The sequence below is a fragment of the Sphingobium sp. 3R8 genome (assembly GCF_020166615.1).
Taxonomy (GTDB): Bacteria; Pseudomonadota; Alphaproteobacteria; order Sphingomonadales; family Sphingomonadaceae; genus Sphingobium; species Sphingobium bisphenolicum.
The window spans coordinates 1-56836 of sequence record NZ_JAIQXR010000019.1; the positions used below are offsets into that span (position 1 = coordinate 1).

Genomic DNA, 56836 nt, shown 5'->3' on the forward strand with positions numbered 1-56836 from the left:
CACGACAATCAGAAGATGGCGCCCGACAAAGCCGGACGCGTGAATTTTTGCAGAATGCACCGCGAATTTCCACGGAGGTCGCTCGAAAAGGAACCCGGAGGCGTAAACGTCGCCGGGTCCATCACGATCAAACCGTCTGCGCCAAGGGCCGTTGCTCGTCGTCGCAAGCCTGCGTTTCGCTATCAAGCAAATGGGAAATGTCATTCCACCGCTCGGCACTGCCGACGCCACCCCGGCCGGAATAGGTTGACGGCGGAAAGGCCATCCAGCGCGGCACCCAGCTATCTGCTTTGGCGCGTCCGCCCGTTCCCGCAAGACAATCGCGCACGATCTGGCGTTGCACCTTGACGCTCTCCCCGGCATTGGCCGTCGCGACGGCATCGCCCGCGACCTCCGCGACAATGCGGCCGATCACTTGCTTGTCGCGGATGCTATCAAGCAGTGCATCATCGGCTTGCCAGACCGCCGCCATATCAACCGTGAGCAATGCGCCAAGCAACTCGACTGTCGCGCTTCCGACCGTCAACGTTTCTCCCATCACGACCGAGAGAATGGTCAGCACCGCTTCGTCGGGCAGCTTCAACAGGCATGAGAACAGCCCCGTCAGTCCATAATCCCCGGTATAGCCGTTCGTCACCGTGGGCGTTTCGGGATCGAAGCCGAGCAAGCCCAGAATCTCGCGACGCTTGGTATCGAACGTCGCTTCCGATGCACTGATCTCGACACTCTCGGCAATGGCATCCGAACTGGCGCGCTGCTTCTCGACATCCACCCGCCACAGGGGCGATCCGACGATAGCATGGGCGACCATCAATCGTAGCGCCATGGCGGGCTGCGAAAGCAGGGACGCTCGCACGGCAGCATGGCGGTGCAAATCGACATAGTTCTGGATCGGCGCGCTGACTTCCGGGCGCACCGGCTTGATTGCAGCTTCGCCTATCTCACGCCTCTGGGCTTCCTTGGTGGTCAGATAGCCCTCATGGAAGGTGACTTCGCCGCGATGGCTGATGGCGACATAGACGCGCCCGCCTTTCTTCTTGGGGCGGCGCTCATGCTCCCATGTGTGGAAATACTCGCCGCGCTCCATGACGACGACCTCCGGCCATCCCGCCTCGCGATAGCTTGCGGCTCGTTCCTCGACCGTCGCCATCTGCGCCGTCCAGAAGTCGGAGGGACAGGCGAAATAGCTGTCCTCGCCAAACAGATCGGAGATGATCTCACCGGAATAGCTGGCAAGGTCGAACAGCGCTACCTTGGTGGTAATGGCCACACCCCCCATCAGCCATGATTTGAGATTCTGGCCCATGGGGGCGTGATCATTCTCACTGTCGAGCAATGCCAGCCAGTCCCGCTGCTGAGCTTTGGTGGCAAGGGTCAGGTGCCGCACGGTGACGGCATCGATCCTGTCGGCCCGATAGAGATTGCGGATACGGGGCAGGAGATTGCCCAGCGCGAGAGTGCGCTTCACCTGCAATGTCGTTAGACCAAAGGTAAGGGAAATATCCTCCACATTGCGGCCTTCGCGCACCAATCGGGTGAAGGTTTCGCACTGGGTCATTTCGTCGGCATCAAGCCGGGCGATATTCTCGATCAGCGACGCTTCCAGCGCTGCTGCATCATCTCCGGCTTCCATGACGGCACAGGGCAGCGGCTCCACGCTCCCCTCTTCCTGCGCCACGACCATTGCCGCATGGTAGCGCCGCTTGCCTGCCACGATCTCATAGGTGGTCGGCGAACCGTTCTGCCGCACGATCAGCGGCACAAGATGGTAGCGCCGCTTGCCTGCCACGATCTCATAGGTGGTCGGCGAACCGTTCTGCCGCACGATCAGCGGCACAAGGATGCCCCGCGCCCGAACGGACGGGAGAATATTGGTGAGGTCCGGTACCTTCTTCACGCCACGCATGTTGGTGGGCGAAACCGAGAGGCAGGCGATGTCGATATGCTTGAGTTCCATGTCCTTTTCTCCTTGCCAAAACACCGGCCCCGAAATGCGGGGTGGGCGGCAAGAGCGACCGGAAGGCGCGTCGGCAGAGGCGGGCTGCACCTGCAAGGCTGAAACGAAGAGGAAGACCCGGCGCAGCCGGGTTGCGGCCCGCCGCGACGCGCCTAGAGGGTAGCGACGCCCAGACCGCTTGTCGGAGCCGTGCCAACCTCATCGCGCCCAGCGCGATGGCCACCAGGAGCGGCGAAGCAGATCCCCCGCGTCATGCGATCGTAACGCCAAAGGCGACGAGACGGCGCGCAGCGGCGGCTCGGTGGAGCGAAGCGGAATAGCGCGCGGCGCGCGCGGAACGCGCGGGGACGCCCACTACGTGTCCTCTGCACCCTGCCTACAAAAACCAGACGCTGAAATGCATGAAGCGGCGCGCCAATGCCAAACCGGCACTTCAGTGCCCACGCCCTTGCGGGGTGGGGGTGTTTGCGGCAGATTGATTCGCGGCGGGCAGGCCATCGCAAAGGACGATGGATATGCCAAATACATCATAGCTCAGACGATCTGCGGGGACCGACGAGCGTAAAAAGCGTGGCAATCAGGCAACAGCGCCTGAGAAAATCCGCATGGGCAATGAGGCGGGTAAGTTCCCGCCAATTCCCTCTACGTCCGCCGGTGTCCCTCACCGTCCCTCTACAGCCCTACGACATGTATCCGGGCGGCCTGATAGGCTGCAACGGGCGTCTTGTCTTGCGGGGAAACTCCGCCAATTCTGGCTTTAGGGGGCTTTGGCAACGCATGACTTGAAAGCTCTCTTATGCCGAACATCGATCGTATCATTCGCCTCAAAACCGTTCTCGACCGCACCGGCCTTTCCCGGTCCACCATATATCGCAAGATCGCGGAAGGGACTTTCCCCCGGCAAGTACCGATCAGCATCCATGGTGCTGGCTGGCACGAGTCCGCCGTCAATCGCTGGGTCGCCGATCCCGCCGCTTACCGGCCGGACAACGACAATCCTCCATCGCTTGGGAAGTCCAGTTATGGAAAAGGGTGATAACGCCGCGCCACCCGGTCGCCTGACCGCCGCCAACGACAACGGGACGGGCACTGAGCCGCCCAGCGTGGACATAGACACGGCGCTGATCCGCATCGCGGAGGCCATCGGCCGCCATATTGCACGCCAGCATATTCGCGCGTGCAAAGCCGCCAATGACAATGAACCGGAAAGGACAGGATGATGGAGTCATTGACATCAACGCTATACGATGGCATATAATCCATCATGAAGGCGGAACCGTTGCTCAACGAACGTCACCAGCTTGATGCGAAGTCCTTTGTGGAGCTTCGTATCTGGCGGGTGCCGCAGCCGGTGAAGGGATCGATGCACGATCTCAAATATGCTCTCGCCTATATTGTCGATGGCGTCTGCATGCTGCGCTACGACAATGAGGCAGGCAAGGGCGATCACCGACATATCGGCGAAAGCGAAATGGCCTATGCCTTCACGACACCCGCCGCATTGCTGGCGGACTTCTGGAAGGACGTAGATCAATGGAGGCCAGAATGAACATCGTGACGCTCTCCGTCGCCAGCCGCGACGATGTGACGCGCCGTGCGCTTGCCGCTTTCGAGGGCGAGGCTCAGGGCGCACATCATAGCTTCGCCAGTCCCGATCTGTTATGGCAGACGCTCACCCGCAAGCGCTGGGATTTGATCCAGGCGATGACCGGGCAGGGCGTCATGTCGATCCGTGAGGCAGCGCGGCGCGTGGGCCGGGACATGAAGGCGGTGCATGGCGACGTGCAGGCGCTTATCAGCGCTGGTGTAATCCATAAGGAAGGGCGTGGGATCGTCTTTCCCTATGACGGCGTCCATGTCGATTTCATGCTGACCAAGGCCGCCTGACGGCGGAACGGATCGCAGGAGCTTTTCTCATGACCCGTATTGCCCTTTATGCCCGTTACTCCTCGGACCAGCAGAGCGCCGCGTCGATCGAGGATCAGCTTCGCATCTGCCGCGAGCGCGCCGAGCGTGAGGGCTGGCATGTCGTCCATACCTATCAGGATGCCGCAATCTCGGGTGCGAGCATGATCCTGCGTCCGGGCATTCAATCGCTGGTGCAGGACGCGCAGGCGGGCCGGTTCGACATCGTCGTTGCCGAAGCGCTCGATCGCGTGTCGCGCGATCAGGCAGACGTGGCGACGCTCTACAAGCATCTCCAGTTTGCGCGCGTACCGCTGGTGACGCTGGCCGAAGGCGAGATCAGCGAACTGCATGTCGGCCTCAAGGGCACGATGAACGCCCTATTCCTCAAGGATCTGGCGAAGAAGACCCATCGCGGACAGCGCGGGCGGGTCGAGAAGGGCTTTTCGGCGGGGCCGGTGGGTTATGGCTACCGCACGGTGCGGCGACTTTCGAGCGAAGGCGAGCTGGTGCGCGGCGAATGCCGGATCGAGCCATCAGAGGCGCCCATTGTGGATCGCATCTTTCGCGAGTACGCGGCGGGCAAGAGCCCGCGCGCCATCGCGCGTGACCTAAACCGGGACGGCATTCCCGGTCCATCCGGCCGCCCTTGGAGCGACACGACCATACGCGGCAAGCCCAAGCTTGGCATCGGCATCCTCCACAACGAAATGTATGTCGGCGTGCGGGTCTGGAATCGCAAGCAGGCCACCAAAGACCCGCGCACGGGACGGACCGTGCGGCGTCCCAATCCCGAATCCGAATGGGTTCGGGTCGAAGTGCCTGGCCTGCGAATCGTCAGTGACGATATGTGGCAGGCGGCGAAGCGTCGGCGAGATGTGCTGGTCGAGCAATATAAGCCGATGATCGATGGCCTTCATGCGGCGCAGGCGAGCCGGATGTACCGGGCCCGCCGTCCCGTCACTCTGCTGTCGGGCCTTGTCGAATGCGGCATGTGTGGCGGCACGGTGGGCTTGGCGGTCAACGGGCGCTTTGGCTGCATCAATCACCATCGCCGCCATACCTGCGACAACAACCGCACCATTCGCCGCGAGGCGCTGGAAGAGCGGGCGCTTGCGGGTCTGCGCGAACGGCTGGTGTCGCCGGAGAAGGTGCAGGCGGCGGTCGCCGCTTACGCCGAACATATCAACCAAGAGAACCGCGAACACCAGGCGCAGGTCGAAGCCGACCGCCGCGCGCTGGGCAAGATCGAGCGCGCCATTGCCGGGATCATGACAGCGATCGAGGACGGGCTGTACCAGCCCACGATGAAGGCCCGCATGGCGGAACTGGAGCGGCAGAAGACCGAAATCGCTGCCCGCATGGCGTTAGCCCCGCAACTCGTTCCGGCGGTCCACCCCGGTATCGCCGAAATCTACCGGCGCGAATTGGAGCGGTTCACCCGAACGCTCGAAGACCCGGAAACCCGGCTCGACGCCTCCGACGCCATTCGGTCGCTCATTCACCGGATTGTCCTGCATCCCGGCGAAAAGCGGGGCGAACTCCATGCCACGCTACATGGTGCCCTCATGGGCATCCTCGACTTTGCAAAGGAGGCCGGTCGACCCGCCGCCGTTGTTACGACAAAGGTGGCTCAGTGTTCGCTGGGATGACGAAATGAAAGTGGCTCTGTCCGTTTACCACCCAGTTTAGCCATTTTCGGCATGTCCCGCACGCCGTCCGCCGCCAGCCCGGGCCCGAACGCAATCCGCGCCCTTCAGGCCAGTCCCACTTCCTTCAACGGCACGCTGGCATCGGCCAGTTGCGCCACGTCCAGCGCCGCCCCGCCGATCACATGGGCGCGGCCCTGCACATAGTCCTTGACCATGTTGACGCAATCGAGCGCGATCACCTTGCCGCCCTTCAGATAGACGACGGAAAAGCTGCGGTTGGCGGTGTCGCCGCGCAGGATCGCCTGGTCGAAGCCGGTCGACAGCCCCACCGTCTGGAGTTTCAGGTCATATTGGTTGGACCAGAACCAGGGCACGGCGTCATAGGCTTCTTCCTTGCCCATGATATGCGCCACCGCGACCTTCGCCTGGTCGTTCGCATTCTGCACCGATTCCAGCCGCATCTGCGCGCCGCCGGCAAAGCGGTTGGCATGCGCCGCGCAATCGCCCACGGCATAGATGTCGGGCAGCGAGGTGCGACAAAATTCATCGACATCGACACCATTGCCGCCCGCCGCGCCCGCCGCGATCAGCGGGCCGGTTTCGGGGATGATGCCGATGCCCACGATCACCATGTCGGTTTCGATCCGCTCGCCATCCTGCATCAGCACGGCGGTGGCCTTGCCGTCCGTCACCTCGATACAGTCCATCCGCGCGCCGGTGCGCAGGTCGACGCCATGGGCGCGATGCTCGGCTTCGTAGAAGCGCGACAGCTCTTCGCCCGCGACGCGCGCCAGCACCCGGTCCAGCGCTTCGAGCAATACGACTGTCTTGCCGAACTTGGACAGGACGGCCGCAGCCTCCAGCCCGATATAGCCGCCGCCGATGATGGTGACATGGGTGATGCTGTCGATCTTGGCCATCATCGCATCGACATCGTCGCGACGGCGCACGGCATGGACATTGCGCGCGTCCGCGCCATTGCAGGTCAGCATCCGGGGGCTGCCCCCGGTGCACCAGATCAGCTTGCCATAGCCGATCTCCTCGTCGCCTGCGGTCACGAACTTGCCCACCGGATCGACGCTCTTCACCCGCCGCCCCAGCAGCATGTCGATATGGCGTTCGCCCCAAAAGGTCGCCGGGCGGATCAGGATGCGGTCGAAGCTCTTGTCGCCCGCAAAATATTCCTTGGACAGCGGCGGACGTTCATAGGGCGGGTCTTTCTCGTCGCCGATCATCGCGATCGATCCTTCGAAGCCCGCCTGCCGCAGCGCGATTCCCGCCTGCGCGCCCGCATGGCCCGCGCCCACGATCAGAACGTCATAATAGCTCATCCGCCTACTATCCTCTTTGCCCTGTTTGCGCCGCTGATTGGCGCGCTTTGCGGCAGGAGGCAAGTACGATGTCTATCGTTGGGATGATATTTGGTAGCGGAGGAGGGACTTGAACCCCCGACACGCGGATTATGATTCCGCTGCTCTAACCAGCTGAGCTACTCCGCCCCAAAGGGCCTCGCCGGGCGCTGCGCCCTGCGGTGAGGCGGCGCTATACGCAGCGAGGACGGGTCGGTCAACGGGGTTTGCGCAAATCTTGTGCGATCATTTCCGGCGGACTTCCCAGCCGGCCGGCAAGCTGGCCGGATAGCTGTCCAGCGCGTCGTCATCCACCGCCTCGATCGCTTCGCTGACCAGCGGGCCAAGTGTCGCCATGTCGGGATTATGACCGGCGCCCGGCGCGATCAGCCAGTCGGCGGGGTGGCCGGCGGCGGCGAACAGGGCCGTGGCCTGGCCCATGTCGACGCGGTCGTCGGCGGTGCCGTAAAACATCACCAGCGGCGCCTTGATCTTGGTCGCGGCGTCCAGATTATTCCATTTGTCGGGCAGCAGGGCGCTCACCCCGCCCGGCGCGGATTCGGCCAGCTTGTCGAAGGTGGACAGGGTGACGACGCCCGCGACCGGCACCGTCGCCGCGACATGCAGCGCCACCGCGCCGCCCAGCGAATGGCCGACCAGGAAGATGCGCGCGTTCGATCCCACCAGCCGGCGGGCCTGTTCGATATAGGCGCGACCGTCGCGCATCAGCCCGGCCTGGGTCGGGCTGCCCGGATTGCCGCCGAAGCCGCGATAGGACACGACGATGACATGATTGCCCCGGCCGGTCAGTTGTTCGGCATAGCGGGCCGCGACACCCTGGTTCGATCCCCGGCCGTGGAAGAAGAGGATGACGTCGCGGTCCATCGGATCGCCGGGCCAGTAATAGCCGGTCAGCGCCAGCCCGTCCGCCGTCCGTACCGGGAGTGCCTGCGGCCGGACATGGGTCCATTGCGCGATATCTATCTGCGCCCCGTTCGCCTTGTATATCTGGTCGCGCACTGCGCCGGCGCAGCCGGTCAGGGTCAGCGATGCGGCGATCGCCCAGCGGGCCAGGGGCCGGTTGAAACGGCTCATCGTCGGTTTTCTCCCACTTCATGGTCCTTTTGAGGACGGCGGCGCGAAACCGTCAATGGTCGTGCGCAGAAACGAAACACCATGGCTTTTCCACCATATATCCTGAATGGCACGGCAACCTTTTGCCCGCTCGCCATTTTTGCCTTGCAATCGCCACAGCGCGGCGCACTAATATTGCAATGCACAACCGGCCCTGTCGGCCGAGGGAGGAACGTCCAATTGCCCTTCCATGAAATGTTTGAGCCGGATGGTTCGATACGCCCCTGTTATGATGAAGTGCAGAAATGGGTGGAGCGAACGGGCATTGCCGGACTCAATCGCCGCATGGACGAGGCCGAGGCGATCTTCCGCCGCATCGGCATCACCTTCGCCGTCTATGGCGAGGGCGGCGATCCGGAACGGCTGATCCCCTTCGACCTGCTGCCGCGCATCTTCACCGCGAACGAATGGCGTGTGCTGGACAAGGGCATTCGCCAGCGGGCGCGCGCGCTCAACGCCTTCCTGCACGACGTCTATCATCGCGGCGAGATCGTGAAGGCCGGCATCATGCCCGCCGACATCATCTACAAGAACAGCGCCTATCTGGCGGAGATGGCCGACTTCACCCCGCCGGGGAAGGTCTACAGCCATATCGTGGGCATCGACATCGTGCGCACCGGGCCGGGCAGCTTCGAAGTGCTGGAGGATAATTGCCGCACCCCCTCGGGCGTGTCCTACATGCTCGAAAATCGCGAGATCATGACGCGCATGTTCCCCGAACTGTTCAACCAGGGGCTGGTCGCACCGGTGGATGATTATCCCGCCGAATTGCTCAAGAGCCTGAAGGAAGTCGCGCCGCCGGCGTGCAAGGGCGATCCGGTCGTGGTCGTGCTGACCCCCGGTTCGCTCAACAGCGCCTATTATGAGCACAGCTTCCTCGCCGACCTGATGGGCGTGGAACTGGTCGAGCCGGCGGACCTGTTCGTCGACAATGACCGCGTCTGGATGAAGACCACGCTGGGGCCGAAGGCTGTCGACGTCATCTATCGCCGCATCGACGACGAATATATCGATCCGCTGGTGTTCCGTCCCGACAGCCTGCTGGGCGTGCCGGGCATTTTCAACGTCTATCGCAACGGCGGCGTCACGCTGGCGTCGGCGCCGGGCGCGGGGATCGCGGACGACAAGGCGGTCTATATCTATGTGCCGGAGATGATCCGCTTCTATCTGGGCGAGAAGCCGATCCTCGACAATATCCAGACCTGGCAGTGCGGCAAGCCGGACGAGATGGCCTATGTGCTGGACAATCTGCACGAGCTGGTGGGCAAGGAAGTCCATGGATCGGGCGGCTATGGCATGTTGATCGGCCCCAAATCGACCAAGGACGAAGTCGCCGCCTATGCCGCGCGGATCAGGGCCAATCCTGGCGAGTTCATCGCCCAGCCGACGCTCGATCTGTCGACCGTGCCGACGCTCGGCCCGGCGGCGGTGGTGGGCCGCCACGCCGATTTCCGCCCCTATTGCCTGGTCGGCAAGCAGATCCGCCTCGTCCCCGGCGGCCTGACCCGCGTCGCGCTGACCGAAGGGTCGCTTGTCGTGAACTCCAGCCAGGGCGGCGGCGTCAAGGACACCTGGGTCTTGCAGGATTAATGCGGATGCCCTCTCACTTCCTTCCCATCGAGATCACCCCATGCTGAGCCGGACCGCCGAAAATCTCTTCTGGATGGCGCGCTATATGGAGCGGGCGGAGGCGACCGCGCGGCTGCTGACCATGGGGCAGCGCATGGCGATCCTGCCCGGCGCGCATCATCGCGACGAATGGCGGTCGGTCGTCCGCGCCACCGGCGCCGGGCATCAGTTCCCCGAAGGCACGATCGTCACCGAAAGCGACGCCGTGTCCTTCCTGATGCTGGACGCGGACAATCCCAGCTCGATCCGCTCCTGCCTGCTCAAGGCGCGCGCCAACGCCAAGTCCGCCCGCACCATGTTGACGCAGGACATGTGGGAAGCGCTGAACGACGGCTGGCGCAAGCTCGACAGCTATGATGTCGGCGAAGCGCGCCAGCAGCTCCCCACGCTGATCGACTGGGTCAAGACCCGCGTCATGACCTTCCGCGGCGCTGCCCATTCGGGCCAGCTCCGCAACGAAGGCCACGACTTTTTGCGCGCCGGCTCCGCGCTGGAACGGGCGCAGATGACGCTGCGGCTGCTGGACGTCAAATATTATGTCCTGCTGCCCGAAACCGAGGTGATCGGCGGCAATCGCGACCATTATCAATGGACGTCCGTGCTGCACGCGCTGTCGGGCAGCCGCGCCTATCACCATGTCTATGGCGGCACCTACACGCCCTGGCAGATCACCGATTTCCTGATGCTCAACCGGCTGTTCCCGCGCAGCGTCGCCTATTGCTACGACCAACTGGCCTATCGGCTCAACCGGCTGGCGGGCTGGCATGACGCGCGCGCCGCCTGCCATGATACGGTGCAGGAGATGGTCGCCGCGCTGGAGAAGTTGGACAGCGGCGAAATCTTCCGCTTCGGCCTGCATGAAACGGTGCAGCACGGCCTGTCGATGACCAACCGGCTGGGCGCGGAAATCGCGCAGGCCTATCATTTCGGCTGATCGGGAAAGGAACGGCCGGCGCGCATACTGGGTAAGGGGGACGTCATGAAATTGCTGGTTCGCCACCAGACCGTCTATCGCTACGCGGCCACCGCGGGGCGGGTGGCGATGCGGCTGAAGCTGATGCCGGTCGATACGCCGGCGCAGAGCGTGCTGGACTGGCAGGTCAGCGTCAATGACGAGCCGCTTACCGGCTTTCGCCGCAACAGCTATGGCGAGATGGAGACGATCTGGATTCGCCACGACCGGCTCGATCATGCCGTGATCGTGGCGGAGGGGCTGGTCGATACGCGCGAAAGCCATGGCGTGGTCGGTCATCTCGACAGTCGCGTCGACCCGCGCTATTTCCTGCGCGATACGCCCCTGACGCGCGCGTCGGACGGCATTGCCGCCATGGCGCGCGCGGCGCCGACCGGCGAAGGCCCGCTGGCGCAGCTCCATGCGCTCTCGGCCGCGGTCAGCGACGCCGTGCAGTATCGCGCCGGCGTCACTAGCTCGGCGACCAGCGCGGCGCAGGCCTTCGCGCTGGGTGCGGGCGTCTGCCAGGACCATGCCCAGATATTCATCGCCGCCGCCCGCGTGATCGGGCGACCCGCCCGCTATGTATCGGGCTATCTGCTGGCCGGCGACGGCAGCGCGCTGCACGAAACCCATGGCTGGGCCGAAGCCCATGTGCCGGGCCTTGGCTGGATCGGATTCGATCCGTCGAACCGGGTATGCGTCACCGAACGCTATCTCCGCCTCGCCAGCGGTCTGGACGCCGACGACGCCGCGCCGATCCGGGGTTCGGTGACCGTCGCGGGCGATATCTGGATTGACGCGGACGTCCGTATCGCGCAGGCGGAAGAAGGCGTCGAGGAACGACAGCTGCAACGGCAGCAACAACAAAGCGTCCCGCCGCCCGAACAGACGGGTTAATAGACGCGATCGCAGGTCATATGGTGCATCCGATGATGGGGCGAATCGCGACAGACAGAATATAGGGGGCCAGCGGGCCGTGACTTATTGTGTGGCCGTGCGCGTCGATCAGGGACTGGTCATGCTGTCCGACACCCGCACCAATGCGGGCATGGACAATATCGCGCGCTTTCGGAAAAGCTTCACCTATCATGTGCCGGGCGAGCGCGCGATCACGCTGATGTGCTCGGGCAATCTGTCGATCACCCAGGGGGTGAAGGCGACGCTGAGCAAGGCGATCAAGGAATCGACGCTCGACCCCGATGTCGAAACCATCCTGAATTGCGATACCATGCACCGCGCGGCGCAGATCGTGGGCGACGCGATGCAGAAGATGCAGCAGCGCTATCGCGAGAATATCGAGATGGGCGGATCGGGTTCCGGCGCATCGATCATGATCGCGGGCCAGCGCAAGGGCGGCAAGCCGCGCCTCTACCTCATCTATTCCGCCGGCAACTTCATCGAAGCGACGGAGGACACGCCCTTCTTCCAGATCGGCGAGCATAAATATGGCAAGCCGATCCTCGACCGGATCATCAGCCGCGAAACCAGCCTGGAGGATGCGACCAAGGCGGTGCTGGTGTCGATGGATTCGACCCTGCGCTCCAACCTGTCGGTCGGCATGCCGCTCGACCTGACGGTGATCGCGACCGACGCCTTCGACTTCCGCGTCCGCACCCGGATCGAGGCGGATAATGAAGAGTTCCTGACGATCTCCCAGGGCTGGGGCGCCGCATTGCGCAAGGGCTTCGAGGATTTGCCTAACGTCTTGGATTGAGGGGGGGGCTAAGGGCGGAGTTGCGCCCGTTTACGCCGTTCGCCGGCTTATTTGGATTCCCCGGAAGCGGTCATTCAGCCGGGATCAGCACTCCATCAGACAACGGACAAGCGGACGATCCGGCGATTTGCAGACGAAATGGACAGCGGGCAAGGAGCCGCCGCCGGGTACGGATGTCCAGCAGCTTCTCATCTAACGGTCCTGCGATGGCGACCTGATTTGTGATCAATGTCGATGCTGTCAGCGCCAACGCATCAGCGCATCCATGACCAGTTCGCCGCCAACGTGCCGGAGGCCGACGCCCTGCTGATGGCCGCCGGGCAGCGCCCGATCGCCGAGGCGGCACTGTCGGAAACGTCTACCGCTCCGGCGTGGAAGCACGTCCCTTCATGGTTCGTCTATGGCGACGCGGACCGCAATATTCCCCCGGCAGCCTTGGGCTTCATGGCGCAGCGTGCGGGAGCGCGTGAAACGGTGGTGATCAAAGGCGCCTCGCACGTCGTCATGGTTTCGCATCCGGCGCGAGTCGCCGAACTGATCGAGCGCGCCGCCGCGGTGAAGTGACTGGTCGCGCGCCGGGCCTCGCCCCCCCCTACCTCAGGCTCGGCGCGCAACTGTCCGCAACCGGCATCACCTTGGGCGATGCCGGTTGCGGGTTTTTCCTGGGCGACACCTCATCTCAGTGCGAATAGGCCGTGAAAACCTGGTCGTCGTCCTTCTCCAGCTTGGAATGGCAGGCAAAGCAAGCTCGGGTCAGGGCTTCGTCGGTGTTCGGTTTGCCCGCGTCGAACTGGCGATAACCCCACCCACCGCTGGCGGCATAACGCCGCGAATCCTTGACGCTGACCTGCACATTGGTGGGATCGCCCGCCACGAAGAACTGCGGTGCGGGAAACACGGCATCGATGCGGGGCGAGGATTGATAACGCCACGCCAGCCTGACGATCACCGCGCCATCGGGAAACGGCCGCCTGCCGTCACGAAAGGCCCGCACGGCGATATCGTTGCCGAGGATGGCGCGGATGTCGTTGTTCTTGCCTGCCTCATGGGCGACGCTGACGAGTTTCCAGTCGCGGTATCCGGCAGGCAGCGCCAGGTCCCGATCCGGGGCGGGAACCAAAGCCCCGCCCCGAGCCGCTACCATGGTGGAAGCCGCCAGCAATGCCGTGGCCAGTGCCAGGCAGCAGGTGGAAAGGCGGATCATGCGCTCATCCTTCCTGCGTCCAGCACGGCCTCGGCAAAGGCGACGGGCGCTTCCTGCGGAAGGATGTGACCGATGCCGCCGAGCAGCCGGTGCTCGTAAGGCCCGGTGAACTTTGCCCTTTAGACTGCGGGATCGGGGTGCGGAGCGCCGTTGGCATCGCCTTCCATGGTGATCGCAGGCACGGACACCGGGGGGGCGGATGCCAGCTTCGCCTCGGCGGCGTCGTACTTATGCTCGCCTTCGACAAGATCCAGGCGCCAGCGGTAGTTATGGATCACAATGGCGACATGGTCCGGGTTGACGAAGGACGCAGCAGACCGCTCGTATGTCGCATCATCGAACGACCAGCGGGGCGATGCCTGTTCCCAGATCAGGCGGTTGAACGCCCTGGTATTGGCCGCATAGCCTTCGCGCCCGCGTTCGGTGGCGAAGTAGAACTGATACCACCACTGCAGTTCGACCTTGGGCGGCAGCGGCTTGGCGTTGCCGGGCTGGCTGCCGATCAGGTATCCGCTGATCGAAACCAGCGCCTTGCACCGCTCGGGCCAGAGCACCGCGATGATGTCCGCCGTGCGTGCGCCCCAGTCGAACCCGGCGACGATCGCCTGCCGGATGCCGAGCGCGTCCATCAGTGCGATCCCGTCCGCCGCCAGCGCGGCCTGCTGTCCGTTGCGCGGCGCCGACGCCGACAGGAATGTCGTGGTGCCATAGCCGCGCAAGTGCGGGACGATGACGCGATAGCCTTGCCCCGCAAGCAGGGGAGCGACTTGGGCGAAACTGTGGATGTCGTAGGGCCATCCGTGAAACAGCAGCACGGCGGGACCGGTTGACGGTCCAACTTCGACACAGCCGATATCAAGAGGTCCTGCGGCGATCTGCCGCACCGTCCCGAACGGCAAAGCCGCCGGAGTGCGCGTTGCGGCCGCAGCGCGGGTCGGCGCGAGGCCCGCTATCATGGCGGAGGCGAGCGTGGCGGCTCCGCCGATGAATTCGCGGCGGCGTGGCGTGGGGCATGGCAGGGGCGAGTGATCGAACATGGTGGATCTCCTTGTTGTGAACCCTACGATAGCCCCGCCTTGCCGCGTCCGCCCGTTATCGCGCGTTAGCTCCTGTCAGAGCCGGTCCGAAGACCTAGGAAGCTGGCAGATCGATGAACATCGTGGTTCCCTGTGGGCCGGTTTCCATCAGGCTGATGGCGCCGCCATGCGCTTCAAGAATCGTACGGCTGATCATCAGTCCCACACCCAACCCATCCGGCTTCGTCGTGGTGAAGGGCGTGAAAAGCCGTTCGGCTACGCCCAGCGGGATGCCCATCCCGGTGTCGCGGACATAGAGACGATAGACACCGTCGAGCCGTTCGGACCAGAGTTCCAACCGCTTGACGGGCCGCCCCTCCATGGCTTCGGCAGCATTTCTGATCAGATTGACCAGCACTTGCTGTACCTGGATCGGATCACACAGAATAGAAGCACCGGTCACCGATATTTCGATCTCCACCCCTGCAAGCCGCCGATTGGGGATGGCGAGCGACAATGCGTCCGTGATAAGTGCGTCCAGCTCGATTGTCTGAACCTCGACCTGGCCGCGAGCGACCATGCGGCGGAGCCGGCGGATCAACTCGCTGGTCTTAATCACTTCATCGGCGGCGTCCGCCAACACGGGCAGCACGACCTCGATCGCATTTGCGCCTTTCTCCTGTAGCAGGCGTCTCGCACCGGAGACATAATTCGCTATGCCAGTCAGTGGCTGATTTAACTCATGGGCCAAGGCAGACGCCATTGTACCCATTGCGCTCACCCGCGAAACATGGATGAGCTCGCTCTGGAGTTCGTTAAGACGCCGATACGCTTCGGCACGCTCGCTCATATCTACCATCGCACCGATCATTCGGACTGGTTCGCCAGCCTCATTCCTTACTAAAAAGCCACGATCCAGAATGTGCGCGTAGCTGCCGTCGGCACGGCGGAAGCGATATTCATGCTCCCACCTTTCGCTCTCGGATTTTCGGAATTCCTCAATGCTTTCCTGCACGCTTCCGCGATCCTCCGGGTGGATGCGATCTCGCCACCAAGCTGCATCTGGGCTGGGTTGATCACCGCACAGGTCCTCGATAGCGGGATTCCAGGTGACCTGACCGCTCACCAGATCCCAGTCCCAGATCGCGTCCTTGGTTGCGCGTGCGGCCAGGCGGTATCGCTCCTCCTGCTCGCAAAGCCGTGCTTCGGCACTGAGCCGCTCGGTAATGTCACGGGAAATGCCGATTACGCCGAGGGTTTCATCGCCGCTGCGCCAAGGAACCTTGATTGTCTGGAACATCCGCTCACCGCTGTTCAGGGGAATGCGCTCCTCCACGATCGCGGGGCGGCCGCTTTGCATGACCTCAGCGTCGGTCGCGGCGTAACTCTCCGCAAGATGTGGGGCGAAATGCTTCTCGACCGTGCCGCCGATGAGTGGCGGAGCCAAGTCCGTGAGTTCCCGGTTGGTGAGGACGAACCGACCGTCACGATCTTTCACAAATATGAGATCCTGCGCGCTGTCGATGATTGCCCGCAGCAAGGCGGCTGTATCGGCGGAATTGCGCTCTGCCTCGAGCTGTTCGGTGACGTCGTTGAGTACGATAATGCTGTGACTGTGGACCTTGCCCTCCATCACGCGCGACAGTTGCAGCGCACAGTGCCGCAATGTTCCGTCGGGCCTGATTAGCCGGACAGTCGCCTCCCACGTCGGAGCGGCATCACTCGCTGCCAGAAAGTGCGAGAATAGGGCGGCATCCTCCGGCGCCATCCATGTGAAGGGGGAAGATGTCAGCAGTTCATGCCGTGATCGACCGGCCAAGGTACAAAGATGATCGTTCACAAGCATCGGTCGTAAGCCAGCATCAACTTGCATGATGCCCAGGAACACCTGATCGAACAGGGCATCCAGCGCCCGACGCCGGGCATCGACTCGTTCAAGTTCGACGCGCTTCTTGCTGATGTCTCGGAAAAGGATCGCAAGCTCTTCCTTCACCGGGATGGCGTGCACCTCGAACCATGTCGAAAGGTCATGGGAATAGAACTCGCACGCCTCGCTTTGCCCTGTCTGGAACGCCCTGCGATAGACGTTCTCAACCCCAGTCCCTCGAGCGTGTGGGAACACATCCCACAACATCTGGCCTTTAAGATCCCGCCCGCCGAAAGCGGCCTCCGCCCTCGCGTTGCAGTAGGAGATGCTCCAGTCGCGCTCCAACACCAGAACGCCATCGCTCATATGATCGAAAAGCTGGACAGACGTCAGCCTGAGCATCGCCACCCCTCACAAAAATCTCTTGTCCTTGAATGTTTTAGAGTGGATTTTCGAGTAGTCACCCTGTTTAGTGTGGAAATGAATAAGCCTCATACCGCTTCCGCTGGGCACCACTCCCCCCTAAATGACTGATGCAGCTCAACTCGGGCGAGCGGTGTACATCATCGATGACGATCAGGTTGTTCGGCGGTCGACGTCGTTCCTGCTTTCCAGCGCCCATTACCAAACACGCGCATTCATGGCTGCGGCAGATTTCTTGGACGAGGCGCCGCTGCTCGAACCCGGCTGCGTTCTGGTCGACATTCGTATGCCGGAGCTGGACGGCTTGAGCTTCCTCGAGCATTTTCCGCATGAGCTGCGCCCGCGTTTTCCGATCGTGATGATCACCGCGCATGGCGATCTCCCAAGCGCTGTGCGCGCCATGAAGCTCGGAGCCCGCGATTTTCTGGAAAAGCCCTTTGAGGAGGCTACCCTGCTTGGGGTGTTGAACTCATTGAGCGATGGGCTGGAGGCGGCGTTGACGCTCGACCTTGCACGACAGCAGTCGCGCGAGCGCATAGGACGGCTGACGCCTCGCGAGGCGGACCTTCTGCGGACGCTGCTGCAAGGCGACACCACCAAGCAGGCCGCGCATGCCCTTGGTATCAGCGTTCGGACGGCGGAGATGCATCGCAGCAATCTGCTGGATCGCCTCGGTGCTCGTTCGGTGGCCGAGGCGATCCGCATCGCGGTGCAGGCTGGCTGGGTGCCACAGTAGCAGTGAGCCGCCGGCCTAGAAGCTGCGCATCGAGCCCAACTCTTCAACGCTCAGAATTTCTGTGAGCGCAATGCCGGCGAGGCCATCTTTAGACCATCGAACGACGCCGCGCCGTTCCATGCCTGGTGCGAGCAGAACTTTGACCGCGAGCCCGGGGTTGAAATTGCCTTTGTGCGAGATATTCAAGCCGGCTTGCGATATGTCGCGCAAGTCTGCCGCACCATGACCCTGCTCGGACATGACGACCACGCGCTTGCTGTGCGTCAGGCGCAACGGACGTCCACGCCCCGAGTGTCGCTCCTCGTATAGCTGACGCAGCACTGCGGGGCTGTCGATATGGCGCAGCAGCCGGACACCGCAACGACCTTCATTATACCACGCCACAAGCCCGGTTAGCCTGCATTCGTCCGACAGGTCGATTTGAACGGCGTCGCCTGGGCAAAGCTCCATCGAGGTCGTGAACATCAGACCTTCATCGGAGATATTTTGAATGCGCGCCAACCCTTGATCGCCGCGCGCGACAACTCTTGCGACCCGATAAACGGTGCGCAGCCGGGGTGATCGGCGGCGTTCGGCAGGCACGGGCGGAGCTTCGGCCGATGCAACAGTATCGTCGACATGGATCAAATGATTTGAAAGGTTCATCTTCATCCTCCCTGTAAGGAAGATGGCGGATGAACACTCCAGCTTATAGATGACAAATTTACGGGGGTGGCTGGTAGCATTTCGATAACCATAAGACGGATCAGATTGCCATTGCTCAGATAAGCGGAGAAGTTTATGTCCGCGGGCCGAAACCGAAATTGACATTATAGGCTATGTTCAAGACCTGGCTTTATATCAGTGTTCCCGAACTTCCAGACGACGCGCACGCGGTGGCCCTGGATGCAATCGTGGGCGTGTCAAGAATCCGCAACGCCAACCTCAACGTGACAGGCGCGCTGATTTTTTCCGGGTCGCGTTTCGCTCAGCTTATCGAAGGACCGGTCGATAGCGTCGCGATCCTGCGGGAGGCCATTGAGCGCGATGTTCGCCACCGGAGCGTAACGACGATCGAGGCTAGCGCCGCCAACGGTCGCCTGTTTGAAGGTTGGTCGCTCGCCTATTGCGGACATTCGACTTTTGTTGACCGCGAACTGCGAAGAATCAGCGACCAACATGGGCAGGACGCGGCTGGTGCCTCCCGCAATCTGAAATTGGTTCTGACCGAATTTTCGCGGTCTGGTGGAATCAACGAACTATGACGGCCGCGGCAGTGAGGTAACAGATGAGATCGGCTCAGGACCACGAGGCGTCGATTGGTCGTGCGTGGCCGAAGTAGGGACGGTCCGTACCGGGGGGCAAAATTGATTGCTAAACATCCGCAATGGTTCGACGGCGGATATGCTCTTCAAACATCTGCCATTGCAGCCATTACCCGGACCTGGCGGGGTCACATGAGGGCAAAGCCTGCTACGCCCCATTGAAAACCGGCGTTAGGATGATCTGCTACTTCTCGAACCCCTCTGAGCCGTTAAAAGCTGTTGGATAGCAGAACTCAGTGTTTCTGCGCCATAAGGCTTTAATAGCACAGGAAATGGCACCACGTCCTCGCCTATCAGTTGCTTGCTATACCCAGTGGCAAGCAAAACAGGTAGGTCCGGTGCCCGGATATGCAGTTGGCGGGCAAGGTCAATCCCGCTCAGGCCCGGCATGACAATGTCCGTAAAGACCAAATCGAACGATCGTTCCTGGAGCAGCACCAGCGCCTGGGCAGCGTTGCTGGCGCAGACGACGGTACAACCAAGGTCTTGCAATAGCTGCTCGGCAAATTGAAGAACCTGCATATTGTCCTCAACCAGTAGGACGCAAATGCCTGATGGGATAGCCACGAGTTCGCCTCGCGGTTGATTAGCGGCCGGTGTCTTGTCGACCTTGGGAAGGATGATGGTGAGGGTGGTCCCTATGTCGATGCGCGAGTGTATCTCTGCCGCACCGCCAGCCTGCGCCGCGAAGCCGTGGATTTGCGATAACCCCAGTCCCGTTCCTTCGCCGACCGGTTTCGTCGTAAAGAATGGCTCGAAAACACGCGCGATCGTTTCTGCAGACATCCCGCTTCCAGTATCCGTGATATCGATAGCGACCGCCGGTCGCCCTTCATATGCAGTGTCGCGCGTCTCGATTAAAAGCGCCCCCCCCTTGGGCATCGCATCCCGCGCGTTCACAGCCGCATTCAGGATCGCAGTTTCCAACTCGGTGGGATCGACTTCCACGCACGCCTTTGCCGCAGCAGCTTTGACGGAAAGCGTAACCGCACTGCCTAGCGATCGCGAAAGAACGTCGCCCCACGCGTCAAGATGGATGTTGAGATCAATGACCTCCGGTCGAATTGCCCGGCGACGGCTGAATGCAAGGAGATGGCTGGTGAGGGTTGATGCACGCTCGACGGTCGTGGCTATGTTATCAACATAGCGAACCCGTTTTTCTTCGGGCAAATCCGGCTTCCTTAGCATCTCCGCCGCTCCAGATATTACCGTGAGCAGATTGTTGAAATCGTGCGCGACTCCACCGGTCAGTTCGCCGATCGCCTGGAGCTTTTGCGCCTGCAGCAGGGCGCTACGCGTCTCCTCGAGTTGCTCCTGGGCCATCCGCTTTTCGGTGACATCCCTGGTAATCTTGGCGAAACCGACATGTCTGCCATTCTCATCGTGAATTGGATCAAGCAAGACATTGGCCCAGAAACGCGACCCGTCCTTTCGGATACGCCATGCGTCGGTCTCATATTTCCCTTCGGCTAGGGCAATGGCGAGAGCTTTACCGGGTGCTCCAGCGATGCGGTCCTCTTCCGTGTAAAATATTGAAAAGTGTTTTCCTACCACCTCGTTGGCGTCGTAGCCCTTGATCGCCTGCGCACCGGTGTTCCAGTTTGTGATCACGCCCTGCGTGTCCAGCATGTAGATGGCGCAGTCCTTCACGCCTTGCACCAGGAGGCGGAAGCGTTGCTCTGCCTGAAAAAGCGCCTGCTCTCTCTCACGCTTTTTGGTGATGTCGCGGCTGATCTTTGCGTAGCCGATCAGTTTGCCGGCAGCGTCGCGTATGGGTTCGATAATAGAGTTGGCGAAGAAAAGGCTGCCGTCCTTTCGAATTCGCCAGCCTTCCGCCTCGAAGCGCCCTTCCTCTGCCGCTAGGCGCAATGCGCGCTGGGGAAGCTCCGACGCCCGATCTTCGGCCGTAAAAAAGCAGGAAAAATGACGGCCGACGATTTCCTCTGCCGTATAGCCCTTCGCCTTACGCGCGCCGCAGTTCCATGTCGCGACACGTCCATCAAGATCCAGCATATACAGAGCGTAATCGGTGACGGCGTCGACCAGAAGCTGGAATTTTGCTTCAGCGGCCTCGGGCATATGAGAAGGCGTCAAAGGATATCCTCACCAAGCCCCCCGGCTAATTAATATGGACTTAGGTCCATATCGCATCAATCGCGATTATCAAGCCCGGTCTCAAAATAGTATCACGCCTGATCAAAGACCCGCCTCCACAGCGATCCTGATAGCCTCCGTTGAAGTCGTCACGCCCAAACGCTCAACGAGGGCGCCCCGGTGCATCTTGACGGTCTTGACCGAGAGGCCGAGATCCTTTGCTATATCGGCGTGGCGCATGCCGTGAGCCATCCGTTCCAACACGCGCAATTGTTGGGCTGTCAAGGCCGTCAGCCTGGCTTTTGGGGTATCAAACTCCAAACGATCATTCTCGACCTTGAGTTGCGTGCCTAGGAAGAAGGCCAATGCTCCAGACTCGTCATAGACCGGAGCGACCATGACCGCGTTGTGAAACGGTTCACCGTTTTTGCGGTAGTTGACGAGCGTCACGAACGCAGGCGCGCCGGCCTTGATGGCGTTGCGTAAGATAGCCCGAGACGCAGGTGAGGTGCCCGAGCCAGAAAGAATGCGACAGTTATGCCCCACCATTTCAGCTTCGCTGTAGCCACTAAGCTGCTCAAATGCATGGTTTACGGCAACGATGTGGTTGTCGGGTATTGTTGCGTCCGTCAAGATCGTCGCCAAGGGTGAGTATCGGGTCGATCGTATCAACTCGCGGCGCAGTTTATCGTGATTGCGAGCCAGCTTCGCGGCGGAGGCTTCGAGAGATGCGGCCATTTCAAGGAAATATCCTTATAGCGCGCTGCTGGTCAATGTCCGTTTGGCGTGCCCAGGTTAACACTCAGCAGGTCCAATCCGGCCCTAAAGCGCTTACGCGGCATCGACCGGCACTCCTGCCCCTTTGCGCTCGGAGTGCGGTTGACTAACTGCGCCGTATGCGGCCGCATCAGCACGGTGAAGCGGACCATTTCCTCCATCACGTCGACGATGCGCTCGTAATAGCTCGACGCCCGCATGCGGCCGTCTTCATCGAACTCTTTATAGGCCATCGCCACCGACGATTGATTAGGGATCGTGAACATCCGCATCCAGCGGCCCAGCAGGCGCAGCGAGTTGACGGCGTTAAACGACTGCGACCCACCCGACACCTGCATGACTGCAAGCGTGCGTCCTTGCGTCGGCCGCATCCCTTTCATCTCAAGCGGAAGATGGTCGATCTGCGTCTTCATGATGCCGCTGATCTGGCCGTGCCGCTCCGGGCTGCACCAGACCATGCCTTCCGACCCTAGCGCGTGCTCGCGCAGTTCATGAACGGCAGGATGATTGTCTCCGGCTACTTGGTCGGGCAGCGGCAGGTCGCTGGGATTGAAGATACGTGTCTCGGCGCCGAAGAAGTGCAACAGGCGGGCGGCCTCTTCCACGGCGAGGCGCGAGAACGAGCGCTCCCGCAGCGAGCCGTAGAGCAGCAGGATGCGCGGAGCCGGTTGATCCGGGCCAAGACCGCAGGCGGGACGAGCCAGCGCGAAAGCCTTGTCCAAAGCAGGAAGATGATCGGGGTCGGCGAGCTCGCGCAGTCTCATGCGGAAATACCTTTCTCGTACCAAGGGCGTGTCCGCTTCACCAAGGCGACGATCGACAGCATTACCGGCACTTCGACCAGCACGCCCACGACCGTTGCCAGCGCGGCGCCAGAACTGAGGCCAAAGAGACTGATGGCGGCGGCCACTGCCAGTTCGAAGAAGTTGGAGGCACCGATCAGCGCCGAAGGGCCGGCGACGCACCATGCCACGCCGAAACGGCGGCTGAGCCAATAGGCGATGCCGGCATTGAGATAGACCTGAAACAGGATCGGCACGGCAATCAGCGCGATCACCAGCGGTTGGCGGATGATCTGTTCGCCCTGAAAGCCGAACAGCAGCACAAGCGTCAAGAGCAGGCTTGAAAGGCTGATCGGGCCAATGGCGGACAGGAAATGCTGGAGCCGCTTCTCACCGCCGCGAACGAGCGCGCGGCGAAGCAGTTGCGAGATGACCACCGGGACGACGATGTAGAGTCCGACCGACAGCGCCAAGGTGCTCCACGGCACGGTGATCGATGCCACACCTAGCAGCAGACCCACCAACGGCGCGAAGGCAAAGACCATGATCAGGTCGTTCAGCGCGACCTGGCTCAAGGTGTAGTTCGGCTCGCCCCCGACAAGGTTGGACCAGACGAAGACCATCGCCGTGCATGGCGCGGCGGCAAGCAAGATCAGGCCTGCGATGTACGAGTTTGACGCGCCTGCCGGCAGCAGCGGTGTGAACAGATAGCCAAGGAGGAATGTGCCGAGTAGCGCCATAGAAAACGGCTTGATCGCCCAGTTCACCACGAGGGTGACGCCGATGCCGCGCCAGTGCTGCCGCAGGCTATGGAGCGCGCCGAAATCAACGCGTAACAGCATCGGGATGATCATCAGCCAGATCAGCACCGCAACCATCAGGTTGACGTTGGCGATCTCCAGCGCTGCGATCGCCTCGAAGGCACGGGGGAGCAAATGGCCGAGACCAATCCCGATGACGATGCACAAAGCCACCCACAACGAAAGATATCGTTCGAACAGGGACATTGCTGTCAGTCCCTCCGGGAAACGGCAGGTGCAGTCGTGATACCGCCGCCCAGGGCGATCTGCATGTAAATCGTGTCGAGCCAACGGCCAGCCTTCCAGCCCATACCGGTCAGGCGGCCGACGTGCGCAAAGCCACAGGCGCCATGCAGCGCGACGGAAGCGGGTTCACCGCCGCCGATAACGGCTACCATCTGCCGAAAGCCATAGCCTTCAGCTGCTTCCAGCAAGGCCTTCAGCAGCAGCTTGCCGATGCCGCAGCCGCGCTGGCCATGCGCCACGTAGATGCTGTTCTCGCAGGCATAGGCGTAAGCTGGCCGATCGCGGAACTGCGTGGCATAGGAATAGCCCACCACTTCAGATCCATCGCAGGCGACGAGAAACGGCCATTTCCGGCCGGTCACCATCCGTATCTTCCCTACGGTTTCGGCCTGCGTCGGCGGCACGACTTCGTACGTCGCCGTGCCGTGTAAGACATGATGCGCGTAAATCGCGGCGATAGCCTTGGCATCGTCGATCGTCGCCGGGCGAACCGAAAGGGTCATTGCCGGGTTGCTTCCACGACTTCGCCGTCTTCCTTGACGAAGGTGCTGCGCTGTTGCGTCGGCAGCAAATCCAGCACTTCTTCGGAAGGGCGGCAAAGTTTCACGCCCAACGGCGACACGACCAGCGGCCGGTTGATGAGGATGGGATGCTCTATCATCGCGTCGAGCAGGGCCTCGTCCGTCAAGGTCTCATCGCCGAGGCCCAGTTTGGCATAAGGCGTCCCCTTCTCGCGCAGCAGAGCGCGCGTGGTGATACCGGCCCGCTTGATGAGTTCCATCAGCAGCGCGCGGCTTGGTGGCGTCTTCAGGTACTCGATAACATGAGGCTCGATGCCGGCATTGCGGATCATGGCCAGGGCATTACGAGAGGTCCCGCAAAGCGGGTTATGGTAGATCACGATATCGGTCATTCTTGCCTCTTCAGCAGGAGGTAAGTTCGGCCAGAAGCGGCTCGCACAACTCGGCGCGCCCCTGGCAGCAATCCTTGGCCAGATAGACCATCAGTCCGCGCAGCGTGTCGAGGTTGGCGCGCTGGATTTGTTGGCGACCACGCTTCTCGGAAAGCACCAGCCCGGCGTTCGCCATCACGGCCAGATGCGTCGAAAAAGTGCTCTGGGTCAGCCCCGATGCTTCGACCAATTCGCCGGTCGACAGACCATCAGGCTCATGTCGGATCAGCAGCCGAAATGCATCCAGCCGCGTTGGATGGCCAAAAGCGGAGAGAATGGAAAGGGCGTCATCGGTGTCCATGCATCGTGATTAACCGATGCGATCTGGCTCGTCAATAAAACATCGTATATTCCCGATGCGTTGGCAGTGGGAAGCAATAGCAGAATTAGATAAGTCTGCGACCTGAAGCTGCCTTTCCGGAATCGGCCATCCCAGCCCCTCCAACATCCTTCCCAAATAGGATTTCGTCTGATCTAACCCTCGGCATGGATCAGCCTTCCTCCATCTCTCACCGCATCACGCCCCGCATCCCCGCGCCCAAATCATGCCCGCATCACCCAATAGGAAGTGACGCGTCGCGAGCGCCTTCGGGAAGCCTTGCGAGCGCTTCCGGCCCATTTCGTGCGTTACACTGTGAACTTCGCGCGCCACCTCGCGCCATCCCCAAAGCGCCGCTTCGTCGCCCCCATGCAAATCCTTCGCTTGGCGCGCGGCGTGGGGGTGCCTATCTCTCTGGCCGACACGAATCATAGCTGAAAGCCTGATATGACCGCCACCCATTCCACCCGCATGCTCATCCTCGGTTCCGGCCCGGCCGGCCTGTCCGCCGCCATTTACGGCGCGCGCGCGGGTCTGGCGCCGATCGTGGTGCAGGGGATGCAGCCGGGCGGCCAGCTCACCATCACTACCGATGTCGAAAATTATCCCGGTTTCAAGGACGTTATCCAGGGGCCGTGGCTGATGGAGCAGATGCAGGCGCAGGCCGAGCATGTCGGCGCGCAGATGATGTACGACCAGATCGTCGATGTCGACCTGTCCGAACGTCCTTTCCGCCTGCGCGGCGATGGCGGCACCCTCTATGTCGCCGACACGCTGGTCATCTGCACCGGCGCGCAGGCCAAATGGCTGGGCGTGGAGGGCGAGGAGCATCTGCAGGGCAAGGGCGTATCGGCCTGCGCCACCTGCGACGGCTTCTTTTATCGCGGCAAGAAGGTGGTGGTCATCGGCGGCGGCAACACCGCGGTCGAGGAAGCGCTCTACCTCACCAACCACAGCCATGACGTCACCCTGATCCACCGCCGCGATTCGCTGCGCGCGGAAAAGATCCTGCAACAGCGGCTGCACGCCCATCCGCACATCAAGGTGCTGTGGAACAAGGCGGTCGACCGATTCGTCGGCGGCGGCACGCCCGAAGGTCTGGTCGGGGTCGACCTGATCGATACGGTGACGGGCGAAAAGTCGCATGAGCCGACCGACGGCGGCTTCGTCGCGATCGGCCATCATCCCGCGACCGAATTGTTCACCGGCAAGCTGCCGACCGACGAGGGCTATCTGCTGGTGGAAAAGGGCACGACCCGCACGGCGATTCCGGGCGTGTTCGCCGCGGGCGACGTCACCGATAAAATCTATCGCCAGGCCGTGACCGCGGCGGGCATGGGCTGCATGGCCGCGCTCGACGTCGAGAAATTCCTGGCGGAACAGGATTTCGAGGAACTGGTGGAGGCGTAAGCCGCCGCCGCGGGCGGGCTGGGTTCAGGCCAGCTTCGCCTGCGCGAAGGCGACGAGCGACCCGAATGTCTCGAACGTGTCGCCGTCGATATCGTCATCCTCGATCAGGATGTCGAAGCGGTCCTCGATTTCGGTCAGCAGGCCCGCGACCGCCATCGAATCCAGTTCCGGCAGCGCGCCGAACAGGGGGGTGTCCGCGTCGAAGCTATCGACCTGGGTTTGCGGCAGGCTGAGTACGTCGCGCAACAGCGCCCGCATCAGGCTGTCCACATCGAGAGTCCGGTCGACCGGCTGAGAATTTTGCGCCCGCATGATGCGCGCTAAATAGAGGGACGCGGCTTAACCTACAAGCGCTGAAATGGCGGTGCGCGCCGCCGGGAGCCAACTGGAGGGGAAACGCGGGTTGAAAGCGTCGATGCGGTGGAGCGGGATGCGCCGGTCCATCCAGTCGGTCTTGTAGCCGTTGTCGCCGGTGCCATAGTCGATCATGCGCACCCGATCCCCGTCGATCGCCTGCTTGAACATCGCATGGCTCAACAATGTGCCGGGGGAAGCATGGTCGAAGGCGCTGTCATGGCTCAGCTTGTGGATCAGGGCGACGTCCCGCTCCACGGTCCACAATTGGGTCGCCACCGCGCGCCCGTCCAACCGCGCGAAACCCAGCCGCAACGTCCCCGCCGCGCTTTCCCGCTCGGCCAGGTCGTGCAGGAAATCGAGGCCGGGTTCAGCCTCCTTCCAGCTACGGTCATGCACGTCGATATAGTCCCGCCACAGGTCGTCGGTCAGCCGCGTGGCGATCGACAGGGCGAACGGGTCGCCACGTCCCTTGCGCTTGACGAGATTGCGCAGCCGGCCCGGCCGCGCCGCCCAATAGTCGGCGAAGCAGCAGCCCTCCACCTCCAAAAGATAGCGCCCGCCCATCGCCCGCTGGACGGCGAACCAGCCGGCGCGGCGCAGCGCGGCGAGCAGGGGCGCGGCATCCTCCAGCGGATAGAGATCGATCTGCGCGCAGCGCGTCATCAGGTGCCGGGCCAAGCTTTCCAGCAACCGCTGCCGGGTCGCGGCATCGGGTGCGCCGATGAAGACGGGCGCCCAGGCGAAGCTGTACCAGTTGGCGAGCGCGCTGGCGCGACGGGGGGCGGGGGCGAGCAGGAACAGCCAGGCTTGCGCATCGCCTTCCTGCGCCTGCACGATAGAGACGGGCTGGTCAGGGAAGCAGCGATCATGCAGAGCCGCAAACCAGTCGATCCGGTCGAACAGGGCCAATCCATGCGCGCGATCGAGCCGGCCGGCCAAAGCCTGCCGCGCCTGTGCGAGCATCTGATATTCCCTTGGCGCCACCAACCGACTATCTCCGCCCCAACTATAGGGCGGCATAGGAGAAAAGTCTGGAAATGGAGTTAAGCCCGCCTGTGTCCACGGATTTCCCCATGATCGACGGCGCGCAGTTGCGGCCGATCGACCATCTGCTGCTGCGCGGCGACGCCTTGCGGACGGCGCTGGATGGTCGATCCGGCAGCTACAGCTATGCCGAACTGGAAGAGACGCTGGGACGGCTGGCGGGCTGGCTGGCGGGATTCGGGCTGAAGAAGGGCGCGCGAGTCGCAAGCTGGATCGCCAAAGGGCCGGTCGCCGCGCTGATGCCGTTGGCGGCGCCGCGTGCGGGTTTGGTCCATGTGCCGGTCAATCCATTGCTCAAACATGCGCAGGTCGCCCATATCCTGGCCGACAGCGGCGCGCTGCTGCTGATCGGGGCGGCGGCGCGACTCGAAAGCCTGTCGCCCGGCGACGTGCCGGCCGATTGCCAACTGCATCGCGAGGATGACGCCGCCTGCGCGATGAGCGGCGGCCAGGCGATCGGGCCTGGTTCAGCCGCGCCTGACGATCTGGCGGCGATCCTCTACACCAGCGGTTCGACCGGACGGCCCAAGGGAGTGATGCTCAGCCACGCCAACCTGTGGCTTGGCGCGGTGGCGGTGGCGGCCTATCTCCAACTGACGGAGGCGGATCGCACCGCCTGCGTCCTGCCTTTCAGCTTCGATTATGGACAAAATCAGCTACTTTCCACCTGGTACGCCGGGGGCTGCGTCTATCCGCTCGATTATCTCACGCCGCGCGATGTGATGAAGCTGGTGGATCGGCGGGACATCACGACGCTGGCCGGGGTGCCGCCGCTCTGGGTGCAACTGACCGAGCTGGACTGGCCGGTGGAGATTGCCGCGAAGCTCAAGCGGCTGACCAACAGTGGCGGGGCGCTGACCCGGCCGCTGGTCGCCAGGCTGTGCGCGCTGTTCCCACAGGCCGACCTCTATCCGATGTACGGGCTGACCGAGGCGTTTCGGTCCACCTATCTGCCGCCGGCGCTGGTGGGCAGCCATCCCGATTCGATGGGCCGGGCGATCCCCTTTGCGGAGATTCTGGTAGTCCGCCCGGACGGCAGCATCACCGACGATGAGGAGCCGGGCGAACTGGTCCATTGCGGGCCGCTGGTGGCGCAGGGCTATTGGCGCGACCCGGCGCGGACGGCCGAGCGGTTCAAGCCCGCGCCCGCGATATCGGCCTATGGCGGCATGGCGGTCTGGTCGGGCGACACGGTGCGCCGGGATGCCCAGGGCCTGCTCTATTTCGTCGGCCGCGACGATGCGATGATCAAGTCGGCGGGCAACCGGATCAGCCCGACCGAGATAGAGGAGGCCGCGGTCGCCGTGCCTGGCGTCTCCGAAGCCGTGGCTTTGGGGGTACGGGATGACCGGCTGGGGCAGGCGGTGCGGCTGCTGATCCGCGCCGACGACATTTCCGTCGCCTCGGCGGTTGCCGCCCGTCTCAAGACCGAACTGCCCAATTTCATGCAGCCCAAGGATATCGTCGTGCTTCCAGATTTCCCCCGCAATCCCAATGGCAAGATCGATCGGGTCGCGCTGGCCAAGGAGCATGGCGCATGAAGCCGATGGGGCCGATTCCCGCCTGGTTCGGGCAGGAAGAAGGCATGTTGATCGTCGGCGGCTGCGGCGCAGCCAGCCTGGTGGACGAGGCTGGAGACACGCCGCTTTTCGCCTATGACATGAACGTCGTCGAAGCGCAGGTGCGAAGGTTTCGCGCCGCCATGCCCGATGCGTTGCATCTCCATTATGCGATCAAGGCCAACCCCTATGCGCCGCTGCTGGCCCGGATGGGGAGCCAGGTGGATGGATTCGATATTGCCTCGGGGGGCGAACTGGAAATGGCGCTTACAGCCGGAATGGCGCCGGATCGGATCAGTTTTGCAGGACCGGGCAAGCGTAACGACGAATTGGAAGCCGCGATCTTCGCGGGCGTGACCATCAATCTGGAGTCGGAGGGGGAAGGGCGCCGCGCGCTGGCTGTTGCCGAAAAGCTGGGCAAGACCCCACGCCTGGCGGTGCGGGTCAACCCGGACTTCGACCTCAAGGGATCGGGGATGCGCATGGGCGGCGGGGCCAAGCCGTTCGGCGTCGATGCCGATCGCGCGGCGGCGCTGGCGCGGGCGATGATCGATGCGGGGGCGGACTGGCGGGGCTGGCATATTTTCGCCGGCAGCCAGAATCTCGATCCATTGGCGATCATCGAGACGCAGGCGACGACGATTGCGCTGGCGGCGCGGCTGTCGGACGATGTCGGCGCGTCGCCGCCGCTGGTCAATCTGGGCGGGGGCTTTGGCCTGGCCTATTTCCCCGGCGACGAACGGCTGGATATCCGCCCGATCGGCGTGGCGCTGGACAGCGCATTGGACAGTTTGCCGGGCATTTTGCAGGGCAGCGCCTTCGCGATCGAACTGGGGCGCTGGCTGGTGGGGGAGGCGGGGGTCTATCTGACCCGTGTCATCGATGTGAAGGTCAGCCAGGGCGAAACCTTCGTCGTGGTCGATGGGGGTCTGCATCACCAACTGGCCGCCAGCGGTAATTTCGGCACGGTCGTACGGCGCAACTACCCGATCGCGGTCGCCAACCGCTTCGGTGCGGCCTCGACGGGCCAGCCGGTGACGGTGGTGGGGTGCCTGTGCACGCCGATCGATCGTCTGGGCGACAAAGTGGCGCTGCCGCCGGTCAGGGAGGGTGACCTGATCGCCATCTTCCTGGCCGGGGCCTATGGCGCGTCGGCAAGTCCTGCGGCATTTCTTGGTCACCCAAGTCCTCGCGAACTTTTACTTGGCTGATTTGCTCAGGACTTAACTCCTAACGGTATCTTTACCCTTTCCCGGCAAGAAGAAGTTCGAAGCCATGTGCTGCCTGGTTGCCTTGCCCTCTTTGGCGGCCGCCGGTGCATGGCCGCACAAAGAGGTGAGATTATGCGTTTTGTGTCGGTTTCCAGGCTTTTGATCGGCGTATCGCTACCCGCCGTCGCCTTGTCGGGCTGCGCCTCTGCGCCGTCCGGACCGCAATTGCCGCCCGCTTCTTTCGTGTCGACGCAGGAAGGGCCGGGTGAGGAATATATCATCGGTCCGCTCGACGACCTCACCATCTTCGTGTGGCGCAATCCCGAACTGGGCGCGAAGGTTCAGGTGCGCCCCGATGGCCGCATCACTACGCCGCTGATCACGGACATGCCGGCTGTGGGCAAGACGCCCAAGATGCTGTCGGACGACATCAAGCTGGCGTTGACCCAATATATCGAAAATCCGCTGGTGTCGGTGATCGTCAACAATTTCAGCGGCACGTTCAGCCAGCAGGTACGGATCGTGGGCGCGACGGAAAAGCCCGCGTCGATTCCCTATCGTGCGAACATGACCCTGCTGGACGCGATGATCGCCGTCGGCGGCCTGTCCGAATATGCGGCGGGCAACCGCGCGCGGCTTGTTCGCTTCGACAAGAATACGGGCAAGCAGAAGGAATATCAGGTCCGCCTGGGCGACCTTTTGAAGAAGGGGGATACGCGCGCCAATGTGTTGCTGTCGCCCGGCGACGTCATCATCATTCCTGAAAGCATGTTCTGATCATGGCCGGTCTCTACGACGAATTGTTGGTCCTGCTCCACGGCATATGGAGCCGCCGCTGGGTGGCGCTCGGCGTCGCCTGGGGCTTGTGCATGCTGGGCTGGCTGGGCGTGGCGCTCATCCCCAACAGCTATCAGTCCAAGGCGCGGGTCTATGTGAACACCCAGTCGCTGCTGGAGGACAAGGTGGGGATAACCCAGGTCCAGTCACAGCAGGATCTCGACCGGGTGCGCAGCACGCTGGCGAGCGCTGAGAATCTGGAAAAGGTGGTACGCGATACCGACCTGTCCCAGTCCGTGTCCGGCCCGCGCGACATTGCCGCCAAGATCACGACGTTGCGCGAGAACATCACGGTGATGGCGCAGGCCGATCCCAGCATGATCGACATCAGTGCGATCTCTGCCGATTCGGGCCTGTCGGATGGCGCCAATGCGCGCATCGCGCAACAGGTCGTGCAGAAGCTGATCGATATCTTCCAGGAAGAGAATCTGTCGGGCGATCGCAACCAGACCAAGCAGAGCCTGGCCTTCCTCGACCAGCAGATCGCCGCGCGCGGCAAGCAGTTGGAGGCAGCAGACCAGCGCCGCGTCGAATTCGCGCAGCGCTATATCGGCCTGTTGCCGGGCGCCGGTTCGATCAGCCAGCGTATGGATGCGGCCCGCGCGGAGATCAGTAATATCGATTCGCAACTCGTTCAGGCGCAGAGTGCCCTGAGCGCGATGAACGGCCAACTCGCGGGCACGCCGGCGACTCTGCCAGGCGTCGGCGCATCGGGCGGGGTATCGCCGCTGGCGCAGGCGCAATCCAATCTGGCGTCGATGCGCGCGCGTGGGTGGACCGCCAACCACCCCGACGTGATTGCGGCCCAGCGCGAAGTCGATGCCCTGCGCAAGAGCGGTGGCGGCGGCAGCGCGGGTGGCGCCGGCAGCACGCCCAATCCCGCTTATCTGTCGATCAAGTCGATGCAGGCGGAACGGGCCGCCACGGTGCAGGCGCTCAGCACGCGCAAGGCGCAGTTGCAGGGCGACCTCAACACCATGATGTCCAAACAGGTGAATGAACCGGGCGTCGCATCCGAGCAGGAAAAGATCGAAAGCGACTATGCCGCGCTCAAGGCGCAATATGACAAGCTGGCGGCCGACCGGGAGGAAATCCGCCTGCGGGGCGACGTGAAGACCGAGACCGGCTCCGTCCAGTTCCGCGTCATCCAGCCGCCCAGCACCCCGACGGCGCCGTCGGCCCCCAACCGGCCGCTGCTGCTGCTGGGCGTGTTGATCCTGGGCATCGGTGCGGGCATCGGCATCGCCTTCGCGCTCGGCCAGCTCAAGGGCACCTTCCCGACCGCCGCGCGGCTTGAAAAGGCGCTTGGCCTGCCAGTCGCCGGATCGATCAGCCAGACGGTCAGCGCGGCGCAGGTGGCGGTCGAAAAGCAACGTATGAAATGGTTCGCCGGAGCGAGCGGGGGGCTGGCAGCCGTCTGCCTGCTGCTGATCGTCGTCGAATTCGTCCAGCGCGGTATGGCGTGAAGGAGCCAGGGAAGATGAACCAGCACAGCTCCATCAAGGGCCGGGGATCGCTGATCGAGCGGGCGACCGAAATCTACGATTTCAACGCCGCATTGCGTGGCCGCGGCGCGCCTGCCGTCGATGTGCCCGCCGACCTGCCGCCCGCGCCCGTTGCGCCGCCGGCGCCTGCGGCCCTCGTGGCCGATACGCCTGCCGCGCCGACCTTTCGCGCGCCGGCCTGGACCGGGCCGGTGCAGGCGATCGACCGGATCAAGCTGGTCGAGGACGGCTTCCTGCGTCCCGACAGCGCGGTTACGACGATGAGCGAGGAATTTCGCCTGCTCAAGCGCGACCTGCTGTCGCAGCTACAGAATAATCCGCGGGGCAATCGGATCCTCGTTTGCTCCGCCCATAGCGGCGATGGCAAGACCTTCTGTGCGATCAACCTGGCGCTCAGCCTGGCGGCGGAGAAGGATCGCGAGATCCTGCTGGTAGACGCCGATTTCGGCAAACCCGGCATTCCCGCGCAACTGGGGCTGGAGGCCGGCCCCGGCCTGATGGACGCGCTCGCTGACCCCATGGTTGCGATCGAAGACTGCGTGATCCGCACCGACATTCCCTCGCTCGCCGTGCTGCCCGCCGGGCAGCGCAGCAACAACGACACCGAATATCTCGCCTCGGCCCGGACCGAACAACTGCTCAAGCGGCTGACCGATGGCCGGCCCGACCGCATCGTGATCTTTGATTCGCCGCCGTTGCTGGCGGCATCGCCCGCCGCCGTGCTCGCCAGCCACGCCGCCATCGCGCTGCTGGTCGTGCGCGCCGACAAGACGCCCGAAAGCGCGCTGCGCGACGCCGCGGGCCTGTTGAGGGGCGGCGCGCAGGTGCAGCTTTTGCTCAATGCCGTCCGCTTCAACAGCGGCGGCCGCCGTTTCGGCAGCTATTACGCCAAGGGGGAAGCCCAGTGAAGACCGTTCGGCTCTGGATCGCAGGCGCATCCTGCGTCGCGCTGGCCGCTGCAATGCCCGTCCATGCGCAATCGTCGTCCGACGAGAAGCGCGTCGATGTGGTCCCCTATATCGGGGTGGACCAGGTCGTGATGGGGCCGCTCAAGGGCGGCGGCGACGTGCTGACCTACACCAATGTTACCGCGGGCCTGACCGCCGAAGTGCAGAACAAGCGGGTCGAGGCGGCCGTCGACCTGCAATATAATCACAGCTTCGGCTGGAGCAGCCAAGCGGTCGATCAGGATGTGCTGAGCGGCTTTGGCCATGCCAACGTCAATGTCGCCCGCGGCCTGTCCATCCAGAGCGGCGGCCTTGCCACGCGGGTGCGTACCGACGGCCTGTCGGGCGCGTCCACCCAGCGCGACACCTATACCAGCCAGGTCTGGTCCGGCTATGTCGGCCCATCCTATACAACGCAGCTTGGCGACTTCAACGTCAACGCCTCCTATCGCCTCGGCTATGCGCGGGTCGATGACAGTGTGAGCCAGAACAGCGTTCAGGGACAGGGGGGCGGCTCCTTCGCCGATAGCTGGACGCACAGTTTGAGCGGATCGGTCGGCTTTTCGCCCGACACGGTGTTGCCGGGCATCGGCCTGACGGCCAGCGGCGGCTATGACCGCGAAGATGCCAGCCAGCTCGACCAGCGGTTCGAGGATCTGTGGGGCCGGGTCGATGCGACCGTACCCATCACGCCAACGCTCGCCGCCGTCGGCGGCGTCGGCTATGAAAAGATCCAGATCAGCCAGCGTTCGCCGGAACTGGGTGCGGACGGCCTGCCGCTGATCCGCAACGGCCGCTATGTTACCGACAAAAGCTCGCCGCGCGCGCTGGTCTATGATTTCGACGACATCATCTGGGACGCGGGTGTTTTGTGGCGGCCCAGCCGTCGCACGACGTTACAGGCGCGGGTCGGCGAACGCTATGGCGGGATGACCTATCAGGGCAGCTTCCTGTGGCAGGGCCGCGACAGCAGCGTCGCCATCATCGTCTTCGACGGGATCGACAGTTTCGGCCGCATGATTACCGCCGACGTGGCCGCCCTGTCGGGCAGCAATTTCGACGTGGCGCGCAACCCGTTCACCGGCGACATCACCGGCTGCGCCTTCTCCACCACCGGCGGGGGGCAGTGCTTCAACGATGCGTTGTCGGGCATCACCGACGCCAATTTCCGCTATCGTGGCGTGTCGGCGCAATATTCGCTGCGTCGCGGGCCGTGGGGCTGGGGCGTGGGCGCGGGCTATTCGCAGCGCAAGTTCATCACCCCCAGCGGCCAGACCATATTGATCCGCGGATCGCGGGACGAGAACTGGTACGGCAACGGGTCGGTAAGCTATATGTTCAACGATCGCGACAGCATCGACCTGGTTGGCTACGTGAATTATTTCGATGCAAGCGGTGGACGGCCAGATGTGTTGAACTATGGGTCATTCGCCAGCTATTATAAGGGGTTGTCGCGCCGTCTGTCTGCGTCTGCCTCGCTTGGCCTGGATGGGGTGCAGGCGGATGATCTGGACACCATCATCAGCGCGATGGGGCAGGTCGGCCTGCGCTACAGCTTCTAACCGGTCGCCTTGGAGACGAAGAGATGTACGATCAATTCTACGGATTGCAGGGCCGTCCGTTCCAACTGACGCCGGACCCGCATTATTATTTCGAGAGCGCGACCCATCGCAAGGCATTATCCTATCTGGGCTACGGCCTGGCGCAGGGTGAAGGCTTCATTGTCATCACCGGCGACATCGGTGCGGGCAAGACGACGCTGGTCGGTCACCTGATGCAGACCATCGATCCGGCGCGGCTGACCGCCGTCAAGATCGTGTCGACGCAGGTAGAGGGCGACGACATGCTCCGCCTCGCCGCGCAGAGTTTCGGTCTTTCCACCGACGGCCTGTCCAAGGCGGCGATTCTGCAACAGGTCGAAGCCAGGCTTCATGCTCAGGCGCGGGCCGGGCGGCGCAGCCTGCTGATCGTGGACGAGGCGCAGAACCTGCCTGTTACCGCGATCGAGGAATTGCGGATGCTGTCCAATTTCCAGTTGGGTGGTCAGTCGCTGCTGCAGATATTCCTGCTGGGCCAGCCGGAATTTCGCGACCTTCTCAAGTCGCCCGAACTGGAGCAGTTGCGCCAGCGCGTCATTGCGACCCATCATCTGGAACCGATGATGGCCAATGAGGTCGAACCCTATATCCTCCATCGCCTCGCCATTGCGGGCTGGAGCGGCAACCCGGCTTTTACGCCGGGGGCCTTTTCGGCGCTCTATGCGGCGACCGGCGGCGTACCGCGCCGCCTGAACGCGCTGGCCAGCCGGGTGCTGCTGCTGGGCGCGATCGAGCAACTGCATGTGATCGACGAGGAAGTCGTGGACGCCGTCGTCGCGGACATGGGCCTGGATGCCGATATCGCGCCGGAACCCGTCGCGCCGTCGGTGCTGGATGCCGTTGAAGAGTCGGTTGCGTTCGAGCCGGAACCGGTCGAGCTTGTAGTCGCCGACGAGAGCGTCGAGGACGAGCCGATCGAGGAGCAGGCCGTCCCGCAACCCTTCGGCTATTATCCCGCCGATGAGCAACTGCCCGACGACGAGCCGGTAAAGGACGAGACCATCGAACTGGATGCGGCCTGGCCGCAGCCGGACCGGACGACGGCGGAAATCGAACCGCTCGCTCCCGCTGCCGAGGCGGAAGAGGAAGATGTGGCTGGCGAGCCGGTGACGCCGATCGTCGTGGCGCCCTTCGCGCGACCGGCCTTCGCCGCCTTTGCGCCGCCGCGGGCGGTCGAGCGTGCGTTCGAACCCGAAGCGGCGGTTGACCCGGTCGAAGAAGAGGTCGAGCCGGAAGAGACTGCGTCCTTCGCCGCGCCGTTCGCGCCGGATAAAGCGGAAGCCGTCGAGGTGGAAAGCGTCGTGGAGGCCGAACCGTCGGTCGTGGACGAGGCCTTCGATGAGATCGAGACTGTGGCCGAGGCTGAGCCGGTCGGAGATGCCGAACCTTTCGCCGAGGCGGCGGCCGCGCCGTTCGCCGCGGTAGATGCGGTCGATGTCGATGCGCTGCGCGCCGACATGCTGGGCGAGATTGAAGCGTTGCGGGCTGAGATCGCATCCCTGCGGGCGGTGCAGTCCCATGCGCCCTTCGGCCAGCCGGCACAGCCGGAAATCGATCCCGAAGCGCTCAAGGGCTGTTTCACTTTGATCGAGGAACGGCTGTCGGCGCTGGAGTTTCGTGCCGAGGAACAGGATACGGCCTTGCGCCGTGTGCTGACGCTGCTGGTCGACTGGGTCGAGCGCGAGGAACGGATGGCGGATATGCAGGCGGGCGTCGCCGCCTGACGCCTTATATGACTGACAAGGTTGGAGGATCATGCAGAACGCCCTGTCTGTCGATGTCGAGGACTGGTTCCAGGTCGGCGCGTTCGAGCGCACGCTGCGGCGTGCCGACTGGGACAGCCTGACCCACCGGGTCGAAACCAATAGCGACGCGGTGCTGGACCTGTTCGCGCAGGCCGGCGTCAAGGCGACCTTCTTCACCCTGGGCTGGGTGGCCGAGCGCTATCCCGCGTTGATGCGCCGGATTGCGGATGCCGGTCATGAAGTCGCCAGCCATGGCTACGACCATGCCCGCGTCTTCACCTTCACCCCGGAGGAATTTCGCGCCGACCTGCGCAAGTCGCGCGCTATCCTGGAGGATGCGAGCGGGCAGGCGGTCACCGGCTATCGTGCGCCCAGCTTCTCCATCGATCCGCGCACGCCCTGGGCGCACCCCATACTGGCCGAAGAAGGCTATCGCTATTCCTCCAGCGTCGCGCCGATCCGGCATGACCATTATGGCTGGCCGGATTCGCCGCGTTTCGCCTGGAAGCCGGTCGCGGGATCCGATCTGGTCGAACTGCCCGTCACCACCGCGAAATGGGGCAAGCGCACGCTGGCGGCCGGCGGGGGCGGCTTTTTCCGCCTGCTACCCTACGCCTTTTCGCGTTGGGCGATCCGGCAGGTCAACGAACAGGCCGGACGGCCCGCGATCATCTATTTCCATCCGTGGGAAATCGACCCGGACCAGCCACGGGTCGCGGATGCGCCGCTGCGGTCGCGCCTGCGCCATTACAGCAACCTGTCGGTGATGGCGGCCAAGCTACGCCGCTTGACCCGCGATTTCGCCTGGACTCGCGTCGATGCGCTGGCGGATGCGGAAGCGGCGCGCGCCTCATGATGGTCTGCAATGCCGCCGATTTCGGCGTCACGATGCTGGACGTCGATGATCCGGGTCAGACGCAGGCCGCCGACGATTTCGTCATGGCCCATGATGCCGGCACGCCCTTTCATCGAGCCGCCTGGCTGCGCGCAATCACGCAGGCGACGGGGCATCGCGCGTTATTGCTCGCCGCGGTGGCGCCGTCCGGCCAGATTCGCGGGATATTGCCGCTCCATCATGTGAAGAGCCGGCTGTTCGGCGACGCGCTCGTGTCCTGCGCCTTTGCGGTCGATGGTGGTCTTCTGGTCGCGGATGATCGGGCGGTGGCGCCGCTCGCCGCGGCAGCCCAAGGGTTGGCGCGCACGCGGGGCGGGCCGCCGCTGGAATTGCGTGGCGGGGTTGCGCCGGGCGACGAGTGGCAGCGGTGCGAAGGCGAGTATGTCGGTTTCGTCCGCCCCTTGGCCGCAGACGACGACGCGGAACTGCTCGCCGTGCCCCGCAAGCATCGCGCCGAATTGCGCAAGGCGCTCGCTAATCCTGCGCTCAGCGTGGAGGCAGGGCGCAGCGAGCGACTGCGGCGCGACCATTATCGCGTGTACGCGACCAGCGTCCGCAATCTCGGCACGCCGGTTTTCCCCGCAAAGCTGTTTCAGTCGGTGTTGCAGCAGTTTGGCAAGGATGCCGACCTGCTGGTCGTGCGCGAAGGAGATCGGCCGGTGTCGGCGGTATTGACCCTTTATCACCAGGGGAGGGTGATGCCCTATTGGGGCGGCGGCGTGGCCGATGCGCGGCGACTACGCTCCAACGAACTCATGTACTATCGGCTGATGGGCCATGGTCGCGACCGTGGCATGACCCAGTTCGATTTCGGCCGTTCCAAGGCCGGCAGCGGCCAGGCGGCGTGGAAGAAGAGCTTCGGTTTCGATCCGGCGCCGCGCGTCTATCATAGCTGGTCTGTCGACGGGACCAGGCGCGACGTCAATCCGAACAGCGCCAAATATCAGCGGCGCATCGAATATTGGAAGCGATTGCCGCTGCCCGTCGCCAACATTTTGGGGCCGCTGATTTCGCGCGGTCTCGGTTGAATCGCACATCAAATATTCAACCCTGACCGGTAGGTTCGGGCAGGGGTGACAAGGGAATGACTTCCATGAATGCTATCACCGGTCTGGGCGTCATCGTCGATGAAGCGCGCTTGTCCGACGCCACGACCGTCGCGGAACTGGACGCATGGGTATGCGCGCACCCCGACTCCACGCCCTTTCACCGGCCGGGATGGATCATGGGCGTGGAAGCGGGCACCGGACAGAAGGCCAGGATGCTGGTCGCGCGCCTGATCGGCGGCGAGATCGTCGGCCTGTTGCCGCTGACCTATATCCGATCGGCGCTGTTTGGGCGCGCGCTGGTGGGCAGCGGTTTTGCCGTCGATGGCGGCCTGTTGACCAGTCATCGCAAGGCCGGGGCGGCGCTGGCCGACGCCGCCTGGACGCTGGCGGAACGGCTGGGCTGCGATACGCTGGAATTGCGCGGCGGGGAAGCGCCTGGCGGTCCGGTGTGGCAGGAGAAGGCGGACGCCTATCTGGGCTTCTCGCGGGCGCTGGCGGCCGATGACGAGGCGGAACTGAAGGCCGTGCCCAAGCGCCACCGGGCAGAAATCCGCAAGGGGATCGCGAACGACCTGCATTTCGAGACCGGGCGCGACAAGCGGTTGCGCGACATCCACTACCGGCTTTACGCCCATAGCGTCCATAATCTGGGAACGCCGGTCTTCCCGCGCGCGCTGTTCGAGCAGATCATGGACCGGTTCGGCGACGATGCCGACATCGCTTTGGTGTCGAAGGACGGCGTGCCGCTGTCGGCGGTCATCAGCTTCTATCATCGCGGCGCCTGCATGCCTTATTGGCATGGCGCCGGCGAAGGTGCACGGACGATGCGATCGAACGAATTTCTCTATTTCAGCCTGATGCGGGCGGCGCGCGAGCGGGGCTGCGCCATCTTCGATTTCGGCCGGTCGAAGGTCGGCACCGGGCCTGCCGCCTGGAAGAAGACATGGGGGTTCGAGGGCGAACCGCTCGGCTATCATCTGCGCACCGCGCCGGGCAAGGAGACGCGCGACGTCAATCCGCTTTCGCCGCAATATCGGCGGAAGGTCGAATTGTGGAAGAAGTTGCCCGAATCGATCGCCAACCTGATCGGGCCGCATATCGCGCGAGGGCTGGGATGATCGGCGACATCCTTTTCCTCTGCCATCGCATTCCCTTTCCGCCGGACCGGGGTGACAAGATCCGGTCCTATCACCTTCTCCAGCGGTTGGCGGAGATTGCGCCCGTCCATGTTGGCTGCTTCGCCGACGATGGTCGCGACATGGGCTTTGCGAGCGAGATGGGCCAGGTCGCAGCCAGCCAGTGCGTGCTGATGCGCGACCGGTCGAAGCTGGTCGCGGGGCTGACGGGGCTGGCGAAGCGCCAGTCGCTGCTGGTGTCGCTGTTCGACCATCCCGGCCTGCATCGCTGGGTGGCGCAGACGCTGGCGGAGCGACCGATCCGCGCCGTCGTCGCCTATTCGGCGCAGATGGCGCATTTCGTGCCCGTCCTTCCCGCTGACGTGCGTTTCCTGATGGATTTCGTCGATTTCGATTCCGCTAAATATGCGACCTATGGCGCGGAAGGATCGGGGCCGATGGGCTGGATCAACCGGCGCGAGGGGCGCGTTCTGCTGAACTTCGAGCGGCAGACCGCGGCGCGGGCGGACATCAGCAGCTTCGTGAGCGAGGCGGAAGCCGCGCTGTTCCGCGACGCCTGCGGCCTGGGTGCCGACCGCATAGTCGGACTCGAAAATGGCGTGGCGCTCGACTATTTCGATCCGGCGGCGGATTTTCCTGCGGTCGATCGGGAGGCGGGGCCGCTGCTCGTCTTCACCGGGCAGATGGATTATCGCCCCAATGTCGAGGCGGTGGAGAGTTTTGCGCGCCAGAGCCTGCCCGCGATCCGTACCGTCCATCCCGATGCCCGCTTCGCCATTGTGGGACGCAATCCGGCCAAGGCGGTGGAGGCGCTGGCGCAACTCCCCGGCGTGATCGTGACCGGCGGCGTACCCGATGTGCGTGGCTGGCTGGCGGCGGCCGATGTCGTGGTCGCGCCGCTGCGCATCGCGCGTGGCATCCAGAACAAGGTGCTGGAGGCGATGGCGATGGCGCGGCCGGTCGTCGCTTCGCCGCAGGCCGCCGAAGGCATCGATGCCAGCGACGAGTTCCATTTTCTGGTCGCCGCCAGTCCCGCCGAGGAAGCGGCGAAGATCGTCGCGCTGCTGGCCGATCCGGCCCGCGCGCAGCGGCTGGGCCTCGCCGCGCGGGCGCGGACGCAAGAACGCTATCGCTGGTCCACGACATTGGCGGCGCTGCCCGATCTGCTACTTCGCGCGCCCGCTAAAGGCGCGTGCGCGGCGTGAACGAACGGGCGATCCCCATGGACCGGATGCCGCTGAGCGACCTGACCGGCTGGCGCGGTCATCTGATCGCGCTGGGCGTGGTCGCTTTTGCGATTCTCGCGCTGTTCTTTGCCGACGTCCGCAGCATGGTGTCGATCTGGTGGAACGCCTCCACCTTCGGCCATTGCCTGTTCATTCCCTTCCTCATCGCCTGGCTGGTGCAGCAGCGCCTGGCCGGATTGCGGCAACTGGAGCCCGTCGCCTGGGCGCCGGGGCTTGTCTGGCTGGGCGCGGGTGCATTGGCCTGGTTGCTGGGCGCGGCGGCGGGCGTGGCGATGGTGCGGCATGGCGCGCTGATTATGATGTTGCAGGGCGCGACCATCGCGCTGCTCGGCCCGGCGGTGGCGCGCGCGCTGCTCTTCCCGCTCTTCTACGCCTTCTTCATGGTGCCCTTCGGCGAGGAGATCGTGCCGCCGCTGCAACTGGTGACGGCGCGCCTCGCCATGCTGTTGCTCGACCTGTCGGGCGTGCCGGCGCATATGGAGGGGATATTCATCACCACGCCGACCGGCTATTTCGAAGTGGCGGAGGCCTGTTCGGGCGCGAAATTCCTGATCGCCATGACCGCCTATGGCGTATTGGTCTGCAATGTCTGTTTCAAGAGCTGGTCGCGTCGCGCGGTGTTTCTCGCCGGCGCGCTCAGCCTGTCGGTGCTGGCCAATGGCGTGCGCGCTTTCGCCACCATCCTGGTCGCGCATCTTACGACCGTCGATGCCGCGGTGGGTTTCGACCATGTCGTTTATGGCTGGGTCTTCTTTGCGATCGTGATGACGATCGTCATGGCGGCGGCGTGGCCCTTTTTCGATCGCAAGCCTGGCGATCCCTGGTTCGATCCGCGCACGTTGCAAGGCGCAGTGCGCAGGCCGTCGCGTACAGGTGCAATCGCCGGCGGCGCGCTGACGATGATCGTGGCGGCGCCGCTCTGGCTTGCCGCCACTGCCGCCACCGCCGATCCGCTGCCGCCGGTGCTGACCCTGCCCGTGGTGCCGGGGTGGAGCCGGACCGACATCCACCAGGCCTATCCGTGGAAGCCACGGTTCGACGGCGCGGATCATTTCGTCATTGGGCGCTACAGCAACGGGCGGGGACAAGTCGTCGACCTCGCCATCGCCGCCTATGCGCGGCAGGATGAGGGCCGCGAACTGGTGGGCTTCGGCCAGGGGGCGGCCGATCCGGACAGCGAATGGGTCTGGTCGTCGCCGGCCCGCGCACCTGCTTATGGCCGGGGCGAACAGATTACCGCGCCCGGCCCGGTGGTGCGGCATGTCGTGAGCGTCTATCGGATAGGCGACGGCGCCCTGTCCGGCAGCAGGCCCGCGGTCAAGCTGGCGACGATGAAGGCCCGGTTGCTCGGGCAGGACCAGCGCGCCGTCGCCATCCTGGTGTCGGCGGAAGAGGCCGAAGGGCGTTCGTCCGATGCGGCCATCGCGGCTTTCCTTTCCAATCTTGGCGATGTGCAGCTTTTGGCTGACCACAGCGTCGGCATCCGCTAGGGAAGTTCGCATGTGCGGCATAGCGGGTATCTTCCATCTCGAAACGGCCAAGCCCGTGGACCCGGCACGGGTACGCGCGATGCTGGACGTCATGCCGCATCGCGGGCCGGATGGCAGCGGGATCTGGACCGCGCCGGGCGTGGGCCTGGGCCATCTGCGCCTGTCGATCATCGACCTGGAGGCTGGTGCGCAGCCGATGCTGACCGAGGACGAAAGCCTGACGGTCGTCTTCAACGGCGAAATCTATAATTTCGCCGAGGTGCGCGCCGAACTGGAGGCGAAGGGCCATGTCTTTCGCACCCATAGCGACACCGAAGTCATCCTGCACGGCTATCGCCAATGGGGCGAGGAGTGCGTGCAGCGCTTCAACGGCATGTTCGCCTTCGCTTTGTTCGACGCGCGGGCGCAGGCATTGTGGCTGGTGCGCGACCGGCTGGGCGTCAAGCCGCTCCATTATGCACTGCTGTCCGATGGCAGCCTGATCTTCGGGTCGGAATTGAAGAGCCTGCTGGCGCACCCGCTGCTGCGCCGCGCGCCGGACCTGTCGGCGGTCGAGGATTATATGGCCTATGGCTATGTCCCCGACGATGCCTGCCTGGTGGCGGGCGTGCGCAAGCTGGGCGCGGGGGAGACTTTGCGGCTGGTGCGCGGACGACCCCTGCCGCAGCCGCAACGCTATTGGGACGTCAGTTTCGCCGAGCGGAGCAAGGCGTCGCCGCAAGCGCTGGAGGAAGAACTGGTCGCGCTGATGCGGCAGGCGGTGCGATCGCGCATGGTCGCCGACGTGCCGTTGGGTGCGTTCCTGTCGGGCGGTGTCGACAGCAGCAGCGTGGTCGCGCTGATGGCCGAAGCGTCGAGCCAGGCGGTCAAGACCTGCACCATCGGCTTCGACGTCGCGGCGTTGGACGAGACTGCCTATGCCGATCGCATCGCCCGCCGCTTCGCCACCGATCATCGCAGCCGGATCGTGTCGCCCGACGATTATGGGTTGATCGACCGGCTGGCCTTTCATTTCGACGAGCCTTTCGCCGATGCGTCCGCCCTGCCGACCTTCCGCGTGTGCGAACTGGCGCGCGAGCAGGTGACGGTGGCACTGTCGGGCGACGGCGCGGACGAGGCCTTTGCGGGCTATCGCCGCCATCGCTTTCAGATGCAGGGCGAGCGGTTTCGGTCGCTGATCCCCGCGTCCGTGCGCCAGCCTTTTTTCGGGACGCTGGGCAAATATTATCCCAAGGCAGACTGGGCGCCGCGCGCGCTGCGGGCCAAATCGACGTTCCTCGAACTGGCCGGGGAGGGTGGGGAAGCCTATGCCGCGTCGGTCGGGGTGACGCCCCATGGCTTGCGCCAGCGATTGTTTAGCCAAGAGATGAGGGGCCGCCTGGGCGCCTATCGCGCCGAGGATCGTTACATCAAGGCGATGGCGGAGGCGCCCGCGCGCGATGCGCTGGACCGGGCGCAATATGCCGATATCCGCATATGGTTGCCGGGCGATATCCTGACCAAGACCGACCGGATGAGCATGGCCGTCAGCCTGGAGGCCCGCGAGCCGCTACTGGACCATCGGCTGGTCGAATTCGCCGCGCGCCTGCCAGTGGGGCAGCGCATCCGCGGTAATAGCGGCAAATATATCATGAAGAAGGCGATGGAGCCGTTCCTGCCGCAGGACATTCTCTATCGCCAGAAAATGGGATTCGTCACGCCGATCAGCGCTTGGTTCCGGGGCGCTTTGGCGGGCGAAGCGACCGCGATCGCAGGCGGATCGGCGCTGGCGCGGACCGACTGGTTCGACACGAAGATGCTGGCGAAGGTCGCGGCCGACCATCGATCGGGCGTGTCGGATCATGGGCGCCTGTTGTGGCAGTTGCTGATGCTGGACAAGGCGCTGACGCGGTTGTTTGGGGCCTAGGGACGTACAGCCGTTCGTTTCGCGCATGTGGAGAAACGCGGACACGGCGCTACCCGCTTATCGCCTGTGCTCGGAGCGAACGGGTGCGAAGACACAACCCCTTGCAACCCGCGCGCGCGGGTGCCAACGGGACGCATGGCGATAATCAGGGCGCACCAGTGACAGTCTCCAAGGAAATCGTGCGGCTGCGGCTCTATGCGCTGTGCCTTGCGGGCGACATGGCAGGGCTGTTCTGCGCCTTTCTCGCCGCCAACTGGTTCGTGCTGGGCGCCCTGTGGGGGGAGCCGGGCAAGCCGCACGGCCTCGTGATGTTTGCCATGGTCGCGCCGCTCTATGCGCTGCTGGCGGTGCAGGGTGGCGCCTATGGCATCAATACGCTGGAGCGGGTGCGGCGTGGCATCGTGCGGGCGCTGTGGGCGCTGGTGCAGGCGGCGCTGCTGATGCTGCTGATCGTCTATCTGGGCAAGATCGCCGAGCAATTGTCGCGTCTGACCTTCATTACCGGCCTGGGATTGAGCGCGGTGGCGGTGGCGTTGGTGCGTGTCGCGGTCGCGCGGCTGGCGGTCGCCTTGCTGGGCGATGTGCCGCATCTGACCGCTGTCATCCTGGACGGCGTATCGATCACGGTCGGCCCGCATATGGACGTCATCGATGCCGATGCGGCGAACCTTCATCCCGAACGGCATGACGCCGACATGGCGGCACGGCTCGCCGCCGTGGTCGGCATGGCGGAGCGGGTGATCGTCGCCTGCCCGCTCGATCGCATGGCTGACTGGTCGGCGGCGCTCAAGTCGCTGTCGGCGCGGGGCGAGATCGTCGTGCCGGAACTGCTGCGTTTCGCCCCGGCGCGGATCGATGAATTTGACGGCCAGCCCACGATCATCGTGGCGGGCGGTCCACTGCACTTCCGCGATCGACTGATCAAGCGGCTGTTCGACCTGATCGTCGCCAGCGTGGCGACAGTCCTGCTCTCGCCGATTCTGATCGGCGCGGCCATCGCGGTACGGCTGACCAGCCCCGGCCCGGCGCTGTTCCGCCAGCCGCGGATCGGCAAGGACGCCCGGCCCTTCGCCATCTATAAATTCCGGTCGATGCGCAGCGAGGCGAGCGACCATAAGGCCGCGACGCTGACCCGGCGCGACGACGACCGGGTGACAAAGGTCGGGGCGTTTCTGCGCAAGACCAGCATCGATGAATTGCCGCAATTGTTCAACGTGTTGAAGGGCGACATGAGCATCGTCGGCCCGCGTCCCCACGCCGCCGCCGCCAAGGCGGGAGACAGCCTCTATTGGGAGGTCGATGCCCGCTATTGGGAACGGCATTGCATCAAGCCGGGCATGACCGGCCTGGCGCAGGTGCGCGGCCATCGCGGCTCCACCGATCATCATCAGGATCTGATCGATCGGCTTCAGTCGGATCTGGAATATGTCAGCGACTGGTCGGTGTGGCGTGACCTGCGGATCATTTTTGCGACGCTGGGCGTGCTGGTCCATCACAAGGCCTATTGAGCGATGGCGACCAACCTTATTCTTGGCGTTGTTCTGCTGCTTTGTCTGGCTGCGGTGGCATGGCCGTTTTTATTCTATCCCTTGATCCTGCGCGCTTTGCCGACCGTGGCGGAAGCGCCGGTCGAGGGGCCGAAACCCAGCGCGTCCCTGCTGTTCTGCGCCTATAATGAAGCGGCGGCGATGCCGGAGAAGCTGGCTAATCTGGCGATGCTGAGAGCGCGGCATCCGGAGCTGGCGATACTGGCGTTCGACGATGGATCCTCGGACGGCACCGGCGATCTGATCGCCGCACAAGATGATATGGTGACGCTGGTGCGTGGGCCGGGGCGTAGCGGTAAAGCGTATGGGATGAAGCAACTGGCCGCCCGCGCGCGCGGTGATGTGCTGATATTTACCGACGCCAACGTCCTGCTGGACGCCGACGCGATCGACAATCTGCTCGCCCGCTATGCAGACCCGCAGGTCGGTGGCGTGCTGGGCTCGCTCCACTATATCGGCGCGGAGGATAGCGCGACCGCCTCGGTCGGGTCGCTCTACTGGCGGATCGAGGAAAAGTTGAAGGACGAGGAGTCGCGCACCGGCAATGTGCTGGGCGCGGACGGATCGATCTTTTCGATCCGGCGCAGCCTGTATCCCGATTTCCCCGATAGCGTGCTGGACGATCTGACCGTGTCGATGGCGGTCGTGTTCGCGGGCAAGCGTTTGGTGAAGGCCAAGGATGTGATTGCGCGCGAACGGCTGGTGACGGCGCGCAAGGACGAATATCGGCGCAAGGTACGGATCGCCGCGCGGGCCTGGCACACGCACGCCCATTTGCGCCCGCAATTGCGGCGGATGGCGGCGGTCGATCGCTTCAAATATGCGTCGCGCAAGATCGTCCGCTGGTTTGGCGGACTGTTTATTCTGGTCGGCGCGATCGCGGCGGGCGCGCTTGCGATGCGGGTATCGCCAGCGCTTTATCTGGCGGGCGCGCTGGGCGTAGCATTGGTCCTTTGGATCGGCGTGCGGGCGAAGAGCGGTCCCTTCGCCGCGCTGGTCGATGTTATGATCGCCTATGCCGCGACCTTGCAGGGCGTCGCCAAGGCGATGACGGGGCGTACCGTCACCGTCTGGAACCCTGCCCAGTCTCGCTAAATCGGCCGCGTCGAACTACTGCCCCTTCACATAGACGCGCTTGCCGCCGATCCAGGTTTCCAGCACCTGGGTCTCGCGGATGTCGGCCGGACGCGCCGTCGAGATATCGCGATCGATCAGCAGGAAATCGGCGCGCTGGCCCGGAACGAGGCTGCCGAATTTCTTGTCGGCGAAACCGGCATAGGCGGCCTGGCGCGTGAAACCGTCCAGCGCGGCGTCGAAGCCGACCCGCTGTTCGGGCATCCAGCCACCGGCCGGTTCGCCCTTGCCGTCCTCGCGGCTCATGGCCACGGCGATGCCGGCAAAGGGATTGGGGCTTTCCACCGGCACGTCGGAACCGAAGGCGAGGGGCACCTTGTTGTCCAGCATCGCTTTCCACGCATAGGCGCCATTCAGCCGGGCTTCGCCCAGTCGGGCCGTCGCCATGCGCCAGTCCGACGCTTCATGGACCGGCTGCATCGATGCAATTGCGCCCAGCGGCCCGAAGCGCGGCAGGTCGCTGGGCGTGACGATCTGCGCATGTTCGATCCGCCAGCGGCGGTCGCCCTTATAGGTGTCGTTCAGTTCCTCGATCGCGTTCAGCAATTCATGATTGGCCGCATCGCCGATGGCGTGGACGACGACCTGGAAATTGTCCATCGCCGCGCGGCTCATGAAATTGCGCAACTGCGTGTCTGGGATCATCGGCAAACCGCGCTGGCCCGGCGCATCGGCATAATCGGCGCGCAGCCAGGCGCCGCGCGACCCCAAGGCGCCGTCGAGCAGCAACTTCACGCCGCCCATGCGCAGATGATCGTCATAGAGCCAGGGCGTCGGTTCCGGCCCGGCGATCAGTACCATATTGTCGATGCCATAGGCATAGGACATGATCCGCACCCGCAGCGCGCCGCGATCGGCCGAGCGGCGGAACGCTTGCCAATCCTCTATGCTGGTGCCCATGTCGGCAATGCCGGTGATGCCAAACGCCAGCAGCGCGCGCTGCGCCTTTTCCAGCGCGATGTCGCGGTCCTTGGGCGCGGGCGGCGGTGTTACCTTCTGGATCAGGTCCATCGCCTTGTCGACGAAGACGCCGGAAGGCTTGCCGCCGGCCATTTCGATCCGCCCGCCCATCGGCGCCTTGGTCGCGGGGGTGATGCCCGCCGCGCGAATCGCCGCGCTGTTGGCCCAGCCGGCATGGCCGTCGATCCGCTCCAGCCACACCGGAATGTCGCCGACCGCCGCGTCCAGTTCTGCGGCGGTGGGGAAGCGCCCCAGACCCCATTGTTCCTGATTCCAGCCGGTGCCGATGATCCACTTGCGCCCGGCATTGGCCTGCGCATAGGCGCGAATCTTGGCCTGCGCCTCCGCCAGCGATCGCGTTTCCGACAGGTCGAGCGTGATCAGCGACAGGCCATAGCCCATCACATGCCCATGCGCGTCGATCAGGCCGGGGATCAGCGTCTTGCCGCCCGCATCCAGCTTGAACGCCAGCCCTTTGGGCGGTTCAGGCCAGGGTTGCCCCTTTTTCGGCTTTTTGGGCCGCTCATATTTGGGTTCCTGATAACGACCCGGCAGCAGCTTTTCGACCTTGCCATCGTCATCGATCATCAGCGCGGCGAACCGGACGACCTTGCCATTGGGATCGATGGCGATGCCGTTGACATTGTCGATGACGCCCGCGGCGAGGGCGGGGAGGCTGGTGGACAGTGCCAGTGCTGCGACCATCAGGCAGCGTGCGCCCGCGAAGGCGGAAGTCCCCTTGAAATGGTGGGACTCGGTTCCCGTCTTCGCGGGAACATGGATGGGGTGGGGGCGATCGGTCATGCGCGGGTGATCCGGCGCACCAGCGCGCTGGTGTCCTGACGGTTGCCGCCCATAGCCTGCACGTCGGCGTAGAATTGATCGACCATCGCCGTCACCGGCAAAGTCGCGCCATTGGCCCGCGCTTCCTCCAGCGCCAGCCCCAGATCCTTGCGCATCCAGTCCACCGCGAAGCCGAAGTCGAAACTGTCCTGCGCCATTGTCTTCCATCGATTGTCCATCTGCCAGCTTTGCGCCGCGCCGCCCGAAATCGCCTCGAATACCGCGTCCAGGTCGAGTTCGGCCGCCTGAGCGAAGCGCAGTGCTTCCGACAGGCCTTGCAGCACGCCGCCGATGCAGATCTGGTTCACCATCTTGGTGGTCTGGCCCGCACCGGCGCCGCCAACATGGACGATCCGCGCAGCATAGGCCTGCATTACCAGCTTGGCCGCCGCCACCGCCGGTTCGCTGCCGCCGCACATGATCGACAGCCGCCCGTTTTCCGCGCCCGCCTGACCGCCCGATACCGGCGCGTCGACGCTATGGATGCCGCGGCTTTCGCCTTCCACGAACAATTGCCGCGCGATCCGCGCCGACACGGTCGTGTGGTCGATGAACAGGCTGCCTTCCTTCATCGTGCGGAATGCGCCCTCGCGGCCCAGCGTAATCTGCGACAGGTCATCGTCATTGCCGACGCAACTGATGACGATGTCCGCCTCTTCCGCGGCCTTGGCCGGGCTGATGGCGACGGCGCCGCCATAGGCTTCCGCCCATGTCTTCGCCTTGCCGATGGAGCGATTGTAGACGGTGAGGCTGTGCCCCGCCTTGGCCAGGTGCCCTGCAACAGGGCCGCCCATGACGCCCAGGCCGATAAACGCGATATTAGCCATATGCCTCGTACATCTGGAGCGATTTCAAGTCGGATGCACATCCGACGATTCAGAAATCGCGGAAAACAAAAGACAATGAAACATGATTCCCGGTCGTTCGATGCATCATGCTCTAGCGTGCATCCCCGCCATAGGGCCAGTTTTCCGACAGTGCCAGTTTCTTCGCCCGCAATTTTCGTTTAGGTGCCCGCTCATGAACACGCTCGCCAAGATCGAAAGCGCCCTGCCGCTGCCCGTCACCGTCGATGACATCCTTGCCGCTCGCACCCGGATTGCCGGTTCGATCGTCAAGACCCCGACTTTGATCAGCCAGACGCTGTCGAACATGCTGGGCTGCAACGTCTATTTGAAGTTCGAAAATCTTCAGTTCACCGCCGCCTATAAGGAACGCGGCGCGCTCAATCGCCTGCTTCAGCTGGACGACGCGGCGAAGGCCAAGGGCGTAATTGCAGCGTCCGCGGGCAACCATGCCCAGGGGCTGGCCTATCATGGCAGGCGGCTGGGCGTGCCCGTCACCATCGTCATGCCCACCACCACGCCTACGGTGAAGATCACGCAGACGCAGGGCCATGGCGCGACCGTGGTGCAATATGGCGAGAAATTCGATGACGCCTATGCCCATGCGCGGTTGCTGGAGGTGGAGCAGGGCCTGACCTTCGTTCATCCGTTCGACGAACCCGACATCATGGCCGGGCAGGGCACGGTCGCGCTGGAAATGCTGGAGGACGCGCCGGAAATCGACACGCTCATCATCCCGATCGGCGGCGGCGGCCTTTTTTCGGGCATGGGGACCGCGGCGCGGGCGATGAAGCCGGACATCCAGCTTTTCGGCGTGCAGGCGGAACTGTATCCGTCGATGTACGACTTTATCAAGGGCGCGGACCTGGCCTGCGACGGCGATACCCTGGCGGAGGGCATCGCCGTCAAGCAACCCGGCGAACTGACCCGCCGCTTCGTCGAGCGGCTGGCCGACGATGTGCTGCTGGTGACCGAGCGGCGGCTGGAAGAGGCGCTTAGCCTGTTGTTGCAGATCGAAAAGACCGTTGTGGAGGGCGCGGGCGCCGCGGGCCTCGCTGCGCTGCTGACCTATCGGGAGAAATTCGCCGGGCGCAATGTCGGGCTGGTGCTGACCGGCGGCAATATCGACACCCGCCTGCTCGCCAATGTGCTGCTGCGCGACCTGGCCCGGTCGGGCCGTCTGGCGCGGCTGCGGATCATCCTGCAGGATCGGCCCGGCGCGCTGTTCCATGTCGCCCGCATCTTCGATCAGGAAGCGGTCAACATCCTCGAACTGGCGCATCAGCGTATCTTCACCAACCTGCCGGCCAAGGGGCTGAGCCTGGATGTCGAGTGCGAGACGCGCGATCGCGCGCATCTTCAGCGGTTGATCGCGGCGCTGGGCGAGGCCGGTTATGAGGTCGCGCCGATCGAGGTTGCGTGACCGCGGGAAGCGGGCGCGATTTTTCGTGGTAAACGCCCTTTTCAGAGGGGCATCGTGGCGGCATAGTCAATGTTATGACTGACGTCCGCCGCCATGAAAGGAAGCCTGGAGCGTGACTGCCGCCTTCCGCTTTCCCCGTTTCTTCGTCACCAACCCCAGCCCTTGCCCCTATCTGCCGGGCAAGAGCGAGCGGAAGGTGTTTACCGAGCTGAACGGGGACAATGCGGCGGAACTGAACGACGCGCTGGGCCGCATCGGCTTTCGTCGCAGCCAGAATGTCGCCTATCGGCCAAGCTGTGCGGACTGTTCAGCCTGTGTGTCGGTGCGGGTCGTCGCCCATGAATTCCAGCCCAATGCGACGCAACGCAAGCTGATCCGTCGCAACAGCGACCTGGTCGTCACGGCCTGCAAGCCCTGGTCCACCGAGGAGCAGTTCGCGCTGCTCCAGCGCTATCTGGTCGATCGTCATCCCGGCGGCGGCATGACCGAGATGGACGAGATGGACTTCTCCGACATGGTCGAGCAGACGCCGGTCGACAGCTATATCATCGAATATCGCGAACCGGGCGTCGATGGCCGCCCCGGCAAGCTGATCGGCGCCTGCCTGACCGACCGTCAGGGCGACGGCCTGTCGATGATCTACAGCTTCTTCGATACGCAGCTTGAGCATCGGCCGGGCCTGGGTAATTACATCATCCTGGATCATATCACCCGGGCGTCCGGTGCCGCCCTGCCCTATGTCTATCTGGGCTATTGGGTCGATGGATCGCAGCGAATGCAATATAAGATCCGCTATCGTCCGCTGGAAAAGCTGAGCCGCAGCGGCTGGGTGCGTTTCGATCCGCACGAGCAGGCGCAGGCCATTCGCGGCGTCCAGCAGCGCGACGAACCGCCGCTGCCGGTCGAACTGGTGGGCATGTTCCGTAAATAGACAGCCAGATCGGCGAAGGTCGATCGTTCAATGATTGTTGCGCCATCCGTTTCGGTTGCTGCAACCTGATGCGCTTTTGTCTTGTCGGTCTTCGAACCGATTTGCCGCCATTGCCGCGCTAGGTAAAACAGAACGGTGCCGCGCCAAAAGCCAACGCGCGGGCTGGTCGAGGTCTACATTCTGATGACATGCATCGGCCCCTGGCGTGTCTGGCGCGATGCGTCGGGCAGGACTTCCATCTGGGCCGACCACTACCGGGCGACACCTTCAGTTCTCCGGAATTCGATCGGCAAAAAAAGGGGTCGGGCCTGTGCGGCCCGACCCCGATCCAGCGCTGGTCCGGCGTCGTGACTCGCCGGACAGGCGCTTATTTGCAGCGGCAGCTTCGAACGGCCCTGCGGTGTACCGGATGGCGAACCGTTTCGGTGACGTATGTGGTCGTCGTAGTCGTTGTCGTCTGGGCGGGCTGTATCGTGACGGTCGTCACCACCGGTGCGGGATAATAATAGCCACCCGCGATATAGCCGCCGCCCTGCTGCACCACCGGGCCCGGACCTGCCGACCAATGCGACGCCCCGGCATAAGGCGGCGCGTCATAGTCGACGCCAGCGCCGCGCACTTCGCCCTCGAACCGGCCGTCATAAGTGCCGCTCACCTGCCGCCCGTCATCCGTGGTCCACGTGCCGGTCCAGCGGCCTTCATAATCGTTCTGGGTGGTGACGCTGTCGTCGGCATAGCCATAGCCATCGTCATAGCCCACGCCCGGACGGCGCGACGGGGGTGGCGCATGACGGCCGGGGCCGTCCTCGGCCTTGTCGATCGCCATGCCCGCCACGGCGCCGACGCCGGCGCCGATCAGCGTGCCCGCGGTGCGATTGCCGCGCCCGGCGATGCGGTTGCCCGCCACGGCGCCGACCACCGCGCCAATGGCGGCGCCACCAACGCCATTATCGCGGCGCGGCTCGTCATAATAGCCGTCATCGCCATCGGGACCATAGCCGCCTTCGTAGCGGTTCCAGTCGATGTCGCTGCGCGAGTCGTAGACCCGGCCATAACGGTCGGTCATCACCGCATCGTCATAATAGCGCGACCAGCCATAGCCGTATGCAGGCGCAGGCAGGCCATAGGCGCCATAGTTGGCGATATAATAATTGGGGCTGGTCCAATATTGCGGCAGGACATAGCCATAGATCGGACGCTGATAGCCGCCCCAGCCGCCCGGCGCGCGCCAGCCGGCGAACCAGCGGCCGTTCTGGCGCGGTCCCCAGCGATGCCCACCATTATTCCAGTGTCCGTTCCAGCCGCCACCGGGGCGTGGCATATGCGTGCCGAGACGGGGGCCGGGGTGCGGCATCGAACCGCCGGGGCGTGGCCCATTCGCGCCGCCGGCGATAGCCGGCGCGGCGACGCCTGCCAGTGCAACGCTCGCCCCCAAAAGAAGTAAGGTTGGAGTCCGCATGGTTAACACTCCCTGTTTTTACGGCGCGCCAACCGGATGCGCAGCCTAAAATGCTAACGCTTCGTTTAGCATGGCGATCCTTGGCTATCCATGATCCAGGGCTTGAAATCCTGTCCCGAAACGGGGCGGAAAGCGCGGCACTGCGGAGGTGCCGTGAAGAAACAGGGTTAATGGATCAGCAAATGCGGGCTGAGATCCGCGCCGCCAGCGCCTCAAGCCCGGTGGCATCGTCCGAGTCGAAGCGGGCGGGAAGCGGGCTGTCGAGATCGATCACGCCGATGAGCTTGCCGTCGTGCAGCACCGGGACAACGATCTCGGACGCGCTGGCCGCATCGCAGGCGATATGGCCGGGGAAGGCATGGACATCCTCCACCAATTGGGTTTCGCGGGTTGCTGCGGCCGCACCGCATACGCCGCGACCGACCGGAATGCGGATGCAGGCGGGCTTGCCCTGGAACGGGCCAAGGACGAGTTCATCCTCCACAATGCGATAGAAGCCGGCCCAGTTGAGATCGGGCAGGAACTGCCAGAGCAGGGCGGACAGGTTCGCCATGTTGGCGATCGGGTCCGGCTCCGATGCGGTCAGCGCATCGGCGGCCGAGAGCAAATCGGCATAGAGGGTGGGCTTGTCGGCGGTGGTGGGGGCGAAATCGTACATGGCGCCCATATAGGCGCGACCTTCGATCGCGACCAGAGCGCGACAAGAATGCATTAACCAAAAGCCGCTATCGCCATCCAAAGGCCTGAAATCCCGAGGGTGACGATGTTCGTAGACGCCACGCATAGTCTGTCCCACCTGCGCGGGGATGTTCGCGCGATCGACGTGTCGATCGTCATGCCCTGCCTGGACGAGGCGATCAGCCTGCCGCATTGCATCGCCAACGCGCGTCGCGCGCTGGATTTGATCGAAGCGCGGCATGGGCTGTTCGGCGAGATCGTAATTGCCGACAATGGATCGACCGACGGCAGCCAACAGCTGGCGACGGGGCTCGGCGCGCGGATCGTGCCAGTGGAGCGGCGCGGCTATGGCGCGGCGTTGATAGGCGGCTGCGAGGGCGCCTATGGCCGCTACCTGCTGATGGGTGACGCTGACGGCAGCTATGACTTCACCGACGGCGTGGCGATGATCGGCGAATTGCTGGATGGGGCGGATTTGTGCATGGGTTCGCGCTTCAGGGGCGGGATTGCGCCCGGCGCCATGCCTTGGAAGAACCGCTATATCGGCAATCCGGTGCTGACCGGCATCCTCAATCTCTTCTTCCGGTCGGGCATCAGCGATGCCCATTGCGGTCTGCGGGCCATTACGCGGGACTGTTTCGCCTCGCTGGACCTGTCGGGGTCCGGCATGGAGTTCGCCAGCGAAATGGTGATCAAGGCCAGCCTGCGCCGCTTCCGTCTGGCCGAGGTGCCCGCGACCTTGTCTGTCGACCTGCGCGACCGGGCGCCCCATTTGCGGCCCTGGCGCGATGGTTGGCGGCATCTGCGCTACCTGATGATGCTGAGCCCGACCTGGGTGTTCGGCGTGCCAGGCGTGGTGGCGCTGGGCGTCGGTCTGGCGCTCTTCGCCATGGCGCTTACGCAGGCGCTGGCGCCGGGAAGCTTTCCCGCGGTCGGCAATTACTGGGTCGTGCTGGCGGCCGCTCTGGTGTCCGGCGGGCATTTATGCGGTATGCTGGCGTTCGCCGGCAAACTCTATGGTTTGCGCGCCGGCTATCGCGCTGCGCGACCATGGGAATTGCGGCTGGGCGAAAAATTGTCGCTGGAGGCGATGCTGCTATCTGGCCTTGCCATCAGCGGAACGGGCGTCGCGGTGCTGGCGGCGGTCTTCTGGAAATGGACGGCCCGCGATTTTGGCGCCACCTATAGCATCCTGCCGGCGGTGTTGGGCACGACGCTCGTTACCATGGGTATGCAGACTGTCATGGGTGGTTTCCTCATGGCGATATTGGGCGGCAATGAATCGCGCTTTTATCGCATGCAAGCGGTGCCGCCGCTGCCGTTGCGCTGATGCCGATACCGCGTCTTTCCATCATCATGCCCGTGCATGAGGGCGATGCCTATCTCGATGCCGCATTGGCGAGCCTGCCGGACGACGCCAACGGCCTGATCGAAGTGATCGCGCTCGATTCCAGTTCGACCATGCGCTGTCGCGACATCGCCGCGCGCCATGCCGGCCGACTGACTCTGCGGTACGAATATCGGCCTGACATTCTGTCCTGGACGGCCAAAACTAATCGGGCCGCGGCGATGGCGCGGGCGCCGCACGTCGCGATGTTGCACCAGGACGATCTTTGGCTTCCCGACCGGCTGACCGCTATTTTGGCTGCGCTGGATGCTGATCCTGATGCCGCTATGCTGCTGACGGCGGCGACCATCATCGACGAGGGTGGGCGGACATTGGGCCGCTGGCGTTGCCCGCTGGAAGGTCGGTCGAGTTGGGAGGGGCCGGCCGTCATGGAGCGGTTGCTGGTGCAGAATTTTGTGGCGCTGCCCTCTGTCGTCATGCGCCGGGACATCTGGAAGGACGCGGGCGGGCTTGACGAGAGCCTGTGGTACACCCCTGACTGGGACATATATATGAAGGCCGCGATGCGCGGACGCGTCAGCTACCTCGCCGAACCGACCGTCGCCTTTCGCATCCATGGCGGGTCGCAGACAATGCTGGGCAGTCGGACGCCGGCTGATTTCCTGAATCAGATGGAGATTGTCGTCGCTCGCTACGCGCCGGTCATCGCCGGGCCAAAGGCAAAGACGATCCGCCATATTGCCGCGGCATCGGCGCGCATAAACTGTCTGCTGGCCGAAGTGATGCATGGTCGCACAGCCGCGCTGGCGCAAATCATGGGCGAGTTGCTGAGGCTGGGACCGTGGGGTGTGTGGCGTTATATGAGCCATTCGCGCATTATCGATCGCGTATTGCCACGCATCCACGCACGGTTGCGA

50 protein-coding genes, 1 tRNA gene and 2 pseudogenes (1 of these 53 cut by a window edge) are annotated in these 56836 nt (G+C 63.8%); 32 read left to right on the plus strand and 21 right to left on the minus strand.

Going from position 1 to position 56836, the window contains the following annotated elements; translation table 11 throughout:
* Positions 1-127: 127 nt before the first annotated feature.
* Complete coding sequence (locus K9B33_RS16930) at positions 128-1957, minus strand: ParB/RepB/Spo0J family partition protein (protein WP_224550250.1); 1830 nt, start codon at positions 1955-1957, stop codon at positions 128-130.
* Between the two features lie 796 nt (positions 1958-2753).
* Here K9B33_RS16930 and K9B33_RS16935 point away from each other — a divergent pair.
* Genes K9B33_RS16935 through K9B33_RS16955 form a run of 5 tightly spaced genes read left to right on the plus strand, consistent with a single transcriptional unit; the run spans position 2754 to position 5514 of the window.
* Positions 2754-2993 carry a helix-turn-helix transcriptional regulator gene (locus K9B33_RS16935; RefSeq protein ID WP_224550251.1) on the plus strand — a complete coding sequence of 80 codons (240 nt, stop codon included), beginning with the start codon at positions 2754-2756 and terminating at the stop codon, positions 2991-2993.
* A complete protein-coding gene (locus K9B33_RS16940; protein WP_224550252.1) occupies positions 2980-3177 on the plus strand; it encodes a hypothetical protein in 198 nt (65 codons plus the stop codon). The genes K9B33_RS16935 and K9B33_RS16940 overlap by 14 nt, the downstream gene beginning before the upstream one ends.
* Before the next feature lie 44 nt (positions 3178-3221).
* On the plus strand, positions 3222-3506 hold the full coding sequence (locus K9B33_RS16945) for a DUF6516 family protein (RefSeq protein WP_224550253.1): 285 nt from the start codon (positions 3222-3224) through the stop codon (positions 3504-3506).
* Positions 3503-3844, plus strand: coding sequence for a transcriptional regulator (locus K9B33_RS16950; protein WP_043152054.1), 342 nt, complete (start codon positions 3503-3505; stop codon positions 3842-3844). The genes K9B33_RS16945 and K9B33_RS16950 overlap by 4 nt, the downstream gene beginning before the upstream one ends.
* Positions 3845-3873: 29 nt before the next feature.
* The gene (locus tag K9B33_RS16955; RefSeq protein WP_224550254.1) at positions 3874-5514 is read left to right on the plus strand and encodes a recombinase family protein; all 1641 of its coding nucleotides are present in this window, start codon (positions 3874-3876) and stop codon (positions 5512-5514) included.
* A gap of 104 nt (positions 5515-5618) precedes the next feature.
* On the opposite strand, the gene K9B33_RS16960 is transcribed toward K9B33_RS16955, so the two are convergent.
* From K9B33_RS16960 to K9B33_RS16970, 3 genes are all read right to left on the minus strand, one after another.
* On the minus strand, positions 5619-6845 hold the full coding sequence (locus K9B33_RS16960; RefSeq protein ID WP_224550255.1) for an NAD(P)/FAD-dependent oxidoreductase: 1227 nt from the start codon (positions 6843-6845) through the stop codon (positions 5619-5621).
* 91 nt (positions 6846-6936) lie between these two features.
* Positions 6937-7013: transfer RNA gene (locus tag K9B33_RS16965), tRNA-Met, on the minus strand.
* Positions 7014-7109: 96 nt separating this feature from the next.
* Positions 7110-7958: an alpha/beta hydrolase gene (locus tag K9B33_RS16970; protein WP_224550256.1), complete on the minus strand. Its 849-nt coding sequence runs from the start codon at positions 7956-7958 to the stop codon at positions 7110-7112.
* 219 nt (positions 7959-8177) lie between these two features.
* Here K9B33_RS16970 and K9B33_RS16975 point away from each other — a divergent pair, with 219 nt between their 5' ends.
* The 5 genes from K9B33_RS16975 to K9B33_RS16995 all read left to right on the plus strand — a co-directional run bounded on the left by K9B33_RS16975 (position 8178) and on the right by K9B33_RS16995 (position 12859).
* Complete coding sequence (locus tag K9B33_RS16975; RefSeq protein ID WP_224550257.1) at positions 8178-9587, plus strand: circularly permuted type 2 ATP-grasp protein; 1410 nt, start codon at positions 8178-8180, stop codon at positions 9585-9587.
* A gap of 40 nt (positions 9588-9627) precedes the next feature.
* A complete protein-coding gene (locus K9B33_RS16980) occupies positions 9628-10560 on the plus strand; it encodes an alpha-E domain-containing protein (protein WP_224550258.1) in 933 nt (310 codons plus the stop codon).
* A gap of 45 nt (positions 10561-10605) precedes the next feature.
* Positions 10606-11478 carry a transglutaminase domain-containing protein gene (locus tag K9B33_RS16985; protein ID WP_224550259.1) on the plus strand — a complete coding sequence of 291 codons (873 nt, stop codon included), beginning with the start codon at positions 10606-10608 and terminating at the stop codon, positions 11476-11478.
* 79 nt (positions 11479-11557) lie between these two features.
* The gene (locus K9B33_RS16990) at positions 11558-12295 is read left to right on the plus strand and encodes a peptidase (RefSeq protein ID WP_224550260.1); all 738 of its coding nucleotides are present in this window, start codon (positions 11558-11560) and stop codon (positions 12293-12295) included.
* A 228-nt stretch (positions 12296-12523) separates the two neighbouring features.
* Entirely contained in the window at positions 12524-12859 is a 336-nt protein-coding gene (locus K9B33_RS16995; protein ID WP_224550261.1) for an alpha/beta fold hydrolase, read from the plus strand.
* A gap of 115 nt (positions 12860-12974) precedes the next feature.
* Here the strand turns inward: K9B33_RS16995 and K9B33_RS17000 are convergent, their stop codons facing one another.
* The 3 genes from K9B33_RS17000 to K9B33_RS17010 form a co-directional block, all read right to left on the minus strand.
* Positions 12975-13499 carry a cytochrome P460 family protein gene (locus K9B33_RS17000; protein ID WP_224550262.1) on the minus strand — a complete coding sequence of 175 codons (525 nt, stop codon included), beginning with the start codon at positions 13497-13499 and terminating at the stop codon, positions 12975-12977.
* A gap of 119 nt (positions 13500-13618) precedes the next feature.
* The gene (locus K9B33_RS17005) at positions 13619-14536 is read right to left on the minus strand and encodes an alpha/beta fold hydrolase (RefSeq protein ID WP_224550263.1); all 918 of its coding nucleotides are present in this window, start codon (positions 14534-14536) and stop codon (positions 13619-13621) included.
* 94 nt (positions 14537-14630) lie between these two features.
* Positions 14631-16784, minus strand: coding sequence for a PAS domain S-box protein (locus K9B33_RS17010; RefSeq protein ID WP_224550264.1), 2154 nt, complete (start codon positions 16782-16784; stop codon positions 14631-14633).
* A gap of 154 nt (positions 16785-16938) precedes the next feature.
* Between K9B33_RS17010 and K9B33_RS17015 the strand changes: the two genes are divergently transcribed.
* Complete coding sequence (locus tag K9B33_RS17015) at positions 16939-17541, plus strand: response regulator transcription factor (RefSeq protein WP_224550265.1); 603 nt, start codon at positions 16939-16941, stop codon at positions 17539-17541.
* Positions 17542-17556: 15 nt separating this feature from the next.
* Here the strand turns inward: K9B33_RS17015 and K9B33_RS17020 are convergent, their stop codons facing one another.
* On the minus strand, positions 17557-18186 hold the full coding sequence (locus K9B33_RS17020) for a PilZ domain-containing protein (protein ID WP_224550266.1): 630 nt from the start codon (positions 18184-18186) through the stop codon (positions 17557-17559).
* A 173-nt stretch (positions 18187-18359) separates the two neighbouring features.
* On the opposite strand from K9B33_RS17020, the gene K9B33_RS17025 reads away from it, so the two are divergent.
* On the plus strand, positions 18360-18785 hold the full coding sequence (locus K9B33_RS17025) for a BLUF domain-containing protein (RefSeq protein WP_224550267.1): 426 nt from the start codon (positions 18360-18362) through the stop codon (positions 18783-18785).
* A 231-nt stretch (positions 18786-19016) separates the two neighbouring features.
* Here K9B33_RS17025 and K9B33_RS17030 read toward each other — a convergent pair whose 3' ends face one another.
* From K9B33_RS17030 to K9B33_RS17060, 7 genes and pseudogenes are all read right to left on the minus strand, one after another.
* Entirely contained in the window at positions 19017-20939 is a 1923-nt protein-coding gene (locus K9B33_RS17030) for a PAS domain-containing sensor histidine kinase (RefSeq protein ID WP_224550268.1), read from the minus strand.
* A gap of 102 nt (positions 20940-21041) precedes the next feature.
* On the minus strand, positions 21042-21677 hold the full coding sequence (locus tag K9B33_RS17035; RefSeq protein ID WP_224550269.1) for a PAS domain-containing protein: 636 nt from the start codon (positions 21675-21677) through the stop codon (positions 21042-21044).
* A 93-nt stretch (positions 21678-21770) separates the two neighbouring features.
* Positions 21771-22480, minus strand: a pseudogene (gene arsH / locus K9B33_RS17040) (arsenical resistance protein ArsH).
* The gene (arsB, locus tag K9B33_RS17045; RefSeq protein WP_224550271.1) at positions 22477-23505 is read right to left on the minus strand and encodes an ACR3 family arsenite efflux transporter; all 1029 of its coding nucleotides are present in this window, start codon (positions 23503-23505) and stop codon (positions 22477-22479) included. Before arsB ends, arsH begins: the two are co-directional and overlap by 4 nt.
* A 5-nt stretch (positions 23506-23510) precedes the next feature.
* Positions 23511-24047 carry a GNAT family N-acetyltransferase gene (locus tag K9B33_RS17050; protein ID WP_224550272.1) on the minus strand — a complete coding sequence of 179 codons (537 nt, stop codon included), beginning with the start codon at positions 24045-24047 and terminating at the stop codon, positions 23511-23513.
* The gene (gene arsC, locus K9B33_RS17055; protein WP_224550273.1) at positions 24044-24457 is read right to left on the minus strand and encodes an arsenate reductase (glutaredoxin); all 414 of its coding nucleotides are present in this window, start codon (positions 24455-24457) and stop codon (positions 24044-24046) included. Before arsC ends, K9B33_RS17050 begins: the two co-directional genes overlap by 4 nt.
* A gap of 10 nt (positions 24458-24467) precedes the next feature.
* Positions 24468-24797 (minus strand): ArsR/SmtB family transcription factor, encoded by a 330-nt coding sequence (locus K9B33_RS17060; RefSeq protein WP_224550274.1) that lies wholly within the window; start codon positions 24795-24797, stop codon positions 24468-24470.
* 465 nt (positions 24798-25262) lie between these two features.
* Here K9B33_RS17060 and trxB point away from each other — a divergent pair, with 465 nt between their 5' ends.
* Positions 25263-26225, plus strand: coding sequence for a thioredoxin-disulfide reductase (gene trxB, locus K9B33_RS17065; RefSeq protein WP_224550275.1), 963 nt, complete (start codon positions 25263-25265; stop codon positions 26223-26225).
* A 24-nt stretch (positions 26226-26249) separates the two neighbouring features.
* Here the strand turns inward: trxB and K9B33_RS17070 are convergent, their stop codons facing one another.
* Together K9B33_RS17070 and K9B33_RS17075 are read right to left on the minus strand one after the other, a co-directional pair.
* Positions 26250-26537, minus strand: a complete 288-nt coding sequence (locus tag K9B33_RS17070; protein WP_224550276.1) for a phosphopantetheine-binding protein — start codon at positions 26535-26537, stop codon at positions 26250-26252.
* A 27-nt stretch (positions 26538-26564) separates the two neighbouring features.
* The gene (locus K9B33_RS17075) at positions 26565-27569 is read right to left on the minus strand and encodes a GNAT family N-acetyltransferase (RefSeq protein WP_224550277.1); all 1005 of its coding nucleotides are present in this window, start codon (positions 27567-27569) and stop codon (positions 26565-26567) included.
* Positions 27570-27655: 86 nt separating this feature from the next.
* Between K9B33_RS17075 and K9B33_RS17080 the strand changes: the two genes are divergently transcribed.
* The 15 genes and pseudogenes from K9B33_RS17080 to K9B33_RS17150 all read left to right on the plus strand — a co-directional run bounded on the left by K9B33_RS17080 (position 27656) and on the right by K9B33_RS17150 (position 47393).
* On the plus strand, positions 27656-29167 hold the full coding sequence (locus K9B33_RS17080; protein WP_224550278.1) for an acyl-CoA ligase (AMP-forming), exosortase A system-associated: 1512 nt from the start codon (positions 27656-27658) through the stop codon (positions 29165-29167).
* A complete protein-coding gene (locus K9B33_RS17085) occupies positions 29164-30396 on the plus strand; it encodes a pyridoxal-dependent decarboxylase, exosortase A system-associated (protein WP_224550279.1) in 1233 nt (410 codons plus the stop codon). Before K9B33_RS17080 ends, K9B33_RS17085 begins: the two co-directional genes overlap by 4 nt.
* Positions 30397-30528: 132 nt before the next feature.
* Positions 30529-31173 (plus strand): XrtA/PEP-CTERM system exopolysaccharide export protein, encoded by a 645-nt coding sequence (locus K9B33_RS17090; RefSeq protein ID WP_224550280.1) that lies wholly within the window; start codon positions 30529-30531, stop codon positions 31171-31173.
* A 2-nt stretch (positions 31174-31175) separates the two neighbouring features.
* Positions 31176-32699: an XrtA system polysaccharide chain length determinant gene (locus tag K9B33_RS17095; RefSeq protein ID WP_224550281.1), complete on the plus strand. Its 1524-nt coding sequence runs from the start codon at positions 31176-31178 to the stop codon at positions 32697-32699.
* 14 nt (positions 32700-32713) lie between these two features.
* On the plus strand, positions 32714-33646 hold the full coding sequence (locus K9B33_RS17100) for an AAA family ATPase (protein ID WP_224550282.1): 933 nt from the start codon (positions 32714-32716) through the stop codon (positions 33644-33646).
* Positions 33647-33699: 53 nt separating this feature from the next.
* Positions 33700-35247, plus strand: a complete 1548-nt coding sequence (locus K9B33_RS17105; protein ID WP_224550332.1) for a hypothetical protein — start codon at positions 33700-33702, stop codon at positions 35245-35247.
* Between the two features lie 23 nt (positions 35248-35270).
* Positions 35271-36290, plus strand: a pseudogene (locus tag K9B33_RS17110) (XrtA/PEP-CTERM system-associated ATPase); the annotation flags it as partial.
* Positions 36291-37038: 748 nt separating this feature from the next.
* Positions 37039-37884, plus strand: coding sequence for an XrtA system polysaccharide deacetylase (locus K9B33_RS17115; protein WP_224550283.1), 846 nt, complete (start codon positions 37039-37041; stop codon positions 37882-37884).
* Complete coding sequence (locus K9B33_RS17120; RefSeq protein ID WP_224550284.1) at positions 37881-38951, plus strand: FemAB family XrtA/PEP-CTERM system-associated protein; 1071 nt, start codon at positions 37881-37883, stop codon at positions 38949-38951. Before K9B33_RS17115 ends, K9B33_RS17120 begins: the two co-directional genes overlap by 4 nt.
* A 65-nt stretch (positions 38952-39016) precedes the next feature.
* Positions 39017-40090, plus strand: coding sequence for a FemAB family XrtA/PEP-CTERM system-associated protein (locus K9B33_RS17125; RefSeq protein WP_224550285.1), 1074 nt, complete (start codon positions 39017-39019; stop codon positions 40088-40090).
* Positions 40087-41313 carry a TIGR03087 family PEP-CTERM/XrtA system glycosyltransferase gene (locus tag K9B33_RS17130; protein WP_224550286.1) on the plus strand — a complete coding sequence of 409 codons (1227 nt, stop codon included), beginning with the start codon at positions 40087-40089 and terminating at the stop codon, positions 41311-41313. Before K9B33_RS17125 ends, K9B33_RS17130 begins: the two co-directional genes overlap by 4 nt.
* Positions 41314-41330: 17 nt before the next feature.
* The gene (gene xrtA / locus K9B33_RS17135; RefSeq protein ID WP_263499625.1) at positions 41331-42845 is read left to right on the plus strand and encodes an exosortase A; all 1515 of its coding nucleotides are present in this window, start codon (positions 41331-41333) and stop codon (positions 42843-42845) included.
* Positions 42846-42855: 10 nt separating this feature from the next.
* Positions 42856-44751 (plus strand): XrtA/PEP-CTERM system amidotransferase, encoded by a 1896-nt coding sequence (locus K9B33_RS17140; RefSeq protein ID WP_224550288.1) that lies wholly within the window; start codon positions 42856-42858, stop codon positions 44749-44751.
* A 158-nt stretch (positions 44752-44909) separates the two neighbouring features.
* Positions 44910-46259 carry a sugar transferase gene (locus tag K9B33_RS17145; RefSeq protein ID WP_224550289.1) on the plus strand — a complete coding sequence of 450 codons (1350 nt, stop codon included), beginning with the start codon at positions 44910-44912 and terminating at the stop codon, positions 46257-46259.
* A 3-nt stretch (positions 46260-46262) separates the two neighbouring features.
* The gene (locus tag K9B33_RS17150) at positions 46263-47393 is read left to right on the plus strand and encodes a glycosyltransferase (RefSeq protein WP_224550290.1); all 1131 of its coding nucleotides are present in this window, start codon (positions 46263-46265) and stop codon (positions 47391-47393) included.
* Between the two features lie 15 nt (positions 47394-47408).
* Here the strand turns inward: K9B33_RS17150 and K9B33_RS17155 are convergent, their stop codons facing one another.
* Both K9B33_RS17155 and K9B33_RS17160 read right to left on the minus strand, forming a co-directional pair.
* On the minus strand, positions 47409-49097 hold the full coding sequence (locus tag K9B33_RS17155) for an amidohydrolase (protein WP_224550333.1): 1689 nt from the start codon (positions 49095-49097) through the stop codon (positions 47409-47411).
* 95 nt (positions 49098-49192) lie between these two features.
* Positions 49193-50062, minus strand: coding sequence for an NAD(P)-dependent oxidoreductase (locus tag K9B33_RS17160; protein ID WP_224550291.1), 870 nt, complete (start codon positions 50060-50062; stop codon positions 49193-49195).
* A 193-nt stretch (positions 50063-50255) separates the two neighbouring features.
* Here K9B33_RS17160 and K9B33_RS17165 point away from each other — a divergent pair, with 193 nt between their 5' ends.
* Positions 50256-51503, plus strand: coding sequence for a threonine ammonia-lyase (locus tag K9B33_RS17165; protein WP_224550292.1), 1248 nt, complete (start codon positions 50256-50258; stop codon positions 51501-51503).
* A 112-nt stretch (positions 51504-51615) separates the two neighbouring features.
* The gene (locus K9B33_RS17170; protein ID WP_224550293.1) at positions 51616-52434 is read left to right on the plus strand and encodes an arginyltransferase; all 819 of its coding nucleotides are present in this window, start codon (positions 51616-51618) and stop codon (positions 52432-52434) included.
* Between the two features lie 367 nt (positions 52435-52801).
* On the opposite strand, the gene K9B33_RS17175 is transcribed toward K9B33_RS17170, so the two are convergent.
* On the minus strand, positions 52802-53893 hold the full coding sequence (locus K9B33_RS17175; protein ID WP_224550294.1) for an RcnB family protein: 1092 nt from the start codon (positions 53891-53893) through the stop codon (positions 52802-52804).
* 175 nt (positions 53894-54068) lie between these two features.
* Positions 54069-54551, minus strand: a complete 483-nt coding sequence (locus K9B33_RS17180) for a GAF domain-containing protein (RefSeq protein ID WP_224550334.1) — start codon at positions 54549-54551, stop codon at positions 54069-54071.
* 105 nt (positions 54552-54656) lie between these two features.
* Here K9B33_RS17180 and K9B33_RS17185 point away from each other — a divergent pair, with 105 nt between their 5' ends.
* Both K9B33_RS17185 and K9B33_RS17190 read left to right on the plus strand, forming a co-directional pair.
* The gene (locus K9B33_RS17185) at positions 54657-55901 is read left to right on the plus strand and encodes a glycosyltransferase family 2 protein (RefSeq protein ID WP_224550295.1); all 1245 of its coding nucleotides are present in this window, start codon (positions 54657-54659) and stop codon (positions 55899-55901) included.
* Positions 55901-56836: the 5' portion of a glycosyltransferase gene (locus K9B33_RS17190; protein WP_224550296.1), read on the plus strand. Its footprint extends 12 nt past the window's final position; only the first 936 of its 948 coding nucleotides appear in the window; its start codon is at positions 55901-55903; the stop codon falls past the right edge of the window. Before K9B33_RS17185 ends, K9B33_RS17190 begins: the two co-directional genes overlap by 1 nt.

Bases quoted from the DNA above. Each gene is read 5' to 3' on its own strand.
- K9B33_RS16930 (WP_224550250.1), bottom strand. From the start codon at position 1,957: ATGGAACTCAAGCATATCGACATCGCCTGCCTCTCGGTTTCGCCCACC.
- K9B33_RS16935 (WP_224550251.1), top strand. From the start codon at position 2,754: ATGCCGAACATCGATCGTATCATTCGCCTCAAAACCGTTCTCGACCGC.
- K9B33_RS16940 (WP_224550252.1), top strand. From the start codon at position 2,980: ATGGAAAAGGGTGATAACGCCGCGCCACCCGGTCGCCTGACCGCCGCC.
- K9B33_RS16945 (WP_224550253.1), top strand. From the start codon at position 3,222: ATGAAGGCGGAACCGTTGCTCAACGAACGTCACCAGCTTGATGCGAAG.
- K9B33_RS16950 (WP_043152054.1), top strand. From the start codon at position 3,503: ATGAACATCGTGACGCTCTCCGTCGCCAGCCGCGACGATGTGACGCGC.
- K9B33_RS16955 (WP_224550254.1), top strand. From the start codon at position 3,874: ATGACCCGTATTGCCCTTTATGCCCGTTACTCCTCGGACCAGCAGAGC.
- K9B33_RS16960 (WP_224550255.1), bottom strand. From the start codon at position 6,845: ATGAGCTATTATGACGTTCTGATCGTGGGCGCGGGCCATGCGGGCGCG.
- K9B33_RS16970 (WP_224550256.1), bottom strand. From the start codon at position 7,958: ATGAGCCGTTTCAACCGGCCCCTGGCCCGCTGGGCGATCGCCGCATCG.
- K9B33_RS16980 (WP_224550258.1), top strand. From the start codon at position 9,628: ATGCTGAGCCGGACCGCCGAAAATCTCTTCTGGATGGCGCGCTATATG.
- K9B33_RS16985 (WP_224550259.1), top strand. From the start codon at position 10,606: ATGAAATTGCTGGTTCGCCACCAGACCGTCTATCGCTACGCGGCCACC.
- K9B33_RS16995 (WP_224550261.1), top strand. From the start codon at position 12,524: ATGTCGATGCTGTCAGCGCCAACGCATCAGCGCATCCATGACCAGTTC.
- K9B33_RS17000 (WP_224550262.1), bottom strand. From the start codon at position 13,499: ATGATCCGCCTTTCCACCTGCTGCCTGGCACTGGCCACGGCATTGCTG.
- K9B33_RS17005 (WP_224550263.1), bottom strand. From the start codon at position 14,536: ATGTTCGATCACTCGCCCCTGCCATGCCCCACGCCACGCCGCCGCGAA.
- K9B33_RS17010 (WP_224550264.1), bottom strand. From the start codon at position 16,784: ATGCTCAGGCTGACGTCTGTCCAGCTTTTCGATCATATGAGCGATGGC.
- K9B33_RS17020 (WP_224550266.1), bottom strand. From the start codon at position 18,186: ATGAACCTTTCAAATCATTTGATCCATGTCGACGATACTGTTGCATCG.
- K9B33_RS17025 (WP_224550267.1), top strand. From the start codon at position 18,360: ATGTTCAAGACCTGGCTTTATATCAGTGTTCCCGAACTTCCAGACGAC.
- K9B33_RS17035 (WP_224550269.1), bottom strand. From the start codon at position 21,677: ATGGCCGCATCTCTCGAAGCCTCCGCCGCGAAGCTGGCTCGCAATCAC.
- arsB (WP_224550271.1), bottom strand. From the start codon at position 23,505: ATGTCCCTGTTCGAACGATATCTTTCGTTGTGGGTGGCTTTGTGCATC.
- K9B33_RS17050 (WP_224550272.1), bottom strand. From the start codon at position 24,047: ATGACCCTTTCGGTTCGCCCGGCGACGATCGACGATGCCAAGGCTATC.
- arsC (WP_224550273.1), bottom strand. From the start codon at position 24,457: ATGACCGATATCGTGATCTACCATAACCCGCTTTGCGGGACCTCTCGT.
- K9B33_RS17060 (WP_224550274.1), bottom strand. From the start codon at position 24,797: ATGGACACCGATGACGCCCTTTCCATTCTCTCCGCTTTTGGCCATCCA.
- trxB (WP_224550275.1), top strand. From the start codon at position 25,263: ATGACCGCCACCCATTCCACCCGCATGCTCATCCTCGGTTCCGGCCCG.
- K9B33_RS17070 (WP_224550276.1), bottom strand. From the start codon at position 26,537: ATGCGGGCGCAAAATTCTCAGCCGGTCGACCGGACTCTCGATGTGGAC.
- K9B33_RS17080 (WP_224550278.1), top strand. From the start codon at position 27,656: ATGATCGACGGCGCGCAGTTGCGGCCGATCGACCATCTGCTGCTGCGC.
- K9B33_RS17085 (WP_224550279.1), top strand. From the start codon at position 29,164: ATGAAGCCGATGGGGCCGATTCCCGCCTGGTTCGGGCAGGAAGAAGGC.
- K9B33_RS17090 (WP_224550280.1), top strand. From the start codon at position 30,529: ATGCGTTTTGTGTCGGTTTCCAGGCTTTTGATCGGCGTATCGCTACCC.
- K9B33_RS17095 (WP_224550281.1), top strand. From the start codon at position 31,176: ATGGCCGGTCTCTACGACGAATTGTTGGTCCTGCTCCACGGCATATGG.
- K9B33_RS17100 (WP_224550282.1), top strand. From the start codon at position 32,714: ATGAACCAGCACAGCTCCATCAAGGGCCGGGGATCGCTGATCGAGCGG.
- K9B33_RS17105 (WP_224550332.1), top strand. From the start codon at position 33,700: ATGCCCGTCCATGCGCAATCGTCGTCCGACGAGAAGCGCGTCGATGTG.
- K9B33_RS17115 (WP_224550283.1), top strand. From the start codon at position 37,039: ATGCAGAACGCCCTGTCTGTCGATGTCGAGGACTGGTTCCAGGTCGGC.
- K9B33_RS17120 (WP_224550284.1), top strand. From the start codon at position 37,881: ATGATGGTCTGCAATGCCGCCGATTTCGGCGTCACGATGCTGGACGTC.
- K9B33_RS17125 (WP_224550285.1), top strand. From the start codon at position 39,017: ATGAATGCTATCACCGGTCTGGGCGTCATCGTCGATGAAGCGCGCTTG.
- K9B33_RS17130 (WP_224550286.1), top strand. From the start codon at position 40,087: ATGATCGGCGACATCCTTTTCCTCTGCCATCGCATTCCCTTTCCGCCG.
- xrtA (WP_263499625.1), top strand. From the start codon at position 41,331: ATGGACCGGATGCCGCTGAGCGACCTGACCGGCTGGCGCGGTCATCTG.
- K9B33_RS17140 (WP_224550288.1), top strand. From the start codon at position 42,856: ATGTGCGGCATAGCGGGTATCTTCCATCTCGAAACGGCCAAGCCCGTG.
- K9B33_RS17150 (WP_224550290.1), top strand. From the start codon at position 46,263: ATGGCGACCAACCTTATTCTTGGCGTTGTTCTGCTGCTTTGTCTGGCT.
- K9B33_RS17155 (WP_224550333.1), bottom strand. From the start codon at position 49,097: ATGGTCGCAGCACTGGCACTGTCCACCAGCCTCCCCGCCCTCGCCGCG.
- K9B33_RS17160 (WP_224550291.1), bottom strand. From the start codon at position 50,062: ATGGCTAATATCGCGTTTATCGGCCTGGGCGTCATGGGCGGCCCTGTT.
- K9B33_RS17165 (WP_224550292.1), top strand. From the start codon at position 50,256: ATGAACACGCTCGCCAAGATCGAAAGCGCCCTGCCGCTGCCCGTCACC.
- K9B33_RS17175 (WP_224550294.1), bottom strand. From the start codon at position 53,893: ATGCGGACTCCAACCTTACTTCTTTTGGGGGCGAGCGTTGCACTGGCA.
- K9B33_RS17180 (WP_224550334.1), bottom strand. From the start codon at position 54,551: ATGTACGATTTCGCCCCCACCACCGCCGACAAGCCCACCCTCTATGCC.
- K9B33_RS17185 (WP_224550295.1), top strand. From the start codon at position 54,657: ATGTTCGTAGACGCCACGCATAGTCTGTCCCACCTGCGCGGGGATGTT.